Source organism: Parasphingorhabdus sp., from assembly GCF_041748495.1.
Classification (GTDB): Bacteria; Pseudomonadota; Alphaproteobacteria; order Sphingomonadales; family Sphingomonadaceae; genus Parasphingorhabdus.
Map to the genome: position 1 here is coordinate 1 of NZ_JBGTDD010000033.1, position 57,431 is coordinate 57,431.

The window sequence follows — 57,431 nt, forward strand, 5'->3', positions numbered from 1 at the left end:
GAAACCTTTCGATCCCGACGAGATCGACGAACGCGACGCAAAGCTCAGGATCGGTGCCATCGCCAAACGCCGCGTCGCCGGCAAAACTGCTCAGACCAAAAAATCACGCTGACAAGGCGGCGTCCTCGCCACGCTTACCCTGATTGGACATTTCCGAAATCCTAATAAGAACTTCGAGCATTTAGCGTCCCCTTCACCAGCCTATCGCGTAGGCTTATAAAACCGAGAACGACGGCTTCCGTGTGAGGCTTGCGAGTGCTTTAATATCCGGAATGAGGACGCGTAGCGGACGTAGGACCTGACTATTGCGAATGTCAGCCATTAGGGGTGGTTGCTGACCAGCCGCTTTCATTTCCCATCTAGTCAGCTCACAAGGCAGCAACTGGGTGGGGTGTTGACTGTCCGGTTTTTGGTGGGCGAAGTAGCTTAGCGGACAGGTTAGCCAGAAACGCTATGGGCGGCAGAACATCCTTGTTTGAAACACTAATATACAATTCTCGAATCGCTGATGTACCGAGCCATGGAAATGTAACGTTCGTTGTAATCCATCAGTAGATTTAGAATTCGCCTTGGGGAGAACATCAAAAGTTAGCGGAATACGAATATCATGCTGATTACAAATGCGATTATGAAACACGGGATTATTAGCCCGCCTAGTTTCATAATCGGATCGACGGATGCCATACCTTCCATGTCATTTTTGAGTGCGTAGCCTCGTCGCTTAAAGACCGCGTATACGCAAACAACATTGAAAAATATCGCCAGCAATCCAAAGATGACTTTATAAAGAAATAATCCTTGGAAATGGCTTTCGTCCAACATCAAAAGTCCGGTGATCAAGACCATCGTAAATGACGGTATCTCCACCCATATATCGGTTGCAAAATGTAGTTTTGAGGCCATTTTGAGAGATTCGCTATCTTTCATTCCGTCAAATTCGATAAAAAATTCTGCACCGACAACGCCTATCCAGATACCTAGGGCGATCAGGTGAAATGTAAGCAAAGTTGTCATCTGGTATAATCCTCCCCAAGGACCAGCTATTGTTGAGCCGAAGTGAAGAGATTGGTGAAATTGCTATGCATCAGATTATTTTCGATACCTCTGCGGCGGATCGCATCGCGCCTTCAATATAATGGATTCCAGTGCAGTCTCCGATTTCATGAACAACATGTCCTGCCGCGCGTAATTCATTCGCAAACCGCAAATCACCGCTTGCTCCCTTGGCAACAATGATTTGGTCGGCGTAGATTTTTACTGGTCTACCATCGGATTTCTGTGCAATAACGCAATCTCGCTTGATCTCAATGTTCTGTAGTGACGTTAACATCGCCACACCATGCTCACGGAGTGTATCAAGAACTCTCCAGCGCCGCACAATTTGGAGGCCAGCACCCATTTTAGGTGCGCTGTCCATCACGAAAACTTTGCGCCCCCGCTCCACAAGGAACTCGGCAAGCTCCAGCCCAACCAGTTCACCCCCGATGATGACGATATTGTCATCTAACGGCATCCATTTCTTCGTTGCCTCACGGATCAATGCTGGATTTTTGTTGGCGCCCGTAATCGAGCCCGCTTTAGACATAACACGTGTCATGAAACCAGTTTTCCGATCCAGTTCATCGGATGTTTCGCCAAGCAACAACTTCTTTAAATCGTCTCCTGAAAAAACATTCGGCAAGTCGCCTCCAGGTATTGGCGGGATATCCCTGCGCGCGCCCGATGCGACGATTACGGTATCGGGTTTTAATTCTTCTATCAGCGAAAGAGTGGCAGGCGTGTTTAGACGTATTTCTACGTTGGCAAGTTCTACGTTCCGCTTTAGCCAATTGAGGATACGCTCATTTGGTTCGTAGGCTATCGCTGCAAATTGAAGTGTCCCGCCCAGCCTGTCCGACTGTTCGACAAGTGTAACCCGGTGTCCTCGAGCAGATAGTCGCCGAGCAGACTCCATCCCCCCTGGTCCTCCTCCGACAACGACAATATGTTTTGCTTTCGTTACAGGAGGTAGCCAATTCGTCTGTTCAAACGCAGTCTCGGGGTTGACCGCACAGCGCACCGACCCACCATAATATATACTGCTTATACAGGTATAGCAGTAAATGCAGGGAAGTATGTCAGACGACCGGTTGCTCGCCAGCTTGTTCGGTAAGTCCGGATCTGCGAGCAGTTTGCGCCCCATCGCGACGAAATCTGCTGACTTATCCTTTATTAGATTATTGGCGATTTCAGGTTCGATGCGGCCCGACACAATTACCGGAATATTGACCGCATTCTTAATTTCCATTCCCTTCTCAATATTTAGGCCGGGAACATCAGGAGTATGTGAACCGGAGTGCAACGTACCTTGTGACGGATCATGATAGGCCGTGACTGTAATAGCATGCGCACCCGCATCTTCGGCTAGTTGAGCTGTTATTTTGGCATCTTTAATGGTGATGCCGCCTTCGCGCTCATATTCGGCTCCGTCGATTTTGCACCAAATAGCAATTTCTGGTCCGGCGGCCTCCCGCATCGCACGAATAATTTCACAAAGAAGTCGTGAGCGGTTTTCTACTAATCCACCATAGGCATCGTTGCGCTTGTTGGTGGCTGGCGAGATAAACGAAGACAGGAGATAGCCGTGCCCAGCATGAATCTCAATCCCATCGACACCAGCACGTTGCGCCCTGTCGGCGGCCTTACCGAACATGCCGATCAGCCAATTGATGTCCTCAATCGACATCACCCGATAAACTGGCTCAGGCATGCTAAATGTGGGAGATATTTCTTGCTCTTCCAGAAGAAAACCATCGAGCATATCACCTTCGGTGTATTCGGGAATAGACGGGGTCCAGACTGGTTTGCCAGCCACCATGTCGATTGCTGCAACAAGCCCGGCGAAATGGGCCTGAATTGCGAATTTTGCTCCATGGCTGTGGACCGCATCGGCAACTGCTTTCAATCCAGGGATATATCGGTCATCTGAAATTGCAGGCTGGTTTATCATATTTTGGCTGAGTGGGAGGGCTACCCCGACAACGCCCATGGTCACCAGCGCGGTCCCCCCTCGCGCCTGAGTTTCATGAAAAGCCCGGATGCGGTCACCGCATATACCGTCAGGTTCTGCCAGCCCCGCACCCATAGATGTTAGAAGAATACGGTTCTTCAAATGCATGGGCCCAATCTGGCCCGAAGAAAGCAAGGCGTCATATTGTGCCATACTAGTTATCCTCATTTAACATAGCAGTTTTCTGCTTTTTAATCGTTAGAGCTTGATCCTAAAATCAAGACCCCATGTGCGGGGTTCAGCGTAACTGACAGTCGAGATGCCAAGTGAACCAAAATCTACGCCGCCAAGCAGGTAATCCTGGCCAGTAAGATTCTTGGTCCAAACAGCTATCTGAGCCTCAGAGCGTCCGAATTTGAGTTCGGACAGCGTCAATCGCGCGTCAACGCGGCTGACTGGTCCATCAGAGATGAAGTTGTTGAAAGGATTCAACAATGTCGAAGAGTGCCAAAACATCCGACTGCGATAAGAATAATCCATCCGCGCTGTCAGCTGACCGAAACCGAAATGCGGTGCGCGATATTCTATCCCGATATTTGCTGTTGTGTCAGGCGAATACAAAAATTTGGCAGAACTTGCTATGTCAACAAGCTGATCGGTTGCCGGATCGCGTATTTCGAATGTCTTATATTTCCGGTCAAGGTAGCCGATGTTACCGGTGAGGGTTAGTTCATCGGTTAAAAGGGCAGCAAATTCGGCCTCAATGCCTGTGTAGACCGCCTTGCCTGCATTAACGGTAGTGCCAAGTGATCCGCCCGAACCTGCAAGAAACTGGCCTACCTGCACATCCTTATGGACTGCGTGAAACACCGCTACGTTGAAGCGCAGGCGACGATCAAATAATTCAGACTTCACACCGACTTCATAGGACGTGAGATTCTCGGGGTTAAATCCGTCATTGACTGAACGCGCATTGAAGCCGCCCGCCTTATAGCCGGTAGCAGCGCGAACATAGGTCATAATATCGCTGTTCCATTGGTAATCCACGGTCGCGGCCCAGTTCAGTTTGCTAAAATCCCGATCGAGATTACGTGCGAATGGGATTGTCTGATCCAGCTGCTTTTCATCCATCGTGTATCGCAAACCGCCGGTGAAGCTCAGACGATCAGTCAGTTCGGTAGTAACCTGTCCGAAAATTGCCTTCGACTGTGACTTGTACTTGTAGATCAGGTTGCTCGCGAGATTGACGCCAAACGAGTTGACACTCACTGTCGGAGTGACTTGAATAGGTGTTGGTGACGGGAGGATGAAGGTCAGAAATGTTGGGTTCTCTTCGTTTGCGACCTCATAAAAATAATAGGCGCCAGTTACGAAATCTGTGCGATCTCCAATTTTCCCAAGCAAGTTCAGTTCCTGCGTCCACTGATGCTGGTCCCGTTCGAAGGTTAGATGGAACAGGCTGATTGGCTGCACGCCCAGCGGGATAAAAGGCCCACCTGCAAATAGAATTGGGTCAACGGTAAAGCCCACTAATCCAGCATTGCCATCTTGATCGTTGATAACGCTATTCGTCCATTTGCGATAACTGGTGATCGAGCGGAGGGTCAAATCGCTGGAGAGGTCGACTTCGGCTGTGAGGGCATGGCCCTGCACCTTGTCACTGATGCGTCCATCATGATCGAGGCTGACTTGATTTAGTCTATCTCGTGACAATTGTGGCGTGGAGCCGCCAAGTGCCGCCGACGCATTTATATAAGCCAGAATGTCAGGTCGAGCGCTCGCAAGCTGATTTTGATTCGCTATGCTCTTGCGTTCATTGTAATCGAAAACATAGTCAAGGCGTAGCGGTCCGCCCTGATCATAGGCAACAGAAGCACGGAACGCATCGACATTAGAGGAACCCGGATCGCGATCATTCGGTGCCAAGAGATTATCGACATATCCACTACGCTGCTTATGCAAATAGGTGAATTGGGCGCGCAAGCCTGATTCGCCAAGTTCGCCAGTGTTCAATGTCGTTTTCGACTGAAACAAATCGAACCTACCATAGGTTAACATTTGTTCTGCACCCCCCTCACTTGTGGGTTTGCGTGAGATTAGATTAACCGCACCACCAATGGTGTTGCGCCCGTAGAGCGTCCCCTGCGGTCCACGCAGTACCTCAATACGTTCAAGGTCAACAAGGTCGAACACCGCACCGGAACTCCGGCCAAGGACCACGCCATCCACATAGAGGCCAACGGGGGAATCAACCGTCAAAATCGTTTCACTTTCTCCAATGCCGCGAATGAATAAGGCGATATTGGAGGTCGCCGCTCCAGTAGTGGTAATACTCAGATTTGGCGCCACTGCGGTAAGGCTTGATACATCGGCAATCCCTCGCTGTAGAATCATCTCAGCATTGATTGCGCTGATGGCGAGCGGAGTATCTTGAAGATTCTCTGATCTTTTCTGCGCAGTAACGACGATTACGTTTAGCCCGGACTCTTTGGGCTCCGAAAGATTACGGGATTCGGTTTGGGCAAATGCGGGAGCCGCAAGACAAAATGCAAGTGTGATAAAGCCGGTGATGCCGAGCAAGGAACAGTTGCCTTTAGTCATTTATTTTCTCCCCTGGAACTTTTTGCAGTGGACCGATTGATATAGTATGCGCGCTCTAGAAGAAGGGCCTTAGAGTTCATAATGGGGGCATTATAGTTCATGCCGCGGTAAATTTAGGAAGAACAATGTCTGCTACTCGACGATCCGCCCCAGCTTCAGCTGTCGTGGCACTCCTTGACGCGCTCGAAGCCATCGGGGGCGACGGAAAGGCTGCTCTCAAATCTGCGGGCCTTCGCTACCGAATGTGTGATCTTCGGGATGGGCAAGTTTCCTATGTGCCCCGATCTTCGTTCGCACGTTTCTCACAGGAATGCGTTCTGCAGTTCGAAGAACACGGATGCCGCCGGGATGCACGCCCAAGGTTTCCTGTTGATCGCCTGAAGATGTTATGTTTGATAGCGTCGGCATGTCCTACGCTCGATATTGCGATCGCGATGGCCATTGAGTTTCATCGTATTGCCATGGCCGAAACTCGCATGCTCTCATTGGACATTAACGATGACGTGGCGACATTGACAATGGACATCCCACTAAAGGAACGCCGGGTTGGCGACCTGCTGGTCACCATGTATGGGCTGACGATGTTTCATCGGCTGTTCGGTTGGTTGACAGGGGAGGAAATCCGGTTGACCGGTGTGACCTTGGCCTATCCATCCGCGCTGGAAGTGCCTGCCTTTAACGAATTGCTTCAACTGCGACCGGTTTTTGATGCATCGCATGATAGCATTGCATTCCCCGCCGCCTGTCTCGCGCGTCCCATTATGCAGAACTTTCAAGATATAGATCGCCTTTTTGCACTCTTCCCATTCGACCTACTGCCGCCAAACTATGACAAAGGACAGCTCTCGGATCATATCCGTGTTGCATTGCGCGCGGCTCTTGCGAGACGCGAAAGTCTTCCCGGCCTCACAGATCTAGCAACAATGTTCGGTCTTTCTGCGGCAACGCTACGTCGAAGAATCTCGAGCGAAGATACAACTCTTGTCCACTTGCGCGAGAGTTGTAGGCGCGAGGTAGCTTACGACCTACTCTTGGGGTCCAATCTCAGCATAAAAAATATCGCTTCTAGATTGCAATATTGTGATTCTGCCACTTTCAGGCGCGCATTCAGAAAATGGACTGGACACTCTCCAAGTGAGTTTCGAAATATGGAGGGGAACTCGAGTGCAACGGCCCAGTTTCCGTCCATAGCTCTAACCCATTGAACGACAGGTTTTGGTAGACAATATTTATGGCGGGAATGACCGAAAATGGAGCGTTAGCCGTCATTTCGATCGCGTTGAGCGAAAAGTCCGTATTCACCTCTGGCAAGCCAAAAGCCGACATTCCACAATCGTCCCACTTGCTGACATTTTGGATTATGCCGAACAGTTGATAAACATCCAATATGATCAACTACAAAGGGTCCAAGACGGATTCTTAACCACTGAACAATCGATATCTAAAAATGTCCAACCTGCTTCGCCTTCTCGCGATAAGTAATGCGGTGACAATTGGCACAGAGTCGTTGAACATTTTCGAGCGTCATCTCATGGCCAGCCCTCATGTCCTTCACCGGGACTTGCGCGTGGTGGACTTCGATACAGGCATGGGCGTAGACTGGACCATACCCTAAAGCAGACATTGGATCGACGCATGTGAAAACTACGTAGTTACTGGCACCACGACCCCAACTATTCTTCGCGAAATTCGACATGTGGAGAATTTCAATGCGTTTACGAACTATTGTCCCGCTGGCACTTGCAGCCGCGTTGTTCCTGGCGCCACCCGCATCTGCGCATTGCGACGGATTGGACGGGCCGGTGGTCGCCGCTGCGCGACAGGCATTACAATCGGGTGATCCGAACCCGGTGCTCATCTGGGTGCAACCTGATGACGAAGCAGAAGTGCGCCGTGCCTTCACCGAGGCCGTCGCAGTCCGTAAGCTGGGGCCCCAGGCTCGCGATATGGCCGACCGCTACTTCTTCGAGACTTTGGTTCGCGTTCACCGTGCGGGCGAGGGAGCTCCCTACACCGGCCTCAAGCCCGCTGGTCGAAACCTCGGTCCCGCAATTCCGCTTGCGGACCAGGCCGTCGAGAGCGGTTCTGACGCCGAAGTCGCAACCTTTGCTGCCAAAGAAGTCGAACAAGGCATCCACCAGAAGTTTGCCGACCTTCAGCGCAAGCGCAACTTCCGTCCGGACGATCTGGCGGCGGGCCGTGAGTATGTCGCCAGCTATGTCACGTTCGTGCACTACGTCGAAGGCTTGCATCAGGCCGCGGACGCCCTTGCTGCGGGCCATTACGCCGATGGCCAGCCGGCGTCGGCAGAACACCACGAGTGAGCGGCATGGACGAACGAGCGCTTTCCGGCTCCGACGTTCCGGCAGAGCCGGGAAGAGGACACGACAGTATCGGGAACAAGAAGTGGATCAGTGTCTGAAACCTGCCGCTGCAACTGTTCCCTGGTAGCCGCAATCACGGTGGCGTTCCTTTCGGCGGAAGAGGAGGGTGTTCTTAACGCCTAGCGTGTCCTCTTCGGCTGGGTCGCAGCCATTCTGATCGTATTTCGGCTGATCTGGGGCTTCGTCCGTGGCGAGCACAGTCGCTTCTCGGACTTCATTCGCCCGTCCCGTATCCGCCCTAAGATTCTTGGCCGCCGTCCGGCCCAAGGGTATGCTCTAGTTGCCCGGCAAGCCGGAAGAGCATGGCTTCGTCACCATAGCGGGAGCTGAACATAACACCAATTGGCACGCCTGATTTCGACATCGCAAGCGGCATCGACATACTCGGTTGTCCTGTCCGGTTCATCAACGCGCTGAAAGGACCAAATTCGGTAATTACTTTGAAATAGGCATCAAGATTGGCGGGTGAGAGGCCGAGGATACCGAGTTTGACTGGTGGTGACGCCAATGTGAGTGACAAGGAAGACGAGCGCAAATTACGGATATTGCAGCATGCAAAGGCATGTAGCCAAAATTTACCGCTATTCTGGCCTTGCCCGGGCCAGCTTCTACAGATGGAAGCGCGCCTAGAGCACCACCGATTGCTCGAGTAGACCTTCGAGATAAATTCGATAAACGGGTCTATATTTCTGATTGATAGTCTCGTTAATCTTCCACGGAATGCCAGAACCGAGATTGCAAGCATTTGTCTGTTTCGAATTCTCCGATGAATTCACTGGTAATTGTATCGACACCGTGTTTGCGGACACCTCGCGTGGACATGCATTGATGCTCAGCGCAAATCATGACAGCGACACCACGAGGTTTAAGTTCGTCGTTGAGGCTATTTGCGATCTGCGCGGTCAACCGCTCCTGAATCTGAAGCCGTTTGGAATATAAATCAACCAGCCTCGCGAGTTTGGAGATGCCAACCACCTTTTCATTCGGAAGATACGCGATATGCGCGGTTCCTATGATCGGTGCCAAATGATGCTCGCAATAGCTTTCCAGCCTGATGCCTCGCAGAAGCACCATATCGCGATAGCCGTTTACTTCACCAAAATTTTTTGAAAGGATATCGCCCGGCACCCCATTATAACCGGAAAACCATTCTGCAAACGCTCTGACAACACGTTTCGGCGTATCAGCCAACCCTTCCCGACGCGGATCCTCACCTATCCACCGGAGAAGATTTCGAACCGCTTGCTCAGCTTCTGCCTGACTGACATCGTCATCATCCTTGACGGGATCATGGATACCATTTTGTAAGGGAATTCCTGCTTCGGTTGCTCCAAAGGTCATATTCTAAATCCTACCATGTATAAATATTGTTGATCTTAACGGGCAGCTGCAATCCAGCCCGGATTATTGAGAAACGGATTTCAGATAATTTATAATCGCCTTTCGTTCAGACGGATTATTCAGCCGAAAGCCCATGGCCGTTCCCGGAGCGACGGCGGTAGGATTGGCAAGCCAGCGGTCCAGATTGCTCTCGTTCCATGTCAAGTTGAGTTTTTTGAGTGCGTTCGTATAACGATAATCCGCAACGCTCCCCGCCTTTCGTCCGTATACACCGCGATGACGGGGCCCGACGCGGTTCTGATCGACTGAGTGGCAGGCCCCGCACCGGCGGGTGTATAGTTCCTTCCCGGACAAGGCGGTACCGGTGGCCGCCAGAGCCGACACATGTATAAATTCGGCTCCGATCGGCACGCTATCGTGGTTGGCTGCATTTCGCGATTGCAGCGGCGCGAATTGCTTATCAGAGTCCTGCATGAAGATGAATGTTGCGATGCCCGCAATCAATGCGACCGCGATGCTCAGTCGATAACTCATGTCCCGATACCTAATTGCGTGGTGGAAGATTTATCCAAAGATCAACGCTGCCTTTGGTATGGGTTCGCCAAGTGCATTGCCCAGAATAGCGGCATGAAACGCCTCGTCGCCCGCCATCTGGGCGGCTACTTGATGAAAGTTGACGCCCAGCGAGGGGATCAGGCCGAGATAGGCGTTGGCAGCGCCGCGCTCGAGACCGAGCGCGAGACGCAGGACATCTTCCTGGTTTTTCAGCGACGCAACATTCAGCGCTTCTGCATATTCTGAATCCGATTTAGCTACCACAGGCTCGCCTGTCGGCGATCTTCGATAGCCAACTCACGCATTGCATGATCAAACGCTCTTCTTTGTGTCTATGCAGGTCGACTGTCTCATAACCACATCGACGGCTACCCACTCTTTCAAATGACCGCCCGGGCCTGTCGAGCCAAGTTCGGCGGTTTCGGGAACATGTTGCCTTTTTTAACCAGTCCCATTTCGATGTGAAGCGCGTTGCCAAGATTACGAGACAGCGCCATGTTCGCACCGTTCAGCGCCAGAATACAAATAGCGTTTTCCACAAGCAGCAGGGCCACTTGGTTTGTTTGATGGGAAGGAAGTTACTGCACATGTTTAGTGGTTCTTGCGGGCGGTGCCGTGCGGTGGTTTCGGCGGTGTTTTTGATGTGCGTCGCCAGCATTCCTGCGTTTGGGACGTCGGCAACACCGCTCCGCCTTCATTCTCCCAGTTTGCGATTGCTGCTTGAACCAAAATCCTTTGTCCCGGAACCGCTATCCTATACTCAAATCCATCTTGCGCCATCATGGCCGTATTACTTCCGAATGTTTATACAGGGGGGATGGAGCCACCCGAAGTGGCTCCATCATTTTCGTTTTATGAAGCAGATGCACTCGGTTTTGTCGACATCGCTTCGATACGTGCGATTTGATCCTTGATCGACAGCTTCAATTTCTTGAGCTCGCTCATTCTAGCTGGATCATGGCTCGACGCCTTTTGTTTTTTCGCAATCTTGCGATCAATTACGTCGTGCTTTTTTCTGAGCCGACGAAGAAATGATTTGGACATATTGTCCTCCGTTAGAGTTAGAATATTTGAAATGCTGATCCGTCGAGCACGGGCTGCCGAATGAGGGAGGAGGTTGGCAGCCCGTGCTCTGTGGACCAATGACGTTAGGCGGGTTTTGACTGACCTGACATTTGTGTTCTCAGCGCGCCTGAAACGCTATTATTCAATGCCGGCTTCACCTTTTGTTGCTTGGGTTTTCTTGGCTCCCGGCTTCCGGTTCTATTCTTCTTTGCCATTTTATAATCCTGTCGATTAGGTTCCTGTCAAAGAGCCTTCGGCTCTCGCGGATACGTGCCTGACCCGGATGGCAATTGCCATTTCCCGGATCAGGCCAAATCAATCGGTTCGGGCGGATAGCACCGTGCTTTTCGATAGTTCACTATTTATATCTCCAGTATAGGTTCGGAAGCCGTTCATCCATCGGTGAGCGTCACCCAAGGTTCAGCCTTCCCCCTCGCATGGGTCATATGTTTATGCTTGCGTGGATCAAGGCCATTGTCGAGAGAGTTAGCGAAACCGCGAATATGCCGAGAATGGCGCGATATTCACTTTTACTAAGTGATGGTTCCTGCGCTGACAACTGGTCAGCATTGATCCGGTGAACTGCTATATCCTGTATCATCTTCTAATCCTTTAAACACGCTACCAACCGAGACCAGCTCGCACAGGTCCCCATCTGTTCGCGCAATATGTCACGAAAAAGCCCCGCAAAAAATTGCAGCAATTGCTTTCCGCTTATTAATTTTGAGAGCGCAGCCGGGTTATTGAAAACTTGAGCTGGAGCACGCGTCGAAAACGCATATCCCCGGTGCCGGAAGACTGTTGTCCTCGACCGGGGGAGGCTAGAGCGTTAGCAGTTTTTCCATGCTAAGAAGCCACAGAGTGGATAATATCATGACCATGCCCTCAAGATAGGGCAGCTATTTTTTTAGTCAAGCCAGAACCTAAGATATGTACGGCCTCCGCAAAATTGTCACGAATAATGCTGACAGGTTGGCTCATGCAGTCTAAAATCTACATATGTACAGAATCCGATCCAGAAAACAGACCCCTGATATTGCAATTGACCTGGGTACGGCGAACACGCGCATAATGACAGCGGCGGACGGGATTATTTTTGACGAACCGACCCTTTGCTGTTTTTCCGGTGATACCGGCAGGAAAAAGTTGGTCGCAGCCGGCCTGGACGCGATCAGAATGCGCGGCCATTATACTAGCGACCTGTGCGTTGTTCGTCCGCTGAGCTATGGTGTTCTCAATGATATAGACGCGACGCGGATGTTTCTCCAATATGCCATTCGCGGTAGAATCGGGAAACCACGCAGAGGAGGATTAATTGCAACGATTGGGGTCCCGACCGATGCCACAAGTGCGGAGCGCAACGCCTTGATGACGGCGGCAAGAGACGCCGGGATGTCTTCGGTCACTTTGATCGATGAAACTATCGCTGCGGCGAAAGGTGCTGGCATCGAAGTTGAAGCTCCAAATGGTGCAATGATTCTCGAATGCGGTGCAGGTCTTACCGAGGCTGTCGTCCTGTCTCTCGGTGGCCTATGTGGTCGCGCCGCCATTCGAAAGGGCGGAGACAGTCTCGACCAGTCGATCCTCGATCACCTCCATTTCAAGCACAAGTTTCTGATCGGACAGAATATGGCGGAACAAACAAAACTCGAACTGGTCGAGCAGATGATCGCCGATGCAAATGCAACCGGATCGATCAATGTTAAAGGGCAGAATATGGTAACCGGATTACCGGAGACCAGGTCCATTCCGACTCAGGAACTGGCCACTTTGGTTGGCAAACATATCGACGCAATCGCCGACATGTCCGCAAATCTTTTGGCCAACACTGCCCCCGAACTATGCGATGATATCTGTTCCAACGGAATCATTTTGACCGGCGGCAGTGCAGCGATCAACCTGATTGGACAGACTCTGACCGACCGGATTGGCGTTCCGGTAACGGTGGCGGACCATTCCAAATCATGCGTTGCCTTCGGCCTGCACAGCGCGTTGGTTCATTAGCGCTCTCCAGCAACCATTCCAGCGGATTGACTCCATGGCAGTGCTCGACCATATCCATCGTATATCTACGACCATTCCTCTTGGGCGACATCGCCACCTTTCGGAACAGCTCGCCGCAGGAAGCTGACCCGGATCTGCGCTATGGGCCTCGACAAAATGGGACCCGGGATTTTCCACAATCCATATTGAGAAAAAAGCATCGCATTTCGCATTGCTTTCCATCCAGTTTTGAAAAGTGCCATTTTCATGAAGAACGCCAATATCAACTTGGAAGCGATGTGTCCTGTCATCCATATGATCGATCGTGAAAGCACACGATTGAAGTTTTCGCGATGGCGAGGGAAGCCCATAATCCGAAAGTGGTTGAAATGCTTTATGTGGAGCTTGGCCGCGCAGAACTGCACGCCGCCGATGGTATGCCGCCCAATGTCGTGACGATGAACGGCACTGTCGAATTTATCGATGAGAAAAGCGGTATGCTGCGTATGCTGAAAGTCGTCTACCCGCAAGATGCAGATATTGGATATGATCGCCTTTCCATTCTAACCCCGGTGGGAGCGGGCTTGATCGGGATGATGGCTGGTGAAACTACTGCCTGGCCGGACCGAACCGGAGTTGAACGAATCTTGCGTATCGTAAATGTGAGACCGCCTGAAAATCCGGATAAAATCGAGGACTGAGATCATGGAGAAAGAACTTGGTCGCTATCGCTGCATCACCGATGAAGATTGTTATCTCGAAGTCATCGAATATCAGCATGTCAGGATAACAGACACGGACAGCGGCGTACGTCACTACCCCGGTGCACGGCGGTTGGCCACTGCGAGCAATAAATCTGTTCGCTACATTGATAATATGACGTTTGAAATTATTGACACAGGCAAATTGGTTCGGCGAACGGATTGAACCTGAATATGAGTTTCTCCCGCTTGTTGGTGATTATTCAAATGAAATATTGGGAGTGAAAAATGATTTGATTTGTCACTCCGACATGCCTCGTTGCGCCTGCAATGCTGTTCAGCCTTATACTTCCGGCCAACCCCTCGGTTGTCTGGCTGTCAGCGCCTGTGATTATGCTTATGTGTTTCGGATTTTGGGAGTCTGTTCAGACCAGCCACACGCTGCGTCGCAACTATGTGGTGATCGCGCATATGCACTGGATTTTTGAAAGAATTTTCACGAGATCATTCATATTCGTTCTCCATGATATTTAGTCTTAGACATTCAGCTAGTATCAGTTTTCCCGCTGATTTCCCGTCAGCCAGGCTGCAGCGCCCACTACCAATAGAAATATGAGACTAGATATTAGCGTATTTTAATTGGTCGTTTTTTACGCAAAAAATGTCTCATGATATATTTGGATTGCTTTTTGCGTATTATATTGGTAGTTCTAGGCCATTGGACTCATAACACTAATCCTTGCAATCTATTCCGAGGCGAAGAATGACAAATGTTGCACTGGACACTCAGGAATTTCGTAATGCACTGGGATCGTTTGCGACGGGCGTCACCATCGTGACAACGGCAATAAATCCGGCCGAACCTGTGGGCGTAACCGCGAGCAGCTTTAATTCGGTTTCCCTGGACCCGCCCTTGGTTCTATGGTCTCTCGCCAAAAAGTCATTATCACTTGATGCATTTCGAGAAAGCGGCCATTTTGCGGTCCATATCCTGTCCTGCCTTCAGGAAAATCTATCCAACGCGTTTGCCCGTTCAGGCACAGACAAATTCGCCAATGTGGAATGGCAGCCAGGCGTGATTGGATCGCCTGTGCTGAATGAATTTGCAGCCAGATTCGAGTGCCGGACTGTTCACCAATATGAAGGTGGGGACCATATTATTTTTGTCGGTGAGGTCATCGCTTTCGACAAGCGCGACCACCCTCCTCTTGTGTTCCATGGTGGAAACTATGCTGAAACTCGGTCAAAAACATTCATTGATGAGGCTCCAACGGTAGAACCGGAACAAGCTCGGTTTACCGAAGATTTTTTCCTCTATCTATTGTCGCGCGCGCATTTTCAGACTTCTGAAATTACTCGCACAAAAACAGAAGAGCTTGGCCTCAGTCAAACCGAATATCTAGCGATTGCAGTCCTCGGTATGAATGCACCGCTACCTGCCGGAGAGTTGATTGCCCGGTTACAACACACAGGCCATGCGCCAGATGATACCGAAATAGCGAATATGATAAGCAAAGGCCTCATACAGGACGCCGATGGCGCACTCGCTCTAACTCTATCATCGCGCAGTATATTCATTTCGACCCTGTCGGTGGCCAAGGCTTTCGAGGATGATTTACTCGATCATTTTACGCCTGGAGAAATTGCAGACACTAAACGCATTCTCAAAAAGATCATCGATCTGACCGGCGATAATATCCCGAGTCTCTGGGAATAGTCAGACCGAGAAAACTTCAGAAAAAAATAGGCGTCCATTGTTTTCTAGCAATGGACGCCAGTTATTCGATTCGGGAGAAAAGAATCTTTTTTCAGGTCATGCCGCGTCTTCCCACGGGTCACGCGAGGTGCCTTTGGAGATATAATGACCATTCACACGTTTCTGGAAATCGCTAGCCCGCTCGCGTGCATTGAAGAACTGCTTGTACCAAATCCTGACTTTATCAAAGGGGCCGTCGCCCTTCACCATCATCGGGCTCAGACACGGCCGCTTATCGGCCCATATTTCAAAGTCTTGTGCAAAGGCATCTAATCCGGCTTTTTCATATTCGCCTGCAATAGAAATATCTGTCTCAGTTGGCTTTTCGTTGGGGGATTTGACGAGCAATCCATACCATACTTTCACCAAACCATCGTCGACTGGCGTATGTGCGATCAGCATATGAGAGGGATAATCGCCCTCCATTGTCGACTGCAGAATTCCGGGGCCGGTATACCACGTGTCGTTGGTCATCCCCTCCTCCTTGCTGCTCAGTGTCCGATGACCCGCTTTCAAGACCTGCCAACAGACATGATCTTCAAAGCGATTTTCGAAGATCGCCATATCTTCGCTGCCGTGTACCGGCACCAAATGCCCCTTGTCCGCAATATTGTCGACAATTTCCTGCGGGTGACTGTTCAGTTCGCCAAGCGGCTCAATATTCCATTTAACCCATTGCGAATTGTAATAATTTTCAAAGGCCGGCAAAGCATAATCCGGCTCCCCGCCTTCTTCATCATGCCATATCCACAAACAGCCAGCCCTTTCGATAACTTTCCAGTTTTTCAAACAGGCTTTCTTCGGGATCGGGCCGGGAGAATAGGGAATGTCGTTGCATTTACCATCGGGACCAAACCGCCAAGCATGATAGGGGCAACGGATATTGTCACCTTCAACATGGCTTTTGTCCTTCACCACGTAAGAAGTCGTGTTTTTGGCCAGATGAGTGCCCATATGGGGGCAATAGGCTTCGACAAGAAATACACGTCCGCTCTGGCCACGATAGAGCACCATGTCTTCACCAAAATAGCGCACCGCAACCGGCGTATCTGTGACCTCGGCAGAGCTCGCGATCATGAACCAACCACGCGGATAGGTATATTCGCCCAATTTGTAATCTGCGGTCGTCGCCATAGTCTCTCTCCGAGTCTCGTTTTTATGCCCCCTTTTACATAAATCGTAGATATTGATCAACACTATTGATAAATTAAACGTCTCATAGCCATATATTCTGATAAACGCGTAGATAAAATATTCAGATGCTGCGCATCTGGGTTTGGCTAAATCTCGAGCGGGTGTTCTTCGTCGGTAATTCGTACAACCCGGCCGTTATATTTGACAGTCTGAACGGCGATGGACGTTTCAACATGATGCACGCCGGGCATTGCCAGAATCTGTTCGGAAGCAGTAGCGTGCAACTGACCAAGCTCGTTGAACAGACAGATCGCCAATATATTGAAGCGCCCCAACGTTATCAAAACACCTGTAATACCTGGAATCTTGGACACCTTGCTGGAGATATCTTTCACCTTATCGATATCCGCTTGAATACCAATAAAAGCCAGCTTGTCATCTTTTTGGAGGTCGGGGCTGGTGACTGCAGTGAAGGCGATAAGCCGCTCCTGTTGCAATTTTTTGATCCGACCGCGAACGGTTCCTTCGGTGACTCCAAGATCGGTTGCAATCTTACGGTTTGACAGCCGCGCGTCGTCTGACAATATCTCGATCAACTTGTAATCGAGTTCATCCAATTCGGGCTTCTCGAACTTATTCACGCTGTATCCTTCGTCACAATCGGAGCTACGTCAAATCTGTACTTCACTACATCTACTGCGATTGCCGGCATCATCGACCCAATGCCGCGAATGGTTGAAATCTTTTCCGAAATGAATGCCTGCAGTTCATCAAAGCTTTTAAGTACGACCAATATGTCGATATCATAACGACCGGTTACCAGGTGAACTGCGAAGACTTCATCCAGTTTCGCCAGCTCCTGGGCAACTTCCGACGCAGCTCGGCTCTCCACTTCAATTGCGATTTCCAATAGGACGTCATATCCATGTGCCCGAAAGTCCGACACCGCAACCACACGGAGTTTATCGGCATTTTCCAGTCGGCGAATTCTTGCTGAAACAGTAGCTGCTGTAAGCTTAAGTCGATTTGCGATTTGCTGATTGGTCGCACGGCCGTTTCGGCGCAGTTCGCCAATGATGGAACGGTCAATGTCATCTATTTCGAATTTTTCATTCATGCGAAGTCTTTGTTTCATTTTCACTTATGAATCAACTCCACATTGAACAAGAGCATCGGGACGGAAGACCTGGTGCATAGGCAACCGGATGGAATCCAAGCATCCAGCGAGAATGATCATTCCCCACCGGCAAGTGCGATTCTGTTGGTCTCCAGATGTCGCGCTCCGAGAAGTGTCAACAGCCCGCCGACCATGCCTGTCGGGATAATAATGGTCAGTGCCCAGCGTAGCGACATGGCATTGTTTCCGAACAATTCACTGAGCGCGCCGGTTGCCCATGGGCCGATGATGAAGCCTAGAAAAGTGGTAACCATGATGAACAACGCCGTGCTCGTCGCGCGAAACCTGTCCGGAACCAAATATTGCAAGGATTGCATTATGCCTATCGACCAGCCGCCGCCGAGCAGACCGGCCGGGATCGCAAGCATTTTGGCGACAAATAAGGTATCACTCCAAGTCGAGGCCAGAATGCAGACCGATGCAGCGAGCATCGCCATTCCTGCCATTAGCAACGGACGCTGCATACCGCCTCTGGCCAGCTTGTCAGATACGGCACCAAAAAGCAGCATCCCTGAAAGACCGGCCAGGCCAAAATATAGCCCAAATGTTGTACTGGCTTCGGTCAACGGAACTTCATAGACGCGGTGAAACAGGGTCGGACCCCAAAAGCCGAAACCGACGCCGGACAGGGTTGCCAAACCCATGCCGAACATCATCAGTACATAGGATCGTGCCTTGATCAACCGCCGAATGAGCGGCAATAGCGGCACTTGATTCAGTTTTGTCGTTATTTGCAGCCTCGCTGGTTCTCGGACAATGAGGAAGGCAATACCAGAGATAATCACACCGGGAACCGCCATCGCATAAAATGCCATCCGCCAACTGTAGGCTTCGGCGATGGCAGGCCCTGCCGCATAGCCGGTTATCTGGCCAAAATAGACAGCAAGACCCAATATCGCAAAGACCATCCCACGTTTCTCTGGCCGAAAATAGTCCGACAACAGCGAATAGGCAGGCGCAATAAAGGCTGCCTCTCCAACACCGACACCAAGCCTGGCCAGCGCCAACATCCAAGGTCCATTTGCTGCGCCGGAAAGTCCAGTGAACAAGCTCCAAATCAAACAACCGACACAGATAATCACAATGCGGGAAGATCTGTCGGCAAGACGTGCTATGGGTATTGCGATTGTGGTGTATAGCAAGGCAAACGCAGGGCCCATGAGAAGCCCCATGAACTGGTCTCCCACCCCAAACTCAGCCTTGATTGGATCGACAAGTCCAGAGATCAGATAGCGATCTGCGTAATTGAAAATATAAATGAAAAGCAGGACAATGAGAACGACCCACGGGTTGGACTTTCGCCCTGTTACTGCCGAAGCGGCTATAGTTGCGGCCATGTATTATCCTTGCCCGTTAAGTTTACAAAATGCAGCCATGACAATCAGTCGCGCATTTGTGTGCCGCCATTTACGTGATAAACTTGCCCGTTGATCCAAGCGCCGTCATCCGACGCCAACATCGCCACCATCGCTGCGATATCATCCGGCTGCCCCAAGCGAACGTGTGGAACTGCCTTCAAACCCGATTCAACCTGCTGATCGGTCATATGCTGCTGGACTGCCTCGGTCAGGACAAGGCCCGGACAAATGACATTCGCCCGGATACCTTTCTTGCCCCATTTGGCTGCGACATGGCGGGACAACGCATGTACGGCATTTTTGGCCATCGGATACGCGACTTGCCAAGAAGAACCTCCCGATGCCGCACCGGAACTGGTATAAATCATCGCTCCGCCGCCATTTTCCAGCATCACGGGAAGCGCGGCCTGCGTCGCAATCAAATGGCTTTTGGCATTGATCGCGACGGATTTGTCGAACACATCCAGCGAACAATCCAGCGCATTCACATCACCTACTGTCCCGCCGGCCAAGTTGGAATGAAAGAAATCAAGAGCGCCGAATTCTGAAACAGCCTTGGCGACAATAGCCTGCTGCGATTCCACCGACGTTCCATCCAGATGAACACCGACAGCGCTACCGCCTTTGCTTGTAATATCCGCAGCGACGTCTTTGGCCCAATCTTCCATGATGTCTCCGATGACGACATGGGCACCTTCTTCCGCCAAACGCCGAGCAGTGGCAGCACCGATTCCCCGCCCGCCACCTGCAACAATCCCCACTTTTCCTTTAAGTCCGCGCATCATCTTTTCTCCCTAAACCCGCAGGCGTATCAGCGTCGCCGTGCCGCGAGAGACATATTGTTCCACCAAGGCTGTGCCGTTTCGACCTGCGAAGCCAATCGAAACAATGTCGCTTCGCCACCATATCGACCGCTCATCATCACCCCGATTGGCAGCCCGCTTTCAGACATGGCAAGTGGCAGCGACATGCTGGGCTGCCCGGTAATATTGTAAAGGCCCGTAAACGGCGTGAATTGCGAGACTGCTTCACCCCATTGCCTCATGTTTTCATGGTCCAGATCGTGGATGCCGGTTTTTGGCGGCGGAGTGGCCAGAGTGGGGGACAGAATTATATCGTAATCCTGCATGAATATCGCCATATCATAAGCCGTCTGCTGGAATATGTTATGCGCCCGGGAAACCGACATACCATCCATTTTTTTGCCAATTCCATAGAATACCATAGTGATCTTTTCTAGCACATCCGCTGATGGCGCTATCCCGGTGATCTTGGCTCGATCATCAATATCGGCGGCGAGGGAGGTCGATAGCACCGCAAAATTCGCTTCTCCAATAGCGGCCATATCGACTTTGGGTTGCGCTTCCTCGACATGATGTCCCAGCTCTTCGAGCAGTTTAGCTGCCGCTCGGGTTGCCATAATACATTCCGGGTCGACAGGACTGCCAGCTGGCGGCGTAAGCACCAGGGCTACGCGCAATTTGCCTGGCGACTTGTTTAGCTGAGACGTGAACGAACCGTCGGCGGATGGCGCAGAATAGCGTGACCCTGGCTCCAGGCCATGGGTTAGGTCCAGCAGAAGCGCTGAATCACGGACGGATCGCGTGACGGCATGATGGACGGACATCCCGCCCCAGCCTTCGGTGCGATTGGGGCCCATGGGCACACGCCCGCGGCTGGGCTTTAGACCGAACAATCCGCAGCAAGAAGCCGGGATACGGATGGAGCCACCGCCGTCGGTCGCATGAGCTGCAGGGATGATGCCGGCCGCCACTGCCGCGGCCGAGCCGCCGCTTGATCCACCTGCAATGTGCTTCTCATTCCAAGGATTGCGTGTAACGCCAGTTGCGAGCGATTCTGTTGTACCGCTGAGACCGAATTCGGGCGTTGTCGTTTTGCCGAAAATCACTAAGCCTGCAGCCTGATGTCGCTTCACCAGCTCAGACGTTACGGTCGCCCGATAGCCATTGTATGATCGACTGCCCTGCCCCGTTCGTTCACCGGCTATATGCGTGTGAAGATCCTTGATTAGCCAAGGCACGCCCTTCAGGGGGCCGTCTGGCAAGCCGTTTTTTATTGCAGCGCGGCCATATTCATAGAGCTTTTGTGCGATGAAGTTATAGCTTGGGTTTGCCAATTCAGTCCGGGCGATAGACATTTCCAGAAGCTCTTCGGCCGAAACCTGTCGCTTACGTACAAGATCAGCCAAACCGGTTGCGTCATGCGTATCGAGCAAGATCTCTCTATTTATCCTAGGCTTTGCCATCAACCGACCTGCTGATGTAGCAAGTCCCGCAGCGGCAACGCTGCTTGCCAGAACCGAACGACGGGTCATGTTCACGCTTTCACCTTTGTCTTGCCCAGTGATGCAATATTCTCGGCGACGGCTTTGTCTGCATAGTATCGCGAATAGAATTTTCGGAACTTCGGTATCGGGCCGTCACCATCACAAATCAGGGGTGTGACTTCGAATTTCATCCGGTCCCAGACAACCTTGTCCTGATCAAGCTGCTTGTTCACATCTTTGATGATTGCCCTTGCCAATCCTGCCATCGGCCCTTCTATCTGGCTCTTTGGCTGGGTATAAAAATATCGGACTTGCAGCTTATCGAGTTCCACAGGTGTGATGCAGGCAATCAGCAATGTCTCGCAAATGCCTTCAAACCGCACCCAGTTTTGGCCAGGGCCTTGCGAGGTAGACGTAATCTTTCCATCAATTTCGCCTTTCGGCGTCCCCATTTTTGCGCGTACAATGCCCTTGCGGTCCCACTCACCCCATTCCAGTTCCGACTCGGGTGGGCTGGCGACACCGTGGATGTAGGTGAAATGCGGAAAGTCGACGCCATTTTCAGCCATGTTCTGTATGCTACCAAAAATCGTCCAGTCACATTCGTCAAATTCCGACCATTGCGGATCAGTAGCTTCGGGCAACGGGATCACATCATATTTCGGTTGTTCGCCATGGGGATGATACCATGCCCAAATTATCCGATTAGCTTCCTGAATTGGCCAAGTTTCCTTGCATTTGCGCTTCACTTGCGGCGGGATGACGCGCGCATAGGGGATTTCTTTGACCACGCCCTCGTTGCCATCGTAGCGCCACGCGTGAAACGGACATTCGAGAAGATTTCCGTGAACTTTCCCTCCATGGCCCATATGGGCCCCCAAATGCTTGCAATAGGCATCTATCATCCGCACTTCGCCATCTTCACCCCGCCAAATTGCAAGATCCTGAGCAAAATAGCGGGCCGGTTGGACTTCTCCGACGGCCAACTCATCGCTCAGCATGATCGGGTACCAACCAAAAGGAAATCCGATATCGAGATTGCGCTCCTCCGGAGATGGCCGACCAGGAAGATCGGCGACCCGCCAAGCTTCAAGCTCTTCCCTCGTCATTTTGTTTAGCACTTGTGATGTCGCAACCGGGGCCGTGCGCGCGTCTTTCACGGCAGCGCCAAGATGAGATGCACTGGCAGTCATTTTGAATCTCCTAGTTTGAAAACTTTCATCGCATTTTCACGCAAAAATTTGGGCCAAACTTCGTCTTTCAATGGAACGCTTTCCATATCGGAAAAAATACGATCAAGACTCAGGCCCATAGGAAAATATCCGGCGTAAATTATCTTGTCTGCACCGCGCGTATTGGCGTAGTTGATAATCGCCCTGGGATAATGTTTCGGGGCGAATGCGCTGGTTGAATAATAGAGATTTGGCCATTTCAGCATAAGCTTCACCGCCAGGTCTTCCCACGGTTCTGCGCCATGCCGCATAACCACTTTCAGATCGGGAAAGAACCAGCAAATCTCATCGAGATGTTCGACCTTCTGCGTTTCCATAGGAATGCGCGGTCCCGGTATACCGACGTTGAGCAGAATGGGAATATCCAGCTCCACTGCGCAGGCATAAAGCGGGAACATATATTTGTGATTGATCGGAACCTGCGGGCACGTTCCTGCGGGAAAAACACTGATCGCGCTCAGCCCCACCTCGGCATGCGCTTGCTTGATCCTCCGCACTTCGTCCATACCGTTGTTGGGATTGCACGGCATGTCGAAGAAAAAGCGGTCAGGATATTGCTCTTTGGCTCTACGTGACGTGTCATTGTCGTTCCAGCCGACGAGCGCATATTCGATATTGAACCTGTCCATCTGTCCGACCGTCCATTTGACAAAGTCATCCGCCTTTCCGGTCTCCGGGATATCCTTGAACATATATTGCGCAGGCATTTTAAACATTTCGCGGCTTTGCTCATCCTTGAGCAGCGGCTTGAAGCTCTCATACCAGCCGGACCGGTCCTCAGCTTCGGGGATGCCCAGCATGCAATCGACAATTTTTATATCTTTGGGATAGCCCATTATCTAGCTCCAGAAATTTGCGGCCATCTCGCCCGCAGTTCGTTTTTATCTACTTTTCCGACATCGTTGCGCGGCAGCGGTTCGTCCAGAAACGCGACGTGACCGGGCGCCTTATACTTGGCCAGATTTTCGCCCACGGCTTTGATAATATCGGATTCGCTATAATCACCGCGTTGCACAATCACGGCGACCAGCAGCTCGCCCAATCGTTTATCAGGAATTCCAAAAGCTGCGCATTCGCTGATATCATCCATAGCTCCGATGATCCGCTCAACCTCGGCACAGTAGATATTTTCGCCGCCGGAAATCACCATGTCTTTCTTCCGATCGACAATGAAGACATAGCCCTCGTCATCGACATATCCGACATCCCCGGTTTTAAGCCAACCATCGGGAGACAATATCTTGTCGGTCTCTTCCTTGTTTTTCCAGTAGCCCTTCATCACGACAGGTCCTCGGACGACAATTTCGCCCGCTTCGCCGGGCAGCAATTCCTCGCCATCCGGACCTTCTATGCGCATGTCCACCAGAGACAGGACCCGGCCGGCGGCTGCGCGGTTGCGGATAAAATCTTCACCGACAGCCATGGACACACTGCCGGATGTTTCGGTCATTCCGTAACCGGTTCCCATTACTGCCCCCGGGCACGCCGCACGTATATCATCCAGAAGAGCCACAGGCAGCGCCTGCCCGCCCGAAGCTATGTTGCGCAAACTGCTAAGGTCCGCGCCGGTTTCGCGCGCGCCATTAAGCATATCCCACATCATTGTCGGCACACCCGAGAACGCCGTAATTCGTTCACTCTCGATCAAACGTGTCGCATCGGCCGCATTCCAGCGCCGCATCATGACCAGTTTCGAGCCTGCACAAAGCGGCGACAAAAACGACGCGCCCAGTCCGGAAATATGAAACAATGGACTGATGAGCAGCGCCGCCTGTTGCGGCAGATTAGCCAGTATCTGTTCAACCGGGATGTTCAGCTTGGCCGCTGTGTCATGCAGAACCATCATGCCGGTCATTTGCACACTCATCAAGCCATTGATGAGATTGCGATGGGTCAAAACAGCGCCTTTAACTTGTCCGGTAGTGCCCGACGTAAACAATATCGTGCAAGGATCGTCTGGCTTTGCTGATTCGAAGTCAGCTAGGGTCGCGCCGCTTGTAGGAAACTCGCCAGTTTCCAATATCTGGCCTGCAACCCCCCCACGGCGCAGCAAGGCAGCGCGCTCTGGATCGGCGAGAACCAGCCGGGGCGAAACGCCCTCTATGGCCGTGCAGAGTTCTTCAGGCGAACCACGGCTATTAATGAGTGCCGACACGCCATTTGCCCTTGCAACGGCGAGGAATGCCACCATCCACTCGATGCGGTTGCGCATGCAGATCGCAACGCGATCCCCACGATCGATCTCAATTGCAGGAACCAATGCATCTCGCAAAGCAAAAAACTGGTTGAATGTCAGTCGGCGGTCGCCTTCCACGACAAAAACCTTGTCGCCATGGCGCCGGGCAGTTTCCGCGAGCAAATTGACATCGGCCGGGGCGTTCACAAATTGACGCATGCCGCCTTGCTCACGAATTTCGAACGGCGTACCAGGCGCCGTCAGGGCATCATATATCGGATCAATTATTGTCACGTGACAGCGCTCCATCTGGAATTTTCCGTCACGACCGAAGGATAGAATCGAATCGACAAAGAATGCGATTCGCAGCAGCATATTGACCCAGAACTTTGGATTTGCGTGTTCATAATCCTCCTAAAGATAAGTTCCGAGTGCATTAACACCTCAAATATCACCATATGCGTATTTTTATATCATATATTTTACGAATATAGCAAGTCCATAGCTGCCCCATCGTTAAATTTGACAAATTTCTCAATAAACGGCCGCCGGATTCGGCTCATTGGGGCTTCCCAGCATCTCGCGATAGGACGGTCGGTCGTTTCCGCGATCGTCAACCCCAAGATCCTTGGCAACTTCCGCCGCGATCAAGGTGCGCCCGGATAGCGCCGCCCCTTTGGGATTGGTCGCAAGGGCATGAACAATATGCCCGGTGAACTCTGGGTTTTCGGCGGTTTCGATAAAGCCTTCATATTGCTCCGGATTGGTTTCTGCTGCAATTTTTGATCGCTCGGTGATTAGCGGTCCCATCCAGATGGAAGCAATGCGGACCCCGGTATCGCGCAGATCAAATTCCATGTCATGGGCAAATTTATCCAAACCGGCCTTTTGAGCGCCATAAGCCGGGCCATGCATGTAACAACTCGCACCGAAGGACGAACCGAATGCGATCATGCCGGAACCTTGCTTTACCATCATCCCGGCAGCGTGCCAGCTAGCCACGTAGGCGGACCGCAAGCCGACATCGAGAATGTTCACCGCAGCGATTTCTTTCTCCCAGAACGGTTTTTTCTCGATCAGCTGATGGTGAATGAAGGCTGCGTTATTGACCAGTATATCCAGACGCCCCTGTTCTTCTTCGATCTGCCTGAACAGCTGCTCTACTTGCATGTCATCGGCATGATCACACATCACCGGAATACCCTTGCCGCCGGCCTTCGTGACCGCATCAGCGGTTTCACTGACCGTTCCTGGCAAAACACTCCCGTCCCAGCCTTTTGCATCGCCGGGCGCTGCAGTTCTTCCGGTCACATATACCGTCATCCCCTTTTCACCGAGACCGCGCGCAATTCCTGCGCCTGCACCCCGGCTGGCACCGGTCACCAATGCAATTTTAGGTTCAGTCATTTTTCTCTCCTGGATATTCCAATATAGACATATTTACAGACACCGCGATCGACAGCTTAATCAAAATTGGCCTGCCCACCATCGAGCGGGATCGTGGCACCGGTCAGATAGCGCATTGCGGGGGAACAAAGCGCCACGACCGCTTCCCCGATATCACCCTCCAATGTCCCTATGCGGCCCAAAGGTATGGTTCTGAAAAATTCCTCCGCTTCTTTCGGATTCTTCTCAACCCAGCCTTTCAGACCCGGCGATTCCGCATGTGGTGCGATATTCAATACCCGGATATTCTCACTGCCCCATTCGGCAGCGGCGGCTCTGGTGAGCGACTGAATCGCTTGCTTCACGGCTGCATAGGCACCGTAGCCTGTCATGTCCCACCGCTTCATCGCGGAAGACACCAGATTGACGATCACACCACCGCCCTGCTCCGCCAGATGCGGCTTCACCAGCTTCATTAATCGCAAAGTGGCGAGCGGACCTGATTCAAAACCTGCGACAAATTGTTCGTCGCTAACCTGCTCCAAGGTACCCATCGGAACCTCTTGTGCATTATTTATGAGTATATCTATCTGACCGAAATGCTCGATTGTTTCTGCGATCAAGGCGGCAATAGAATCAGCGGATTTGACATCACAGGCGATGCAATGAGCGTGACCCGATCCGCGCGCGTCGATCATTGCCTTCGTCGCTTCGAGTTTGCCGAAGGTGCGTCCGGCAAGAATTACTCCACAGCCGACGGCGGCGAAGGCCAGTGCAATGCCTTGCCCGATACCCTGCCCCGCGCCCGTAACGATGACGACTCGCTTTTCAAACTGATTCATCGTAGAATATCCTATATTCGTAATATTTATTACCTATATTTACGCATGCTATTGACATATAGCATATAGATGCGTCAATTGCGTTATATAAAAATATGCACAGGAGAGCGATCCATTGTCTGAAGGAAGACGATCACCTTTCGATCCGATAACAGTCGGTCCATTAAAGCTACGCAACCGTTTCATTAAGTCGGCGACCAATGAAGGTATGGCCAAAGACGGGCTCGTCACAAAGGGGCTCTCGCTTTTTCACGAGCGTATGGCCGAGGGCGGAGCGGCGCTATCGACAGTTGCCTATTGCGCCACCAGTCTTGATGGACGAACCTTCGTCGATCAGGTCACGATGAACCGCGATTCCCTGGCCGACATGAAAAGCATGACCGACGCCGTGCACCGTCACGGCGGTGCCATCAGCGCCCAGCTTACCCATGCCGGATCTTTTACATTTTTGCCGAAAACGGAAATGGCGACTTCCAAGCCGCTCAGTGCTAGCGGCGGATTCAACAAGGTCGGCGTGCTATCGAACCGCTTTTTCAAAAAGGCGATGAATTTGGCCGAGATCGATTCCATGGTAGAGGAATTTGTCGTCGCGGCGTTACTTGCCAAAGAAGCTGGTTTTGACGCGGTCGAGCTACACATGGGACACGGCTATCTGCTCAGTCAGTTTGCTTCGCCGCTATACAACAAGCGCAAGGATGAATTTGGCGGCACAATAGAGCGCCGATTGAAATTCCCCAACGAAGTGCTGTCCCGGGTGCTTGATGCGGTGGGCAAAGACTTGGCCGTGCTGGTCAAATTCAGCATGACGGACGGCGTCAAAGGCGGCAATTCCATTGAAGAAGGCATTGAAATTGCCAAATCTCTGGAAAAAACGGGCGCGCATATGGCGGTGCTGTCGAACGGAATGAATGTTGATTCAATCCAGGAAATGTTCGGCTCTCCGCTGCCAAAAACAAGTACCAAGCCGGCCAATGCGGTGATCGGGCTGGGCATGTGGCTGCAATCCCTGACCGCTCCGCCAGACAAGCAGTTTCACGAAAATTATTTACAGGACAATGCCCAGAAAATTCGCGCTGCGGTAAATATGCCGCTCGCCTATATTGGCGGTGCAAAATCAAAACAGGGTGTCGATGATATTCTAGCAGGAGGCTTTGATGCAATTGCGATGGGCCGCGCGCTGATCCATGATCCACAACTAATCAATCGCTGGAAAAGCGGTGCCGACGAAACCTCTGGCTGCACAGCCTGCAATCGCTGTGTCACGATGATGTATCTCCCCACCGGGACCCATTGCGTTCTTACGGGCGCGCAAGACGCCGAACTAAATAAAATTCCTGCAGGAGCAGCTTAGTGAGCCAGAATTTTGACGGACGAGTCGCGATTATTACCGGCGGCAGCGATGGCATCGGTCGCGCTGCTGCAGAAATGCTGGCTACACGCGGCGCCACTGTTGTGATTTGCGCGCGCGGCGAAGAAAAGCTGGCAGCCACCGAAAAGGCGATCAGGGCAGCGGGGGGCAAGGTTGAAGCCAGGCAGCTGGATGTTACCGACAGCGATGCGTTTACTGCTTTGATCGACGATGTCGCAACCCGCTATGGACGACTGGATATGCTGGTGAATAACGCAATGTCCGTCCATTATGCGCCGATCGGCAAACTGAAACTGGAACATTGGCGCAAGGATTTTGCGGTTAATGCAGATGCTGTCTTTGTTGGCACCAAAGCCGCGATGGGCATCATGGCGAAGGCCGGGAAAGGCAGCATTGTGAACATCTCGTCTACTACCGCGATCCGCGCAGCGCCCTTTATGTCCAGCTATTCCGCGTCGAAAGCAGCGCTTATCCAGTTCACCGCTGTCGCAGCAATGGAAGCTGCAGAAAGTGGCGTCCGGATCAACGCGATTGTTCCGGGCCAGGTGCAAACTGCAGCCAGTGCAGATTTCGCCGCTAGAGCCCCGGAAGTGGCAGCGAAAACGGCTGATGCCATCCCGATGAAACGCGGCGGCAATCCGGACGAGTTGGCCGAGGCCATATTGTTCATGTTGTCTGACGCAGCGAGCTACATCACCGGTGTAGCCCTGCCTGTCGATGGCGGGAAAGCGGCTCAACTCTATCTCCCTTCCTGACCATCCTATTCTGAAGGAACAGCCTGCCATGGAAGAAGTGCCAGAATATATTGTTGACATGCTGATTGTCGGGTCGGGTGCCGGAGGGTTGCTTTCGGCGCTAGTAGCGGCTGAAAATCACGCTAATGTACTGGTTATTGAAAAGGAAAGTCTCTGGGGCGGCACTTCCGCGACTTCAGGAGCCGGGATCTGGATTCCGGCCAGCGATCAGGCGCGGGCAGAAGGGTTCGATGACAATGTCGATGACGCGTTTGCATATGTCCGCACGTTATCCAAAGACAATGTTCCGGATGAGAACATACGTTCTTATGTAACCAATGCGTCCAAAATGCTGCGCTGGATGGGCGACAATACCGATATTGAATATTGTGCCTTTCCCTATCCGGATTATCATGCCGAGAATCCGGGGGGTAGCCCGACCGGATACCGGACCCATATGCCCTTGCCGATGGATGGCAGAAAACTTGGCAAAGATGTGGAGACGCTTCGCTTTGCCTCTCCTGCCGCCAGTTTATTTGGTTACCTGAATTGGCACTTTGACGAAACCTACATCCTTCTTTTCCGGCAACCTGGCTGGTGGTGGCACCTTACCAAAAGCCTCGCACGCTATTGGCTGGACTGGCCGTTTCGGTTCAAGTCGAGCAAGGATCGCCGTCTGACATTGGGCAATGCCCTGGTCGGCGGAATCCGTATGGCGCTGAACAAAAAAAACGTTCCGGTTTGGCTGAATAGCCCGCTGGAAGAACTTGTCCAGAAAGATGGCAAGGTCATCGGCGCGATAGTGAACCGTCAAGGCCGTAAAATTCTCGTCCGTGCAAGAAAAGGCGTGATCCTGGCTGCAGGCGGGTTCGAAAAAAATGCAGAAATGCGCAATGAGCATGCGCCGCTATACCCGAATGCTCTATATTCAGGGGGCACGGCCGGGAACACGGGAGATAGCATCAAAGCCGGCATGAGCGTGGGCGCGGAGACGCTGAACATGCAATCCGCATGGGCGGCGCCAGTCTTCTATGTACCTGGAGAAGATCGCGGCAGGCTCTGTACAATCGAAAGAGCCTTGCCGGGATCCATAATGGTCAATCAGAAAGGCGAGCGCTATCTCAACGAAGCGGCATCATATCATGTTGTCGGCCAACAAATGGCGCGGCGGGAGCAGGAACATGGTGACGCCTCCCCCAGCTGGTTTGTCTTCGACCATGAATATCGACACAAATATCCGGTCGGCCCCTTATTGCCCATCATGCCGGACTGGTTCCAGCGCGGCGAAGTGCAGGCCATCTTGAAGAAGGGCAAATCCATTGCCGATCTTGCCGGGGATATGGGCATTGATCAAGTCGCGCTGGAAACCACAATTTCCCGCTTCAATGAAAATGCAGCAAAAGGCGAGGATCCTGATTTCCACCGCGGTGCGGCGGCCTATGATAAACTGTACGGAGACCCGCGCGTCACACCAAACCCGTGCCTGCGCCCCCTCACCAAAGGGCCGTTTTATGCGATGCCTATTTACCCCGGTGATATTGGGACCAACGGAGGCCTCATGACTGACGATAAAGCACGCGTCATCGGCGAAAATGGAAAGCCGATTGCCGGACTTTATGCAGTCGGAAACAATGCCGCTTCGGCAATGGGTGAAAGCTACCCCGGTGCCGGTGTCACCATCGGCCCCGCACTTACATTTGGCTATATTGCTGCACGGGATGCTCTTGGAGTGAATGACTGAGGCTGGACGTTGTGATCGCAGCTGCTTGCCATCAGTCCGCTCTCACCCTTACCTTGGGTGCCGCAGCTCCACGCCGCATGTGGTTGAGAAAATCTTCTGCCGCAGCGGGCTTGGGAACAGGCCCTTCAGGCGCACCATCACGCTGCCAAAATTCAGCGTAGCTGGGAAATAGTTTATGGAAATTGCCTTCCGTCCAATCCATGCCCGGCCAACGCATTTTATTGTCACCGACGGGCGGCTTGTTGAGATCCGTGGCATACCAGTATAAAGGCAAACGCCGTGCGAAATACCAGCGCCCGGCCCGCTGAATGTAGTCATCAACATAGATCATTTGCATGATGATCCATTCATCTGGCCCATCTTTCACCGGTGTTTCGTGCTCATTCTTCGAATAGACGATACCATGCGCATGGGTGTCATCGTCAAACTCGATAATATGGCCGCCAATATGGTGCGAGGTGCCCGTAAAGGGAGAGCGCAAGGTTCGGTCCATATAGTTCCGCAAAGCCTCCCGGCCGCTCGCCTCTTTGCCAACGCGCACATCATCGGGAAACAAGCATACCATCGCATCCATATCTCGCATATCCAATGACAAGGCATATTTCGCAGGTAGTTGCCGGATCTCATCGAGCGCTTCCAGGCGAGCTATTCTCTGGTCCAAAGATCGATCCGTCATATCTTGCCTCCTTTTATCTTCATAGATTCATTGCCATATCATTTACGCAATTGCAATTTTCAATTGCATTCAAATGTTCAACTGCGTATTAAAAATTCAATTAATTTACGTATCAGGAGTGAGCAAGAATGGTATCCATGTTGAAGAACAGCGTCGCTTTGGGCGCAATTGCCGCCAGTTTTATCGCAGCACCAGCTTTTGGACAGCAGTCCGATAATGCTCCCATCGGAGCTTCCGACTCGAACATCATCATTGTGACCGCTCAAAAACGTGAAGAAAATATACAAGAGGTACCCATAGCAATTTCAGCCGTCGGCAAGGACTATCTGGAGTCTCGCGATATTACCTCGATCAGCGATCTCGGCACGCTCGCTCCCAACGTGAAATTTGAAAATGCGCCCGGTAGCGCGACCACGGCGCAAGTCTCTATTCGCGGGTCGGTCACGATTAATCCGGCAATCACATGGGAGCCAGCAGTCGGTATCTATCTGGACGGTGTTTATATTGCCAAAAATACAGGCGCGATATTCGACGTCGCCGATCTGGAACGTGTAGAAATATTGCGCGGGCCCCAAGGCACTTTATATGGCCGGAACACGCTCGCAGGCGCAATCAACCTCGTGACGGCGAAACCAACAGGCGAATTGTCCGGTTCAGCCGAAATGACTTATGGAAACTATGACTACCGTCGCGGGAAAGCGGTACTGAATCTGCCAGCCATCGGCCCGTTTTCCGTCAAGGTATCGGGACAAGTTGCCCAGCGCGACGGATTTTTCGACGTTGTTGCCAATCCTTTTCCGACGGCAGGCTTTTTTGCCAACCCGCCGCAAGTCGGGGAAGCACATTCGCTCGATAACAAAAGTTTCATGGCTCAAGTGCGCTTTGAGCCGACCGATACCCTGACTTTCGATTACAGCTATGACTATAGCAAATATGATCAGACGCCGCTTCCCGGCCAATTGCTGCGGGTCAATCGCAATGGCGGTCCGGCGGATATTTTCGATCCGGCCAGCCCGAACTTTGTGGGAGTGCCTTTGGGACTGTTCGCCAATCAGGACAGGCAGGAACAGCTGAGTCTAGACGCCAATATTTTCGAGCGGACGCGTACCTATGGCCATGCACTTACCGCAACACTCGATCTGGGGGCTGCCGAACTGAAGTCCGTGACCGCTTATCGCGATGTGAAATTCGAAGACCGGCTTGATCTTGATGGCTCACCTATCTCTATTGCGACAACCGCACGCTTCACCGATATGAACAGCTTCAGCCAGGAACTTCAGCTTGCCGGGGCAGCATGGGATGACCGGGTCAAATATGTTTTCGGCGGCTTCTATTACAACGAGACTGCCACTACCAGCAACCCGCAGCTGTTTTTCGGTGCTTTTGGTCCGTTCGGCAACCAGTTCGATTCGCGCTATGGTTCAAAAGCCGAAGCCTGGGCAGTTTATGGTCAAGTTGACTTTGATATGACCGAAGAGCTGACCCTTTCGCTCGGTGGTCGATATACCGAAGAAACAAAGCGAATCAGCCGGTTTCTGCAAATTTTGACCGATCCGATGATTCCTGCTGCCGCGTTACCATTTACTGTGGCCGATATTCGGTACGGTGATTTACCAGACGCGAAATATGATGATTTCAGCCCATCAGCGACGCTGGCCTATCAAATCAATCCCGACCTCAACGTCTATGCGCGCTTTGCCAAAGGCTTTAAATCGGGTGGCTTTAACGGGGAGACCAACCAGTTTGTAGCACCAACAGCAGATTGCCCGACCGGCACACCGGAATTGTGCAACCCTTACCGGCCCGAAAAAGTGAACAGCTATGAAGTCGGAGTCAAAAGCGTGATGGCCGATGGAGCACTAACCCTGAATGTTTCTGCATTTTATGACGACCATAAGGACATTCAGCTATCGGTATTCGATGCTACTGGTGCCGCTGCCTCGACCGTTCTGAATGCTGCATCGGCTACGATCAAAGGAGTGGAGATTGAAACTGTAATTCGGCCGGCCGACTGGCTGACTATCAATGGTTCCTTCGCTTATCTCGACGCCGAATATGAAAGTTTCTTGGAAAAAGGTGTCGATGTTTCCGACAACCGTGCCTTCCCACAAACACCTAAGTATACGGCGTCCCTGGGAGTCGACTGGCGTGTCGCAGAAGGTGACTGGGGACGTTTCAACATGCTGGGCGACCTCAGCATGGTGTCGAAATATCATACCTACCCCTATCAGCTGCGCCCGACTGACCCAACTTCCCAACTCGCCGGTGATTCCCAATCACCAGGACGGGTTATTCTCAATATCCGGGCAGCCGTATCTGATATTGATCTGGGTGCTGCCCAGTTCAAGCTGAGCGCTTGGGTCCGCAACGTAACCGGCGAAGATGCGCCAAACAACTTCATCGACTTCGGCCCGGCCTTTGGTGGCCTGCTGCTCGGATATTTCCCTGAGCCCCGCACTTACGGTCTGACCCTCGGCGCAGAATTTTAGGCGACGATGACGGCAGACGATTATTTTGCGATCCAGCGGCTTATCAACATCTACTTTGCCCATGTGGACGGCGCAGATTTTGAGGCCGCTGGAGCTTTATTCAGTCGCGCAGAGATGATTTATCCGACATCCAACCGGCGGATAGAATATGATGGGAAAGCGGTTGCCGAATTGATGCGCAGCTTTGTCAGATTACACGGCGAAGGCGACCGTACCCTGACGCGTCACCACAGCGGAAACATCATCATCGAACCCGATGGCGAGAATCAAGCAAAGGCCAGTTGCAGCGCGATAATCTTTCAAGCGACGAGCAATTTCCCGCTGCAAGCCATCGCCGAAGCCAGCTATACTGATCGCTTCGCATGCGAAGGCGGAGAATGGCATTTCACCCGGCGCGAGATGCAAATGACGCTAACCGGTGATCTGAGCCAGCATTTGAAACGGCCTGCATAGGCTCGCTTTTCAGGCTAGGCACCAAAGGCGCCTTGCATCTCGCCCATGACGGTTACTAACGGCTTGCCGGAATCATCCACCCGATGAACCAACGCGCTGGTCCGACGAGAGCGGGTTTCTGATATCCGCCATTTTCCCGCACCGTCTTTGTGAAAGACATCATCATATTCCACACCCATCTGGGTCAGCGTGCGCGCTTGGAGATTGATATTGTGGAATAGCAATGACCATTGGCCAGTCGCTCGATTCTCATTTTCAAAACACACCACGCCATTAGCGCCGTGATGAATATCGAAAATGCCCGGCACGCAGGCTATTTGCTGATAGATTTCAATAAATGGTTCGCGCGACTCGAACCGGGGAAAACCATCAAATTCGATCAGGGCCCGTTCGGTAAAACAACCGCGCATGGTCTCAATATCCTTGCCATCCGCGGCCCGTAAATAGCGCGCTTTCAAGTCCCGTACTGCGCGATCGTCTTCCAAAGCCTGAATACGGTTTTCGAGATCCACTGACTTTCTCCTTTGCGTAATCTATGGACATATATATTACGCAAATCAACCAGCAAGGAGAGTGCGATGGCGTTGGAAGGCAAACATATCCTAGTAACCGGAGCCGCATCAGGCATCGGTCGGGCGACCGCTTTGCGACTGGCAGAGGATGGAGCGACGCTTACGCTGGCCGACATTAATCAGGAGGGGCTAACAGAAACGGCTTCGATGATTTCTGCACCAATCGAGATTATCGCGTATGATGCTACGGACATCGAATCCTGTCAGTCAATGATGGCAGCAGCTACAGCAAATGGTCTGGATTGCCTGTGTAATATTGCCGGCCTGCTGGACTGGGGTCCGACGCTGGATTTTGACGAAGCGCGCTTCCAGCGCGTGATCGCCATCAACTTAAGCAGCGTCTATAGTTTGTGCCGAGCGGCTCTCCCGGATCTTATCAAAAGCGGCGGCAATATCGTCAACATGGCATCGACTGCGGGATTGCTCGGCACACCCTATTCCATCGCCTATTCTGCATCGAAGCACGGCATCGTTGGCCTCACCAAAAGTCTGGCGGTCGAATTTGCATCCCGGAACGTGCGTGTAAACGCTGTCGCACCCGGACAGGTGAATACACCAATGGCACATCAGGCGCCGCCCGAAGGCGACGTTGACTGGCCGTTGATGATGCGCAATGCGCCCAAACTTCCCGATGGTATCTGTGAACCAGCTGATATTGCAGAAATGGTGGCCTATCTTGCCTCGGACAAAGCGAGCAAGATAACCGGCAGTGTGATCAATATTGACGGCGGACAGCTCACAGGCTGAGCAATTTCTGCGCCCGTTCATCACCGGTCAGCGGTCGGTTCTCCCGGTGCTGGACGCGCCAGCCATCAGCGGTGCGGACAAGTTGCCAGCGGTTTGCCGACACCCGCCACGCCTGATGGCTGTCGCCCATATTCAAGTACACGACGCTATGGTTGGTGGCAGTAGCCTTATCGCCATCCAGACTGATATGCGGTGATGTCAGGATATGGCCGCAGCCCTGCTGCATAAGATTCTGATGCCTGTCCGAATCAATCAGCATCGCGATCTGCTGACTCCCCTTTGCTTCACCAAAGTCACCGACACCATAGCTGCCGCCTTCAGTCCACAAAGCCGCGATACCCTTGGCGTCGCCAGCATCCGCCATGGGTCCATAGCTGGCTATCAGATTGCGTATAGCTTCGCCATCTTCCAAGCGCTGGATACGGTCGTGATCAGACTGCTCCATGAGCTGCCTTCCGGCCAGCTTGACGTCCAAAGAATGTGCAGTCAGCCAAACTCAATCCCGAGCTATAACCATGGCCCCAGGCAGGAAGCCCGGACGTACAACGCCCGGCGGCGTACAAACCGGGAATCGGTTCCCCGGTGCGGTCCAGCACCTCGCCGTCAGCGGAAGTTTTTAGCCCGCCGAGCGTGAAAAAACTGAAATAGCTGGTTTCAAAATTCAATTCGAGCGCAATGAAGGGGCCCTGGTCGAGCGGCTGGAGAATTGGCTCTTGTTTACCGAAGAGAGGATCCTGCCCTCTGGACGCATGATCATTGTAGAACTTCATCGTGGCAGCGAGCGTCCCTTCGGACATTTCCAGTTCACGCTCGACTTCTTCCCAGTCTTCCCCTGTTCCAGCGATAGACATCCGGGCATGCTCAAAGGGCTCTATATAGTGTGCACTGTCCAACAGCAGGTAAACACGGTCACCCGGCTGGTCGATCATCGATCGCGAAACCCGGCCATGATAGCAGTCTTCATTGATGAAACGCTGTCCATTGATATTGACGAACACACCGTTCGCATGCGGCTCCGGAAGAGTCCAAGGACAGGTGGTGAAAAATTGATCCATGTGAATGGCGTCGCCGCCCGCACTGACACCCAGATTGATGCCTGAACCATCGTCTTTGTCACCAATGGGGTCATTAATTTTGAACGTGAGGGGGCAGTATTTGCGGCGCATCTCTTCGTTCATCACAAAGCCGCCGGTCGCGAGGATGACGCCCTTGCTTGCCCGCACAAAGCGATGCTGATTATCGATCCGCATCACCGCGCCAACAATCTTGCCAGCATCTTCCACTAGCGCGACAGCGCGCGCGTCGACTTCGATCTGCGTGCCCAAATCGCGTGCGCGCTGTTCGAGAATATCCACCAGCTTACGCCCCCCTCCCCATCCCATGAACTGGATGACATGGCCGCGCGGCGCAGGCTCGGCGAAATCGCTAAACGGTTTGGCCGCTTCGCTTCCGGACCAGATGAGCGTGTCATCTTCCATTGGCTCGATATGCTTTCCAGGTAGAAAATTGCCCTTATAGGGCACACCCTGCCGCTTCAGCCATTCCCAGTGGGCAAGTGCTTCCTGCCCATATATTTCGCATTTCGCCTCATCCACACAAGGACCACCGGCCATTTTCAGATAGGTTGTGAATGCTTCGGTGCTGTCATTGAAACCGGCTGCCTGCTGAACCTCGGTTCCTCCATTACCGCCGATATAAATCTCGCCGCCGGAAAGTCCCGAGGCACCGCCACTGCCCGAATTACGTTCGAACAATATAACGTCCGCACCGGCCGCACGTGCCTCAATGGACGCGCAGGCACCTGTTGCGCCAAAACCGATTACCGCAACATCTGTCTCGAAATCCCACTGCGGAACATCGGCAATCGGAAACGGGCGATGAAGCGATGGCCCACTCATCCCCGTGCTTTTACCATGTCCAGCGCAACATCAACGATCATGTCTTCCTGACCGCCGACCATTTTCCGGCGTCCGAGTTCGACCAGGATATCGCGCGTGTCGAGGCCGTAATCCTTTGCGGCTTTTTCTGCATGAAGCAAAAAGCTCGAATAGACTCCTGCATAGCCGAGCGCCAAAGTTTCACGGTCCACCCGCACAGGCCGGACCTGCAGTGGACGGACGAGATCTTCTGCAGCATCCATCAGCGCCATGACATCGCAGCCGTGGTTCCAGCCTTTGCGGTCGGCGGCGGCAATAAAGACTTCCAGCGGTGCGTTGCCTGCTCCAGCGCCCATCCCGGAAAGACTGGCGTCGATGCGCACGGCACCTTCCTGGGCAGCAACAATGCTGTTCGCGACGCTGAGAGCGAGATTGTGATGGGCATGTATGCCGCGCTCGGTTTCTGGCTTCAGGACCTTGTCATAGGCCCGCAGTCTATCGCGAACTCCATCCATATCCAGCGCCCCACCGCTGTCGGTCACATAGACGCATTGCGCGCCATAGCTTTCCATCAGCAGCGCCTGTTGCGCCAACAGATCCGCTTCGATCATATGGCTCATCATCAGAAAACCGGAGACATCCATGCCCAGATCTCGGGCAATACCGATATGCTGCTTCGAAACATCCGCTTCGGTGCAATGGGTGGCAACGCGAACCGAACGGACGCCCAGATCATATGCGCGGCGCAGATCTTCTTCGGTGCCTACACCGGGCAGAATGAGTGTTGTCAGGACAGATTTTTTCAAAACATCTGCAACCGCTGCCAGCCACTCCCAATCGGTGTGCGCACCAAACCCATAGTTGAAACTGGCTCCGCTCAGGCCGTCGCCATGCGCGACTTCGATCGCATCCACGCCGGCATCATCGAGTGCCTTGGCAATATCACGAACGTGATCAATGCCGTACATGTGCCGGATCGCGTGCATGCCGTCCCGCAGCGTTACATCCTGAATATACAGTTTTTGCGTTTCTACATCAAAGCTCATGCCGTCATCCTCCGTTCCGCAAGCAATTCGCCGGTCGCTTTGGCAGCTGCAGTCATGATGTCGAGATTGCCGGAATAGGACGGCAGATAGTCACCTGCGCCTTCCACCTCTAGGAATATCGATGTTTTGATACCGGTAAACTTGCCCTGTCCCGGAATGGTCAGCGGATTATTGTCACCGAACCGTTCGAACTGCACTTGCTGCTTCAAACGATATCCCGGCACATATTTCTGCACTTTGGCAACCATTGCTTCAACCGAGGCTCTGATGGTTACTTCATTGGCACCTTCTGACAAAGTAAAGACAGTGTCGCGCATGATCATCGGCGGCTCTGCAGGGTTCAGGATGATGATCGCCTTGCCCTTGGTTGCCCCACCAACGACCTCGATCGCCCGAGCGGTTGTGCGCGTAAATTCATCAATATTGGCCCGCGTCCCCGGACCAGCCGATCGGGAGGAGACAGACGCAATAATTTCCGCGTAATGGACTTTACCGACCTGGCTAACGGCAGCTACCATCGGAATGGTCGCCTGTCCCCCGCAAGTGACCATGTTGACATTGGGCTCTGCAAGATGCTCGTCCATATTCACGGTCGGTACCGTAAACGGTCCGATCGCGGCAGGCGTAAGATCGACGACCTGTATGCCATCCGCCCGTAGCGCTTCGTCATGAATTTTATGGGCGTAAGCCGATGTCGCATCAAAGGCGATACCTATATCTTTGTAGCAATCAAGCTTTTTCAGGCCCTTGATGCCTTCATGCGTGGTTGCGATCCCGTGCTCACGGGCCATCGCAAGGCCTTCGCTGTTTGCGTCTATTCCGACAACCGCAGCAAGTTCCATATTCTGCGGATATTTGATCATTTTCATCATCAGGTCAGTACCGATATTACCCGAACCGATAATGACAGCTTTGATTTTCTGCATCAGAATTCTCCTACATGTTCAAACGAAACGAGCGGTGCAGCCGCCGATTCCTTCGAGTATCATTTCAAAAACGTCTCCGGCTTTGGCCGGTTCGAGCGGCACCAGGCTGCCTGACAGGATAATGTCGCCAGCATCGAGGGTCACACCATGTGTGCCAAGTGTATTCGCGAGCCATGCCACGGCTTCGGCTGGATTGCCCTGCACCGCGGACCCCAGCCCCTCGGAAAGAGCATTGCCGTTTTTGGTCACGGTGACCTTCAAATTCGGAAGATCATAGTCGCCCGGGTCGACCCGGGCATCTCCGACCACAAAAACGCCACAGCTTGCATTGTCCGCCACGGTATCGACAATGCTGATTTTCCAATCATCAATCCTGCTATCTACAATTTCAAAGCATGGTGCGATACTTTCGGTCGCGGCCACAACCTGCTCGGCGGTGACGCCCGGACCATTCAGGCTGTCTTTCAGGATGAATGCGATTTCCGCTTCTGCACGCGGTTGTATCAGCCCTGTTTTCGCAACATCAATATCCCCTTCGATATGCATGGCATCTGTTAGAAAACCGAAATCCGGCTGAAACACACCAAGCATGTCTTGCACAGCCTTGGAGGTAACACCAATCTTCTTGCCGACCACCATCTCTCCATCTTTCAGCCGGCGATCAAGAAAATCGAGGGAAATCGCATAGGCATCATCGATACCGAGTTCCGGGTGATCGGAAACCAGCGGCGCAATTGTTCTATGCTCGCGAAGCGCGGAATAAAGCCGCGCACCATATTCCGGAATATCAATCATTTAGAAACGCAAGGGAATAACGGTTGAATTCGTCGGTTCGCTCCAGCTGCACCCAGTGACCAACCTTGTTAAAGGTGATACACCGCACGTCTTCGCAAGCATCAAAAAAATAGTCGATGCCGGTCAAAGGCATAAATTTTTCGTTCCGGCCCCAGAATAATAAAATGGGCATAGTCAGCTTGGAAAGATGAGGCCGGACATTATGCGTCTTCATTCGCGCCAGCACATCTTTCGGTTGCGTACGCGCAACTTCAAATCGTTCGGCAACCAGCTCGTCGGTAACATGAACCGGATCAAATACGAGGCTCTCGATCAACCTGCGCTGGTCGTCAGGTCCAAAATCCGGGCTGCCAAAAGACGATCGCATATTGGCAATTCCGGGCATTGCGAAATAGACATCCAGTTCCTCAATGCAGCCTGGTGCCATCAACACAAGTTTGGTCACCATTTCTGGATGGTCTGCAACCAACTGGATCGCAATCCCGCCGCCGAGCGAGTTGCCAACCAAAATCGCCTTTTCGATGCCGTGCATAGACAGAGCTTCATAAAGCGTGTCGGTAAATAGCGATAAGGTGTAATCTATTCCTTCTGGCTTGGAAGATTGTCCGTAACCAATGAGATCAGGCAGAATGACACGATAACCGGCCTCGACAAATGCATCAACATTCTGACTGAAATTCGAAGTCCCGGAAGCACCCGGTCCACTACCGTGGATAAACACCACCGGCATTCCATCATCGGGACCTGCTTCAGTGATATGAATCCCATACCCGGAACTTAGTTCATATGTTTTTTGCTCGCCGATCAGCATCGCATCCTCCTCATTCATCGACCAGTGCGAATGTCGCCTGTCCATCGAAAGGCCGAATCCACATGGAAACAACCATATTCGTAATATTTATTGCCTTGAAATACGCAAATCGTCAATTAAAATCCTATTTCACTTGCTTTTATATCGATAATTGGTTCTTATGGCCTCCTGATTCTGACTACGGAATAGAAAATGAGGAGGAGTGGAGTTGCTGCCTGCAATCAAACTTGATGGCCAAGTGGCATTGGTTACCGGTGGAACCCGGGGGCTCGGGCGCGCTATAGCAGCACGCCTAGCCGAAGCGGGCGCGAAGGTTATTGTGTGCGGGCGCAACAAACCGGATACACTTCCGCCCGGCGTTACCTATATCAGCAGCGATATACGCGATCCGGAGCAGGCCAGAAAGCTGGTCGATCATATCGCGGAATCCCATGGCCGCTTTGACGTTCTCGTCAACAATGCGGGCGGCTCGCCTGCCTGCGCGATAGAAGAAGCATCGCCGGGGTTTATCGACGCCATCACCCGGCTCAATCTACTCGCACCGCTTTATCTCGCACAAGCCGCTCATCCATATATGGCAAAACTCGAAGGCGGCTCGATCGTCAATATCGCCAGCGTGTCGGGGACACGCCCCTCCCCCGGAACAGCTGTTTACGGGGCAGCCAAGGCCGGCCTGCTCAATCTGACCCAATCGCTGGCTCAGGAATGGGGCAAAGATGAAATCCGCGTGAACGCCATCATTGTCGGTCTTGCGCATACGGAAAATGCCGAAATCACCTACGGTGGAACGAAAGCCCAGCAGCAGGTTGCCCAATCGCTGCCTCTTGGCCGCATGTGTGAAGGTGATGATGTAGCGAATGCCACCGCCTTCCTCTGTTCGCCCATGGCCCGTTACATTTCCGGCGCCCGTCTTGAAGTCGATGGCGGCGGCGAACGGCCTTATTTTCTTGATCTAGTGAAAGGTAGTTAGGACGTGACAGTCAAAGCACTCGGCTATGTGGTTATCCAGGCCACCGATTTGAACAAATGGGATGATTTTCTCACCAATGTTGTCGGCGTTATGTCTGCCGGAGAAGACGAAACAGGTGCAAGGCTTTATCGGGTTGATGCACGCCCATTCCGGCTTCGGATCGAAAGCGGTCCGGAAGACCGGTTCTTGACGGCGGGTTATGAATTAACATCCGGCAGCTTTGACGAAACTCTAGAAATCATTCGCAATTCCGGGCAGGTTGTCACTCTTGCGAGCGACGAAGAGGCGCGCCTGCGCGGTGTTGATGCCCTTGCGACAACGAATGATCCGGCTGGCAATGGGCTGGAATTCTATCATGGCGACAGCGTATCTGACGAGCCGTTTTTATCTCCGCTCGGTATCAAGAAATTCGTTACCGGCGACATGGGTATGGGCCACGCGGTCTTCGCTGCCCCCGATTTCAGGAAATCCCACGACTTTTACAAGGCGATCGGTTTTGCGGATACCGACATTCCAGCAATAAGCCCCACGGGCCCGGACGGCCCGATCATGCATTTTGCCTTCATGCACGCCAGCAATGGTCGGCACCATAGCATCGCCATCGGCGAGATGCCGGTTCCACCATCCCGCTGTATCCATATCATGCTGGAAGTTGAATCTCTGGACGAGGTGGGCCGTGCCTATGATCGCGTTCTCGCCGCAGGATGTCCGGTGTCGGCGACCATTGGCAAGCATATGAATGACGAGATGGTCAGCTTCTATGTCCAGACACCCGGCGGCTTCGATCTGGAGTTCGGTTATGACGGCATGCAGATCAATCCCGAAGACTGGCAGCCTACAGCCCATGAAGAAGTCAGCCAATGGGGTCACGTCTGGGCGTGGCAGGAAGAAATGAAGAAGCAAGCGGCAAGCGCGAGCGAGCAGGAAACAATATGACATTAGACAAAAGAATGACACCCGCTGAGATCGTCGGCGAACTACGCGACGGAATGACGGTGGGGATAGGCGGCTGGGGGCCTCGCAGGAAGCCGATGGCGCTGATCCGCGAAATTATGCGGTCAGACCTCAAAGACCTCACGATCGCGGCCTATGGCGGGGCAGATGTAGGGATGCTTTGCGCTGCGGGTAAGGTTAAAAAACTGATTTTTGCTTTTGTCTCGCTGGACGCCATTCCGCTGGAACCATGGTTCCGCAAGGCGCGTGAAAGCGGACAGATCGAAGTTTTGGAACTGGACGAAGGCATGTTCCAGTGGGGCTTGAAAGCAGCATCTTTCGGTCTTCCGTTTCTTCCGACGCGGGTTGGCCTGGGAACCGATCTGGCTGAACTGGGCAATCTCAAGACGGTCCAGTCGCCTTATGATGATGGCGAAACGCTGATAGCGATGCCCGCGCTGAAACTCGATGCAGCCTTGCTGCATGTCAATCGCTGTGACCATCGGGGTAATGTCCAGCTCCTCGGCCCAGATTTCTACTATGACGAATGGTTCGCAAAGGCAGCGGCCAAAACCTACGTTTCCTGCGAGGAACTGGTCGACAAGATGGAAGATCATTACCCGGAGGACGCCAAGGCGAACATTTTCGAGCGATGCTTTGTCACTGGTGTGACTGCAACTCCATGCGGCGCTCATCCATCGTCGATGCCGCCGCTCTATGGTCCGGACATGAAAGCGCTCAAGGCTTATGCAGGCGCTGCGAAAGACCCCGGTGACTGGAAAGCGGTGGCCGACCAGTTCGTTGGCGCAACCGAAGCAGAATATTTAAATTCAATTGGCGGAAAGGAAGCGGTCATGAATATTCCGCTGGCGACATACTGATGACTGATATTACGCTAACCGAGCTTTGCATATTTGCCTGCTCCGAAGCTTTTCGGACCGACCGCGAAATTATCGGCACGGGCGTCGGCCCCGTCCCCCGTCTTGGCGTTAGTCTAGCACGGCTAACCCATTCACCAGGCCTGATGATGAGCGATGGCGAGGCATTTCTGGTCGAGGAACCTGTGCCGATCGGACCGCGCGGCGACTACAAACCAAAATTCTCCGGGCACCTGCCTTTTTCGCGCTTTTTCGATAGCGCCGTCTGGACGGGCCGCCGCCATGCGATGGTGACCCCCACGCAGATTGACCGCTTTGGTCAGACCAATCTGTCGCGGCTCGGCGGAACCCACCGGCAACCCAAAATACAGATGCTCGGCGTTCGCGGTTTTCCCGGCAATAGTATCTATCACCCCAACTCGATGTTCATTCCCTTCCACAGCAAACGAACCTTTGTCGAGGGCGAAGTCGATATGGTCTCCAGCGCAGGATATAATCCTGCAAAACGAGTTGCTGGCGGCAATTATGCCCATGTCGATTTGCAGAAAATGATCACCAACCTGTGCGTGATGGATTTTGGCGGACCGGACAATGCCGTCCGCGTCGTCACTGTGCATCCCGGAGTAACATTTGACGAAGTCCAGGAAGCCACGGGCTTTCAATTGATAGACGCTGTTGAAGGCGAAACGGCTCTTCCAGGAAACGAGGCACTGGCGATAATCAACAACCTCGATCCCCACAATATTCGTGCCCATGTGATCCGCGACAATCCGCCAGCGATAAGGACAGCAGCATGAGCGACGATCTTGTACCACTCGAGGACGTTACGCCGGAATATGAAACCGACGAGCCGATCCTCTATGAAGCCAAGGATGGCATTGCGTGGATCACACTGAATCGCCCCGATTTCCACAATGTCCAGAACAGCCAGATGACCTATGCGCTGGATGACGCGTTCAAAAGGGCCGTCGATGATGATGCTGTAAAATGCATCGTACTGAAATCCGATGCCAAGCATTTCAGTGCCGGACATGATATCGGCTCTCCTGGCCGCGATTTTCATTCCAGTTTCGATCGACGGTTGATGTGGTATGATCACGCCAACAAGCCAGGTGCGGAAAAAGCCTATATTCGCGAGCAGGAAGTCTATCTGGGCATGTGCAAGCGCTGGCGGGCAATTCCAAAGCCGACCATCGCACAGGTTCACAAGGGCTGTATCGCGGGCGGCGTTATGCTGGCCTGGGTTTGCGATCTGATCATCGCGTCGGACGATGCGTTTTTCCAGGATCCGGTATTGCAGATGGGCTTTCCCGGGCTGGAATATTTCGCTCATACATTTGAGCTCAACACTCGCATTGCCAAGGAATTCCTGTTCCTGGGAGAACGGATGAGCGCCGAGCGCGCTTACCAGATGGGGATGTTGAACCGTGTGGTCCCGCGCGCGCAGCTGGCTGATGAAGTATTGAAAGTCGCGCAGCGAATTGTTGAACAACCGCGCCTGGCCTTGCAGCTTGCCAAACAGGCTTGCAACCATATGGACACGCTTGCCGGCAAAGAAGCCGGGATCGACGCATCCTTTGGCTATCACCATTTCGCTCATGCCCAGAACCAGTTGGTAAAGGGTGACTATATTGCCGGATTTGACGGCAAGAAAATGGCCGAGAAGAACAAGAAGCAGGCCGGTGAAAGCTGATCCATGACTGATCCGCTTTCCACACCGCTTACAGCAATGCTGGGTTGCCGCTTGCCGGTTGTACAGACGGCTATGGGCTGGATTGCAACGCCGCCGCTGGTGGCAGCTTCCAGTAATGCGGGAGCCTTTGGGTTCCTCGCCGGAGCGGTCATGAAACCGGCAGAGCTGGCGAAGGAAATTGCCAGGCTCAAGGATATGACACCGCATAATTTCGGCGTCAATTTCCACAGCTTCCAGCCCGGTGCAAAAGAAATAGTCGAAGTCATTCTCGCCAACAAGGACCGCGTCCGGGCGGTCAGCTTCGGCCGTGGCCCCGATGCCGAGATGATCAGTAAATTCCGCGAGGCCGGAATTATCTGCATGCCAACGGTTGGTGCGCAGAAACATGCCGAGAAGATGGTTGCTCTGGGCTGTCAGGCGATCACAATTCAGGGCGGCGAAGGCGGTGGTCACACCGGTTCTGTTCCGACAACCGTGCTGCTGCCCCAGGTACTTGACGCGGTCAATGTGCCGGTAATTGCAGCGGGCGGTTTTGCTGATGGACGGGGACTGGCCGCAGCACTCGCTTACGGTGCGGCAGGCATCGCCATGGGTACGCGGTTCATGATGACCAGCGACAGCCCGGTACCGGCTGGGCCGAAGTCAGCCTATACCAGCGCCACTACCAACGACATCCTGGTTACGACCAAGATCGATGGCATTCCCCAACGCATGATCCTCAACCCGATGCTGAAGAGCATCGAGCGTTCGGGCAAATTCGCCATGTGGAAACGGGCCATTGAGGCGGGCATGGAAATGAAACGCCAGACAGGCGCCAGCTGGGGCGACATGCTGCATTCCGCGCGCGCCATGACCAGGGGCAGTGATATGACGATTCCCCAGGCAATGATGGCTGCAGCTGCGCCGATGATGATCCAGCGCGCGGTCGTTGAAGGCGACGAGAAGAACGGTCTTATGGCAACCGGCTTGGTCGGAGGGCGGCTGGACAGCCTGCCCAGCTGCGCCGAACTGCTGGATTCGATCGAAACCGAAGCGCGCGAGAGGATCGCGGCACTGACCAACGATAACATTCAAAAAGGGGCTGCGTGATGGGCATAGAATGCCAGATCAAGGACAAGATTGCGGAGATTGTTTTCGACGTTCCGCCAGTGAATGCCTTCGACAGTCACACATGGATGTCCTTGCCTGACATCATCACGAGCACAGCCCGCAATGAGGACGTCAACTGCATCCTGATCCGCGCGGAAGGCAGAGGATTTTGCGGCGGGGTCGACATCAAGGAGATGCAGGCCCATCCGGAGCGGATTACCGTCCTTAACCGCGGCAATTATCTGACCTTCAAAGCCATTCGCGATGCCGAAATTCCGGTCGTATCTGCGGTTCACAAGTTCGTGATTGGCGGGGGCATCGGGATTTGCGGTGCCAGCGATACGATTATCGCGGCTGATGATGCCTATTTTTCGCTTCCGGAAGTGGATCGCGGCGCCATGGGCGGTGCCAGCCATCTCTCGCGGATGCTGCCTTTGCACAAAGTGCGAGCCGCCTTCTTTACCGGCGGCAATATCCCGGCAGAAGAGGCCTATCGGCTTGGTGCAGTCGAGAAAGTGGTTCCGCGCGATGAACTGGAAGCGCAAGCGCGTGCTTTTTGTGCAATAATCGCTGCAAAATCCCGCAAGGCGCTTGTGATCGCCAAGGAAGCCTTAAACGGGCTCGAGCCACGTGATGTCGATCGCGGATATCGATGGGAGCAAGGCTTTACGCTGGAAATGTATATGCATGAGGATAGCCAGAAATCGCGCGACGAATTTGTCGAAACCGGCAGGGCGGCGAAATTCTGATGGATCTGAACTATACTTCTGAGCAAAAGGCTTTCCGCGCCGAAATACGCGAATGGCTGGCCAAAAATATGCCGGAGAAACCACTTCTGACGCTCGAAGGCGAAGAGGGATTTCACCAGCATGTCGAGTGGGAACGCAAGCTGGCCAGCGGCAACTGGGGCATGGTCACTTGGCCGGAACAATATGGCGGGCGTGGGTTGGACCTGATCCAGTGGTTGATCTTCGAGGAGGAATATTGGTCGGCAGGAGCGCCATTGCGCGCCAATCAAAATGGTATCTTCCTGCTCGGCCCCACAGTCATGGAATATGGCACGGACGAACAGAAAGCGCGCTTCCTCACACCGATGGCCAAAGGCGAAGTCATGTGGGCGCAGGCGTGGTCGGAACCGGGCGCAGGCAGTGACATGGCCGCGATCACGACCAAGGCGGTGCGCGATGGCGATCACTTTGTCATCAGTGGCCAGAAAACATGGTCGAGCCGCGCGAGTTTCGCGGATTGGGGCTTCGGGCTGTTCCGGACAGAAGAAGGCAGCAAACGCCACAAGGGCCTGAGCTTCATTCTGTTCGATCTCAACAGCCCCGGCATCACCCGCCGCCCGATCCGGCAATTGCACGGCGAGCCCGGATTCGCCGAGCTGTTCTTTGACGAAGTGCGTGTTCCCGCAGAAAATATGCTGGCGAGCGAAGGTGAAGGCTGGAACGTCGCGATGGCAACCGCCGGTTTCGAACGCGGATTGATGCTGCGCTCTCCGGGACGTTTTCAGGCGACGGCCAAGCGTTTGGTTGATCTCTATCGCGCCAATGAAGGCAATGCCTCACCAGCCACTCGCGAGGCGGTGACGCAGGCCTGGATGGGGGCGCAGGCCTATGCCTATAACACCTATTCGGTTGCTGCAAAAATATTGGCGGGCGGAAAAATCGGCGCAGAAGCCAGCCTCAACAAGATATTCTGGTCAGAGCTCGACCGGTCGATGAACCGGTCGGCCATGCAGCTGATGGGCGCAGCGGCGGAACTCGCGAAGTTTGCCGACGGTTCGGTCAATCAGTGGCTGGATGGATATATCTTCTCATTGTCCGGGCCGATCTACGCCGGCTCCAACGAGATCCAGCGCAATATCATCGCGGAACGCTTTCTCGGGCTGCCAAGGCAGGGAGCCGGTTGATGGAATTTCTATTGTCAGACGATCAGTTGACGCTCGCAGAAGGCGTGAAAGACTATCTCGCGGGAACCCATGGTCCCGAGGTGCTTCGCCGCCTCGACGAAGGGAGCAATCGCGATCCCGCTATCTGGCAGGGGCTGGTAGAAATGGGCCTGCCCGGTTTGCTGGTGCCGGAAGATCAAGGCGGCCTCGGTCTCAAACTGCTGGACGCCGCGTTGATTGCAGCCGAATGTGGTCGTGCTTGTCTGGCCGAGCCGCTGGTCGACACCGCTTTTGTTGCCGTCCCCTGGTTGGCGGCAAAAGGCGATACGGCGGATATGTCTGCAATTGCATCGGGCGAAAAGACGGTTCCACTCGCTCACAAGATCAATGGCTGGGTGGCCGATGGCGATGGCGCTTCGTTGCAAAGCGTGGACCCGCTGCGCAAGCTTGCCGCTGCACCCGAAAATGCAACCGACGATCCGCATCTGCTCGATCTGGGCGCGCTCATGTCTGCTGCACAGCTCGTCGGCATCGCAGACGCCATGCTTGAACAGGCCGTGGAATATGCAAAGATGCGCCATCAGTTCGGTCAGCCTATCGGAGCATTCCAGGCCGTAAAGCACCATCTGGCCACCGCGACGGTCGCGCTGGAATTTGCCAAGCCGGTTGTCTGGCGCGCGGCGCAGGCGATGGACGATAGCATCGACAGAGCGTCAGTTCATGTCAGCCACGCCAAGCTGGCAGCCGGTGACGCTGCCCTCCAGATGGCGGAAACTGCGATCCAGATTCATGGCGCCATGGGCTATACTTACGAGGTCGACCTTCATTTCTGGATGAAGCGCAGCTGGGCACTGATCGGTGCCTGGGGCCACCGGGCATTTCACATGAAACGAGTTGATGATGCCGTGATCGGTGGATCGCTGGACATCGGTCCGGCACACACATTTGCATAAGGAAAACTGATGGCTGAAGCCTATATTATTGACGCAGTACGCACGCCGATTGGCCGCAAGAAGGGATCGCTGGCAGGGGTTCATCCCGCGGATCTGGGTGCCCATCCGATCAAGGCGTTGACGCAGCGCACCGACTTTGATGCCGGCGCGGTCGACGATGTCGTCTGGGGTTGCTGCGATACGATTGGTCCGCAAGCGGGCGATATTGGCCGGTCTGTCTGGCTGGTTGCAGGCCTGCCGCAGCATGTTCCCGGAACAACCGTGGACCGCCAGTGCGGGTCATCGCAGCAAGCTTTGCATTTCGCTGCACAGGGCGTGATGTCCGGAACGCAGGATCTGGTTGTCGCCGGGGGATCACAGGCAATGAATGCGATTCCGATCAGCGCCGCCATGTATGCGGGCCAGCCTTATGGTTTCGACAATCCGTTCAACACGTCGCCCGGTTGGGTCGCACGCTACGGTGATGGTCTGCTCAACCAGATAAACAGCGCCGAGATGATCGCTGACAAATGGGAAATCAGCCGCGAGCAGATGGAGGAATTTGCCCTTGCCTCCCATCAGCGGGCGCAAGCCGCAACCGATAATGGCTGGTTCAAGAATGAAATCGCTCCCTTAAACGGTCTGGAGCATGATGAAACTATCCGTCCGGCCACGACGCTGGAAGGCCTGGCTGGATTGAAGGTCATTCAGGAAGGCGGGCGCGTGACAGCAGGCGTCTCCAGCCAGAATTGCGATGGTGCAGCATCCATATTGGTTGCTTCTGAACAGGCTGTAAAGGATCATGGCCTCAAACCGCGTGCCCGCATCCACCATATCTCCGTCCGCGCTGATGATCCGGTCTGGATGCTAACAGCTCCTATTCCGGCAACCAGATATGCGCTGGAAAAAGCAGGCATGACCGTTGACGATATCGATCTGTTCGAGTGCAATGAAGCCTTTGCCAGCGTGCCGATGGCATGGATGAAGGAGCTCGGCATTCCGCACGAGAAGGTCAACATACACGGCGGCGGCATTGCGCTTGGTCATCCGCTCGGTGCAACCGGCGCCCGGTTGATGACTACCATGATCAATGCACTTGAACGCACGGGCGGCAGATATGGTCTGCAAACCATGTGCGAAGGCGGCGGCCAAGCCAATGTAACAATTATCGAGAGGCTCTGATGGGAATTTGTGACGGACGGACGGTCATTATAACTGGTGCAGCCGGCGGGCTTGGCAAGGCTTATGCGCTCGCTTTTGCCGCAGAAGGCGCAAATGTTGTGGTCAACGATATTGGCACTTCCCTGGGCGGCGAAGGACGCGATACCAGTGCGGCGGACGCCGTGGTTGAAGAGATCAAGGCGGCGGGCGGCAGCGCTTTCGCCAATTATGACGATGTGACCGACTGGGATGCAGGCAAACGGATTGTGGATGCCGCCGTCGAAGCCTTTGGTGATCTTCATGTCGTAGTCAATAATGCCGGGATTGTCCGCGACCGGATGTTTGTGTCCGCAACTCTCGACGAATGGGATGCAACGATGCATGTGCATTTGCGCGGCCATTTTTGTATCGCACGGCATGCCGTGGATTATTGGCGCGCCCGGTCCAAGGAAGGTCATGAAATTGATGCCCGGATCATAAACACAACATCCGGCGCGGGCCTTCAAGGCTCGATAGCCCAAGCAGCCTATTCGACAGCGAAAGGCGGCATCGCATCGCTTACACTGGTTCAGGCGGCGGAGCTTGGGCGCTATGGCATCACCGCCAATGCGCTTGCACCTTCCGCACGGACCCGCATGACCGAACAGGCTTTTGCGGACAAGATGGCGACCGAAGGTGAAGCTTTTGACGTTATGGATCCCGCCAACATCGCGCCAACAGTCGTCTGGCTGGGTTCGGCTCAGTCAAAAGACGTAACCGGCTGTATCTTCGAACTCGAAGGCGGCAAAATCATGCTGGAAGATGGCTGGCGAGAAGGACCGGTGGTCGATGCCGGTGGCAAATGGAATCCAGCTGACGTCGGCGAAGCCGTCTCTGGATTGATGAAAGAGCGCAACCCTCCTAGAAAAGTGTGGGGCACCGCCTGATGGATTTCGCATTTACCGACGAACAGGCGATGATTGCCGAGACCGCCCGGCAGTTTTTCACCGAAACGGCGACAAGCAAGCGCACCCGCGAGGCAATGAAGGTCGATGGCTTCGATCGTGACACGTGGCGGTCATTCTGCCAGGAGCTGGGCCTGAGCGGTCTTCTGATATCTGAAGAATTTGGCGGCTCAGGCCTTGGTATGGTCGAATTTGCCAATGTCGCAGAGGCAGCTGGAGCGCAGGTTGCCGCCATACCCCTTCTTGGTCAGACCATGGTCGGTCAAGCCATCGCGGCGGGTGGCAGCGATGAACAGAAATCCGCTTGGCTACCCAGATTGGCAACAGGTGAGATTGTCGCGACTGCCAGCGGCAATGCTGAACTGATTGCCAAAGGCAATATTCTTTCAGGGGCCATCAAATTCGTCCCGCACGGGAACATCGCGGATATGTTTATAGTGTCCGATGGCAAAAATGCCTGGATCGTTGATGGGAGCGCCAGGGGACTTACGGTGGAAACTCCAACCACCATGGACCAAACGCGGCCGCTCGCGACTTTGACCCTTGATAATGTCGATGCAGACCCGTTGGCCGATAGCGATGCCGCCTTGGCAGCCGGCAAGTCTGGTGGCTGGATATGTCTTGCTGCGGAAGCTCTCGGTGGCGCTCAGGCCTGCCTTGATCGCACCGTCGCCTATTCAAAGGAACGCGTCCAGTTCGGACGGGCGATTGGCAGCTTTCAGGCTTACAAGCACCGCGCAGCCGATATGATGATCGAGATCGAACAGGCAAGATCTGCAGTCTATTGGGCGGCCTGTGCTGCCGATGAAGGTTCGGATGACGCGATGATGGCACTTCATGCCGCAAAAAGCTTCTGTGCCGACAGCTATTTCAAATGCGCAGGTGACATGATCCAGTTGCATGGCGGCATCGGTTTTACCTGGGAGCATGATGCGCATCTGTTTTTCAAACGGGCGCGATCGATCCAGACCTTATTGCAGAACAGCGTCTGGCATAACGAACAAATTGCGACCATGATATTGGGAGAAGCCGCATGAGACTGGGTTTCTCGAAAGCAGAAGAAGATTTTCGCGCGGAATGTGCCGACTGGCTGAATGCGCAGATGGCCGGAGAATTTTCCGACATTAAAGGCATTACGACGCTCACCGAAAAAGCAGAACGGCGCAAGGAATGGGAGCAACAGCTTGCGGCCCACAAATGGTCTTGTATCGGTTGGCCCGAAAAATGGGGTGGCCGCGGCGCCAGCCTTGCCGAGCAGGTTATTTTCGCTGAGGAATATGCCCGTGCGGGCGTGCCGGGGCGAGTGAATCATATCGGCATCGAGCTGGCCGGACCGACGATATTGACATTCGGGACCGACGAACAGAAGCAGCAATTCCTGCCTGATATCGCGGCGGGAAGTACAATTTTCTGTCAGGGCTTTTCAGAACCCAATGCAGGCTCAGATCTCGCCAGCGTTCGGACCAAAGCACAACTGGAAAACGGCAAATGGGTCGTGAATGGACAGAAAATATGGACTAGCCTGGCCCATATTTCTGACTGGATTTTCGTGATTGCGCGGAGCGAAGAAGGCACCAAAGGACCAAGGGGACTGACGTTCCTGATGATGCCGATCGACCAGCCCGGTATTGAAATTCGCGGGATTCAGCAGATCAACGGCGATGCCGAATTCAACGAAACATTCTTCACAGACGCGACTTGCCCGGAAGACAGTTTGATTGGTGCGCCTGGCGAAGGCTGGAAAATTGCCATGGGACTGCTGGCCTTTGAACGCGGTGTGTCCACCCTGGGTCAGCAAATGGGGTTCCGCAACGAACTCGACGCGATCATTGCTGCGGCAAAAGCCAATGGCAGCGCCAATGACCCCCTCATCCGGCAGCGGATCGCCAAGGCCGAAATCGGTCTGCAACTGATGCGCTATGGTGCTCTTCGGATGCTCTCCAATAGCGATCATTCGAAAGTTGATGGCGCGGCGCTTACCTATAAGATCCAGTGGGCAAGCTGGCGTCGGTCGCTTGGTGAACTTGGCATGGATGTCCTCGGGCAAGCGGCCGAGGTGACTGACAATCCGGCCTATGAATGGGGGATGCTTCCCAATCTGTTCCTGTTTTCACGTTCAGATACTATTTATGGCGGAACCAACCAGATCCAGCGCAATATGATTGCTGAACGCGCCCTTGGCATGCCGCGGGAACCAAGAGGTGACACATGAGCATTCCCGCATATCCCGAACCAAGAAATTTGCTGAAGGATAAGACGGTCGTCGTCACCGCTGCTGCGGGAACAGGAATCGGCTTTTCTGCGGCCAAGCGTGCCGCCGAGGAAGGCGCCAAGGTTCTGATCAGCGATTTTCATGAGCGCCGTCTCGGCGAAGCGGCTGACCGCATTGCAGATGAGGTCGGGGAGCGCCCCTTCACATGCGTTTGTGATGTGACCAATCAGGACCATGTGGATGGATTGCGCAATGCTGCCATCCGCGAGCTCGGTCATGTAGATGTCCTCATCAACAATGCGGGCCTTGGCGGAGAAGCACCGGTCGTCGATATGACAGACGAGCAATGGCACCGCGTTGTCGATGTGACGATGACCAGCGTATTTCGAATGACCCGCGCCTTTCTGCCGCACATGCAGGAACGGAAATCCGGGGCAATCGTCAACAACGCCTCTGTTCTAGGCTGGCGCGCACAGAAGGGACAGGCGCATTATGCTGCTGCAAAAGCCGGCGTAATGGCATTCACCCGTTGCTCCGCCGTAGAAGCGGCCGAATTTGGCGTCCGGATCAATGCCGTCGCACCAAGCATCGCCATGCACGCTTTTCTCGCCAAGGTGACGACCGATGAATTATTGGCAGAACTCTCAGCCAAAGAGGCTTTTGGCCGCCCGGCAGAAGTGTGGGAAGTGGCAAACGTCATGATGTTCCTCGCATCCGATCTCTCCAGCTACATGACCGGCGAGATTTTATCGGTGTCCAGCCAGCGGGCTTAAGGAGCAGCCAATGGTCAAGATTTACGAAAGCCCCCGAGATCTGATCGGCCAGGAAGGGACCATGTTCGGTCCCAGCAACTGGCTGAGGATTGATCAGGAACGGGTCAACGGCTTTGCCGATGTAACCGGCGATCACCAGTGGATTCATGTGGATGTGGAAAAGGCCAGGGACGGACCGTTCGGCACTACCATCGCGCACGGCTATCTGACGATGAGCCTGGTCAATGTCTTTTTGCCTGAACTTGTCGAGGTGCGCGGGTTCAGTCACGCTGTCAATGTCGGTGCGGACCGACTTCGCTTTTTGGCACCTGTGACCGTCGGCAGCCGCATTCGCGCAATTGGCGAGATTGTCGCGGTCGAGGAAATCAAGGGCGGTATCCAGCAGGTTGTCCGCGTCACGATCGAGATTGAAGGCAGTGAAAAACCTGCCTGCATCATTGATACGATCAGCCGCTATTACCCGGAGGATATATGAAGACCGTTACCGCCGCCGACAAAATAAAGGTCGTGGACACTTATATTGCCTCCTACAACAAAGGCGACCTCGAGGGTATAGTCTCCATTTTTGCTGATGACGCTACGGCCGAAGATCCGGTGGGAACGCCCTTGTTGCGTGGCAAAGAAGCAATCAGAACTTTCATGCAGGCCGGCGTTTCCATGGGCGCGCAATTGCGCCTGGAGGGCTCTATACGCTGCGCCGGCGATTATGCCGCATTTCCGTTCGTCGTCGAACTGGAACTCGACGGCAAACTTACTGGTATCGAGGTGATCGATATATTCAAATTTGATGAACACGGGAAAGTAATCGAGATGCGTGCATTTTTTGGCCCAGACAACATGAAAGCTGCTTAAGTTGATCGACGGCCCAAAAGATTTGCCGCCGACCATTCCCCATCTTGCCAAGCGAGGTGCAGAAGTCTTTGGTGCGATGCCTGCCATTCTCGAGCATGGAGAAACATGGAGCTATCAGCAGCTCTGGGCCCATATAAGCCGCGCTGCTTCCGCTATGCTGAAAGCCGGGATCTCTCATGGAGACCGCTTAGCAATCTGGGCGCCGAACCGGCGAGAATGGATTGTTGCCGCCATTGCAGGCCAGCTGACCGGGGCAGCGATCGTGCCGCTCAATACGCGGCTTAAAGGGCAAGAGGCGTCCGATATAATCCGCCGCACATCGGCCAAAGCGCTGTTTACCGTAAAGGATTTTCTGGGTACCAACTATCCCGAAATGATCGCCGGGGAGGATTTGCCCTCGCTTTCGATGACAATATGCTTCGACAGTGGCTGGGCAGATTTTATTGCGACCGGCAGCTATGATGACGAAGCCGTCGATCAAGCACTGAACGCCTTAAATGCGAGCGATGTCAGTGACATCATGTTCACGTCTGGAACCACCGGTATTCCCAAGGGCGTATTGACGACCCACGACCGCATCATCCCGATGTTCGCAAACTGGACGCAGCTGGTCGATTTGCGCGAAGGCGATCCTTATCTTATCATCAATCCCTTCTTTCACAGCTTCGGTTTCAAGGCCGGATTTGTCGCCGCGCTTCTGGTCGGTGCCCTTGTTGTGCCGATGGCTGTTTTCGATGTCAAAAAGGTAATTACCCATATCGAGCAGGATCGCATCGCCTTCATTCCCGGGCCGCCTACCATATTTCAGGCGCTTCTGGCTGAATTGGCAGGACGCAGCTTTGATTACAGTTCTCTGCATTCCGCGATGACGGGAGCAGCTACTGTCCCACCGTCCCTGATCCGCCGGATGCATGACGAATTGGGGTTTGAACGTGTGCTGACCGCTTATGGCATGACCGAATGTACGAATATCACTTCCTGTGTTCCTGGCGACTCCCCCGAATTAATCGCCAACAGCTGCGGCAAGGCCATACCCGGCATGGAGGTCCGCATTGCAGATGAAGAAGGCAAGGAGGCTCCGCGCGGGGAAACCGGTGAAATCCATGTCCGCGGTTACGGCGTCATGCTGGGTTATCTGGATGATCCGGAAGCTACTGCAGAAGCGATTGATCCCGATGGCTGGCTGCACACCGGTGATGTCGGCACGATGGATGAAAACGGTTATGTTCGCATCACAGACCGTAAAAAAGACATGTATATCTCAGGCGGTTTCAACTGTTATCCCGCCGAAGTCGAAAAGCTGTTGGCCAATCATCCCGCGATCGAAATGGTCGCCGTTATCGGCGTTCCAGACAACCGGATGGGAGAGGTCGGCAAAGCCTTTGTGGTGCTCCGGCCCGGCGTGACGCTGACCGATAGCGACCTGATCAGCTGGGCACGCGACAACATGGCAAATTACAAAGTGCCGCGTGTCGTCAGCTTTGTCGAACGCCTCCCCCAAAATGCAGCAGGAAAGGTTGTGAAGACGGAACTGCGCATCTGAGCCACTTAATCAGGCGACCGTAGCACCGCCGTCAATAACCAGAGGATGGCCTGTCACAAAACTGGCTTGATCGCTGCAAAGCCACAAAACGGCGCTGGCGATCTCTTCCGGCTGCCCCATCCGGCCAAGCGGTGTCATATTCTCCATCGCGGCCCGATATTGAGGATTGCTGGCGACCGCTTCGGTCATTGCTGTTTCAATCACGCCCGGACAGACACAATTCACACGAATATTCTGTTTCGCCCATTTTAGCGCGCCGTGGCGGGTCAATCCAACGACACCATGTTTGGTCGCCACATAGGCGGGCTGCGAAGGATTGCCTGTAAGCCCGTTGATGGAGGAGGTGTTCACAATCGC

58 protein-coding genes (1 of these 58 running past the window's edge) are annotated in these 57,431 nt (G+C 53.4%); 29 read left to right on the plus strand and 29 right to left on the minus strand.

The genetic code is table 11. The annotated features are described in order from the left end of the window. Positions 1–588: 588 nt before the first annotated feature. From ACEW8J_RS02440 to ACEW8J_RS02450, 3 genes are all read right to left on the minus strand, one after another. A complete protein-coding gene (locus ACEW8J_RS02440; RefSeq protein WP_373490040.1) occupies positions 589–1,014 on the minus strand; it encodes a hypothetical protein in 426 nt (141 codons plus the stop codon). 70 nt (positions 1,015–1,084) lie between these two features. After that, complete coding sequence (locus ACEW8J_RS02445) at positions 1,085–3,202, minus strand: FAD-dependent oxidoreductase (protein WP_373490041.1); 2,118 nt, start codon at positions 3,200–3,202, stop codon at positions 1,085–1,087. A gap of 45 nt (positions 3,203–3,247) precedes the next feature. Continuing rightward, the gene (locus ACEW8J_RS02450; protein ID WP_373490042.1) at positions 3,248–5,590 is read right to left on the minus strand and encodes a TonB-dependent receptor; all 2,343 of its coding nucleotides are present in this window, start codon (positions 5,588–5,590) and stop codon (positions 3,248–3,250) included. A gap of 125 nt (positions 5,591–5,715) precedes the next feature. Here ACEW8J_RS02450 and ACEW8J_RS02455 point away from each other — a divergent pair, with 125 nt between their 5' ends. Both ACEW8J_RS02455 and ACEW8J_RS02460 read left to right on the plus strand, forming a co-directional pair. Next, entirely contained in the window at positions 5,716–6,795 is a 1,080-nt protein-coding gene (locus tag ACEW8J_RS02455) for a helix-turn-helix domain-containing protein (protein ID WP_373490043.1), read from the plus strand. 504 nt (positions 6,796–7,299) lie between these two features. After that, on the plus strand, positions 7,300–7,914 hold the full coding sequence (locus ACEW8J_RS02460; protein ID WP_373490044.1) for a DUF6448 family protein: 615 nt from the start codon (positions 7,300–7,302) through the stop codon (positions 7,912–7,914). A 298-nt stretch (positions 7,915–8,212) separates the two neighbouring features. Here ACEW8J_RS02460 and ACEW8J_RS02465 read toward each other — a convergent pair whose 3' ends face one another. From ACEW8J_RS02465 to ACEW8J_RS02490, 6 genes are all read right to left on the minus strand, one after another. Continuing rightward, a complete protein-coding gene (locus ACEW8J_RS02465; protein WP_373490045.1) occupies positions 8,213–8,482 on the minus strand; it encodes an amidase family protein in 270 nt (89 codons plus the stop codon). 197 nt (positions 8,483–8,679) lie between these two features. Continuing rightward, positions 8,680–9,315 (minus strand): GTP cyclohydrolase I FolE, encoded by a 636-nt coding sequence (gene folE / locus ACEW8J_RS02470; protein ID WP_373490046.1) that lies wholly within the window; start codon positions 9,313–9,315, stop codon positions 8,680–8,682. Between the two features lie 63 nt (positions 9,316–9,378). Continuing rightward, positions 9,379–9,849 carry a cytochrome c family protein gene (locus tag ACEW8J_RS02475; protein WP_373490047.1) on the minus strand — a complete coding sequence of 157 codons (471 nt, stop codon included), beginning with the start codon at positions 9,847–9,849 and terminating at the stop codon, positions 9,379–9,381. A gap of 30 nt (positions 9,850–9,879) precedes the next feature. Beyond that, a complete protein-coding gene (locus ACEW8J_RS02480) occupies positions 9,880–10,134 on the minus strand; it encodes a ferritin-like domain-containing protein (protein ID WP_373490048.1) in 255 nt (84 codons plus the stop codon). 116 nt (positions 10,135–10,250) lie between these two features. Then, the gene (locus ACEW8J_RS02485) at positions 10,251–10,424 is read right to left on the minus strand and encodes a hypothetical protein (protein ID WP_373490049.1); all 174 of its coding nucleotides are present in this window, start codon (positions 10,422–10,424) and stop codon (positions 10,251–10,253) included. Positions 10,425–10,722: 298 nt separating this feature from the next. After that, positions 10,723–10,914 carry a YdcH family protein gene (locus ACEW8J_RS02490; protein ID WP_373490050.1) on the minus strand — a complete coding sequence of 64 codons (192 nt, stop codon included), beginning with the start codon at positions 10,912–10,914 and terminating at the stop codon, positions 10,723–10,725. A gap of 1,020 nt (positions 10,915–11,934) precedes the next feature. On the opposite strand from ACEW8J_RS02490, the gene ACEW8J_RS02495 reads away from it, so the two are divergent. From ACEW8J_RS02495 to ACEW8J_RS02510, 4 genes are all read left to right on the plus strand, one after another. Then, positions 11,935–12,939 (plus strand): rod shape-determining protein, encoded by a 1,005-nt coding sequence (locus ACEW8J_RS02495; protein WP_373490051.1) that lies wholly within the window; start codon positions 11,935–11,937, stop codon positions 12,937–12,939. A gap of 368 nt (positions 12,940–13,307) precedes the next feature. Continuing rightward, positions 13,308–13,619, plus strand: coding sequence for a GreA/GreB family elongation factor (locus ACEW8J_RS02500; RefSeq protein WP_373490052.1), 312 nt, complete (start codon positions 13,308–13,310; stop codon positions 13,617–13,619). A 4-nt stretch (positions 13,620–13,623) separates the two neighbouring features. Then, positions 13,624–13,845 (plus strand): hypothetical protein, encoded by a 222-nt coding sequence (locus tag ACEW8J_RS02505; protein WP_373490053.1) that lies wholly within the window; start codon positions 13,624–13,626, stop codon positions 13,843–13,845. 537 nt (positions 13,846–14,382) lie between these two features. Then, positions 14,383–15,336 (plus strand): flavin reductase, encoded by a 954-nt coding sequence (locus ACEW8J_RS02510; protein ID WP_373490054.1) that lies wholly within the window; start codon positions 14,383–14,385, stop codon positions 15,334–15,336. Between the two features lie 96 nt (positions 15,337–15,432). On the opposite strand, the gene ACEW8J_RS02515 is transcribed toward ACEW8J_RS02510, so the two are convergent. The 11 genes from ACEW8J_RS02515 to ACEW8J_RS02565 form a co-directional block, all read right to left on the minus strand. Next, the gene (locus ACEW8J_RS02515) at positions 15,433–16,509 is read right to left on the minus strand and encodes a Rieske 2Fe-2S domain-containing protein (RefSeq protein WP_373490055.1); all 1,077 of its coding nucleotides are present in this window, start codon (positions 16,507–16,509) and stop codon (positions 15,433–15,435) included. Between the two features lie 146 nt (positions 16,510–16,655). Further along, complete coding sequence (locus ACEW8J_RS02520; protein ID WP_373490056.1) at positions 16,656–17,150, minus strand: Lrp/AsnC family transcriptional regulator; 495 nt, start codon at positions 17,148–17,150, stop codon at positions 16,656–16,658. After that, the gene (locus ACEW8J_RS02525) at positions 17,147–17,626 is read right to left on the minus strand and encodes an Lrp/AsnC family transcriptional regulator (RefSeq protein ID WP_373490057.1); all 480 of its coding nucleotides are present in this window, start codon (positions 17,624–17,626) and stop codon (positions 17,147–17,149) included. Before ACEW8J_RS02525 ends, ACEW8J_RS02520 begins: the two co-directional genes overlap by 4 nt. A 116-nt stretch (positions 17,627–17,742) precedes the next feature. Beyond that, positions 17,743–19,023 (minus strand): spinster family MFS transporter, encoded by a 1,281-nt coding sequence (locus ACEW8J_RS02530; RefSeq protein ID WP_373490058.1) that lies wholly within the window; start codon positions 19,021–19,023, stop codon positions 17,743–17,745. Between the two features lie 44 nt (positions 19,024–19,067). Beyond that, the gene (locus ACEW8J_RS02535; RefSeq protein ID WP_373490059.1) at positions 19,068–19,829 is read right to left on the minus strand and encodes an SDR family NAD(P)-dependent oxidoreductase; all 762 of its coding nucleotides are present in this window, start codon (positions 19,827–19,829) and stop codon (positions 19,068–19,070) included. 26 nt (positions 19,830–19,855) lie between these two features. Continuing rightward, on the minus strand, positions 19,856–21,280 hold the full coding sequence (locus ACEW8J_RS02540) for an amidase (protein ID WP_373490060.1): 1,425 nt from the start codon (positions 21,278–21,280) through the stop codon (positions 19,856–19,858). A 101-nt stretch (positions 21,281–21,381) separates the two neighbouring features. After that, positions 21,382–22,524, minus strand: a complete 1,143-nt coding sequence (locus ACEW8J_RS02545; protein ID WP_373490061.1) for a Rieske 2Fe-2S domain-containing protein — start codon at positions 22,522–22,524, stop codon at positions 21,382–21,384. Then, positions 22,521–23,399, minus strand: a complete 879-nt coding sequence (locus ACEW8J_RS02550; protein ID WP_373490062.1) for an amidohydrolase family protein — start codon at positions 23,397–23,399, stop codon at positions 22,521–22,523. The genes ACEW8J_RS02545 and ACEW8J_RS02550 overlap by 4 nt, the downstream gene beginning before the upstream one ends. Next, positions 23,399–25,114, minus strand: coding sequence for a class I adenylate-forming enzyme family protein (locus ACEW8J_RS02555; RefSeq protein ID WP_373490063.1), 1,716 nt, complete (start codon positions 25,112–25,114; stop codon positions 23,399–23,401). Before ACEW8J_RS02555 ends, ACEW8J_RS02550 begins: the two co-directional genes overlap by 1 nt. 159 nt (positions 25,115–25,273) lie before the next feature. Then, positions 25,274–26,146 (minus strand): SDR family NAD(P)-dependent oxidoreductase, encoded by an 873-nt coding sequence (locus ACEW8J_RS02560; RefSeq protein ID WP_373490064.1) that lies wholly within the window; start codon positions 26,144–26,146, stop codon positions 25,274–25,276. Positions 26,147–26,202: 56 nt separating this feature from the next. Continuing rightward, the gene (locus ACEW8J_RS02565) at positions 26,203–26,967 is read right to left on the minus strand and encodes an SDR family NAD(P)-dependent oxidoreductase (RefSeq protein ID WP_373490065.1); all 765 of its coding nucleotides are present in this window, start codon (positions 26,965–26,967) and stop codon (positions 26,203–26,205) included. 115 nt (positions 26,968–27,082) lie between these two features. Between ACEW8J_RS02565 and ACEW8J_RS02570 the strand changes: the two genes are divergently transcribed. The 3 genes from ACEW8J_RS02570 to ACEW8J_RS02580 are packed head-to-tail and all read left to right on the plus strand — an operon-like array spanning position 27,083 to position 30,811. After that, positions 27,083–28,318 carry an NADH:flavin oxidoreductase gene (locus ACEW8J_RS02570; RefSeq protein ID WP_373490066.1) on the plus strand — a complete coding sequence of 412 codons (1,236 nt, stop codon included), beginning with the start codon at positions 27,083–27,085 and terminating at the stop codon, positions 28,316–28,318. Beyond that, positions 28,318–29,091: an SDR family NAD(P)-dependent oxidoreductase gene (locus tag ACEW8J_RS02575; RefSeq protein ID WP_373490067.1), complete on the plus strand. Its 774-nt coding sequence runs from the start codon at positions 28,318–28,320 to the stop codon at positions 29,089–29,091. The genes ACEW8J_RS02570 and ACEW8J_RS02575 overlap by 1 nt, the downstream gene beginning before the upstream one ends. Before the next feature lie 28 nt (positions 29,092–29,119). Next, positions 29,120–30,811: an FAD-binding protein gene (locus tag ACEW8J_RS02580; protein WP_373490068.1), complete on the plus strand. Its 1,692-nt coding sequence runs from the start codon at positions 29,120–29,122 to the stop codon at positions 30,809–30,811. A gap of 31 nt (positions 30,812–30,842) precedes the next feature. Here ACEW8J_RS02580 and ACEW8J_RS02585 read toward each other — a convergent pair whose 3' ends face one another. Continuing rightward, positions 30,843–31,487, minus strand: a complete 645-nt coding sequence (locus tag ACEW8J_RS02585; protein ID WP_373490069.1) for a nuclear transport factor 2 family protein — start codon at positions 31,485–31,487, stop codon at positions 30,843–30,845. 137 nt (positions 31,488–31,624) lie between these two features. Between ACEW8J_RS02585 and ACEW8J_RS02590 the strand changes: the two genes are divergently transcribed. Next, a complete protein-coding gene (locus ACEW8J_RS02590; protein ID WP_373490070.1) occupies positions 31,625–33,976 on the plus strand; it encodes a TonB-dependent receptor in 2,352 nt (783 codons plus the stop codon). Between the two features lie 6 nt (positions 33,977–33,982). Next, complete coding sequence (locus tag ACEW8J_RS02595; RefSeq protein ID WP_373490071.1) at positions 33,983–34,429, plus strand: nuclear transport factor 2 family protein; 447 nt, start codon at positions 33,983–33,985, stop codon at positions 34,427–34,429. A gap of 14 nt (positions 34,430–34,443) precedes the next feature. On the opposite strand, the gene ACEW8J_RS02600 is transcribed toward ACEW8J_RS02595, so the two are convergent. Further along, positions 34,444–34,941 carry a nuclear transport factor 2 family protein gene (locus ACEW8J_RS02600; protein WP_373490072.1) on the minus strand — a complete coding sequence of 166 codons (498 nt, stop codon included), beginning with the start codon at positions 34,939–34,941 and terminating at the stop codon, positions 34,444–34,446. Between the two features lie 66 nt (positions 34,942–35,007). On the opposite strand from ACEW8J_RS02600, the gene ACEW8J_RS02605 reads away from it, so the two are divergent. Next, positions 35,008–35,748 carry an SDR family NAD(P)-dependent oxidoreductase gene (locus ACEW8J_RS02605; protein WP_373490073.1) on the plus strand — a complete coding sequence of 247 codons (741 nt, stop codon included), beginning with the start codon at positions 35,008–35,010 and terminating at the stop codon, positions 35,746–35,748. Here the strand turns inward: ACEW8J_RS02605 and ACEW8J_RS02610 are convergent. From ACEW8J_RS02610 to ACEW8J_RS02635, 6 genes are read right to left on the minus strand one after another with little or no spacing between them, the layout of a single operon-like run. Then, entirely contained in the window at positions 35,738–36,193 is a 456-nt protein-coding gene (locus ACEW8J_RS02610) for a nuclear transport factor 2 family protein (protein ID WP_373490074.1), read from the minus strand. The genes ACEW8J_RS02605 and ACEW8J_RS02610 overlap by 11 nt on opposite strands. Next, entirely contained in the window at positions 36,180–37,646 is a 1,467-nt protein-coding gene (locus tag ACEW8J_RS02615) for an FAD-dependent oxidoreductase (protein ID WP_373490075.1), read from the minus strand. The genes ACEW8J_RS02610 and ACEW8J_RS02615 overlap by 14 nt, the downstream gene beginning before the upstream one ends. Beyond that, a complete protein-coding gene (dmpG, locus tag ACEW8J_RS02620) occupies positions 37,643–38,671 on the minus strand; it encodes a 4-hydroxy-2-oxovalerate aldolase (RefSeq protein WP_373490076.1) in 1,029 nt (342 codons plus the stop codon). The genes ACEW8J_RS02615 and dmpG overlap by 4 nt, the downstream gene beginning before the upstream one ends. Beyond that, complete coding sequence (locus ACEW8J_RS02625) at positions 38,668–39,597, minus strand: acetaldehyde dehydrogenase (acetylating) (protein ID WP_373490077.1); 930 nt, start codon at positions 39,595–39,597, stop codon at positions 38,668–38,670. The genes dmpG and ACEW8J_RS02625 overlap by 4 nt, the downstream gene beginning before the upstream one ends. Before the next feature lie 18 nt (positions 39,598–39,615). After that, positions 39,616–40,392 (minus strand): fumarylacetoacetate hydrolase family protein, encoded by a 777-nt coding sequence (locus ACEW8J_RS02630; RefSeq protein ID WP_373490078.1) that lies wholly within the window; start codon positions 40,390–40,392, stop codon positions 39,616–39,618. Next, positions 40,385–41,203, minus strand: coding sequence for an alpha/beta fold hydrolase (locus tag ACEW8J_RS02635; RefSeq protein WP_373490079.1), 819 nt, complete (start codon positions 41,201–41,203; stop codon positions 40,385–40,387). The genes ACEW8J_RS02630 and ACEW8J_RS02635 overlap by 8 nt, the downstream gene beginning before the upstream one ends. Positions 41,204–41,411: 208 nt before the next feature. Here ACEW8J_RS02635 and ACEW8J_RS02640 point away from each other — a divergent pair, with 208 nt between their 5' ends. From ACEW8J_RS02640 to ACEW8J_RS02720, 17 genes are read left to right on the plus strand one after another with little or no spacing between them, the layout of a single operon-like run. Further along, positions 41,412–42,173, plus strand: coding sequence for an SDR family oxidoreductase (locus ACEW8J_RS02640; RefSeq protein WP_373490080.1), 762 nt, complete (start codon positions 41,412–41,414; stop codon positions 42,171–42,173). Positions 42,174–42,176: 3 nt separating this feature from the next. Beyond that, complete coding sequence (locus tag ACEW8J_RS02645) at positions 42,177–43,109, plus strand: VOC family protein (protein WP_373490081.1); 933 nt, start codon at positions 42,177–42,179, stop codon at positions 43,107–43,109. After that, positions 43,106–43,987, plus strand: a complete 882-nt coding sequence (locus ACEW8J_RS02650; RefSeq protein ID WP_373490082.1) for a CoA transferase subunit A — start codon at positions 43,106–43,108, stop codon at positions 43,985–43,987. The genes ACEW8J_RS02645 and ACEW8J_RS02650 overlap by 4 nt, the downstream gene beginning before the upstream one ends. Beyond that, entirely contained in the window at positions 43,987–44,781 is a 795-nt protein-coding gene (locus ACEW8J_RS02655) for a ketoacid CoA transferase (protein WP_373490083.1), read from the plus strand. The genes ACEW8J_RS02650 and ACEW8J_RS02655 overlap by 1 nt, the downstream gene beginning before the upstream one ends. Next, on the plus strand, positions 44,778–45,677 hold the full coding sequence (locus ACEW8J_RS02660) for an enoyl-CoA hydratase (RefSeq protein ID WP_373490084.1): 900 nt from the start codon (positions 44,778–44,780) through the stop codon (positions 45,675–45,677). The genes ACEW8J_RS02655 and ACEW8J_RS02660 overlap by 4 nt, the downstream gene beginning before the upstream one ends. Positions 45,678–45,680: 3 nt before the next feature. Beyond that, complete coding sequence (locus ACEW8J_RS02665; RefSeq protein ID WP_373490085.1) at positions 45,681–46,766, plus strand: NAD(P)H-dependent flavin oxidoreductase; 1,086 nt, start codon at positions 45,681–45,683, stop codon at positions 46,764–46,766. Then, positions 46,766–47,515, plus strand: coding sequence for an enoyl-CoA hydratase family protein (locus tag ACEW8J_RS02670; RefSeq protein WP_373490086.1), 750 nt, complete (start codon positions 46,766–46,768; stop codon positions 47,513–47,515). Before ACEW8J_RS02665 ends, ACEW8J_RS02670 begins: the two co-directional genes overlap by 1 nt. After that, entirely contained in the window at positions 47,515–48,678 is a 1,164-nt protein-coding gene (locus tag ACEW8J_RS02675; protein WP_373490087.1) for an acyl-CoA dehydrogenase family protein, read from the plus strand. Before ACEW8J_RS02670 ends, ACEW8J_RS02675 begins: the two co-directional genes overlap by 1 nt. Further along, the gene (locus ACEW8J_RS02680; protein ID WP_373490088.1) at positions 48,678–49,610 is read left to right on the plus strand and encodes an acyl-CoA dehydrogenase family protein; all 933 of its coding nucleotides are present in this window, start codon (positions 48,678–48,680) and stop codon (positions 49,608–49,610) included. Before ACEW8J_RS02675 ends, ACEW8J_RS02680 begins: the two co-directional genes overlap by 1 nt. Before the next feature lie 9 nt (positions 49,611–49,619). Further along, positions 49,620–50,771, plus strand: a complete 1,152-nt coding sequence (locus tag ACEW8J_RS02685) for an acetyl-CoA C-acetyltransferase (protein ID WP_373490089.1) — start codon at positions 49,620–49,622, stop codon at positions 50,769–50,771. Beyond that, positions 50,771–51,676: an SDR family oxidoreductase gene (locus tag ACEW8J_RS02690; RefSeq protein ID WP_373490090.1), complete on the plus strand. Its 906-nt coding sequence runs from the start codon at positions 50,771–50,773 to the stop codon at positions 51,674–51,676. Before ACEW8J_RS02685 ends, ACEW8J_RS02690 begins: the two co-directional genes overlap by 1 nt. Continuing rightward, a complete protein-coding gene (locus tag ACEW8J_RS02695; RefSeq protein WP_373490091.1) occupies positions 51,676–52,731 on the plus strand; it encodes an acyl-CoA dehydrogenase family protein in 1,056 nt (351 codons plus the stop codon). Before ACEW8J_RS02690 ends, ACEW8J_RS02695 begins: the two co-directional genes overlap by 1 nt. After that, positions 52,728–53,906 (plus strand): acyl-CoA dehydrogenase family protein, encoded by a 1,179-nt coding sequence (locus ACEW8J_RS02700; protein WP_373490092.1) that lies wholly within the window; start codon positions 52,728–52,730, stop codon positions 53,904–53,906. The genes ACEW8J_RS02695 and ACEW8J_RS02700 overlap by 4 nt, the downstream gene beginning before the upstream one ends. Beyond that, entirely contained in the window at positions 53,903–54,679 is a 777-nt protein-coding gene (locus tag ACEW8J_RS02705; RefSeq protein WP_373490093.1) for an SDR family oxidoreductase, read from the plus strand. The genes ACEW8J_RS02700 and ACEW8J_RS02705 overlap by 4 nt, the downstream gene beginning before the upstream one ends. A 10-nt stretch (positions 54,680–54,689) precedes the next feature. After that, complete coding sequence (locus tag ACEW8J_RS02710; protein WP_373490094.1) at positions 54,690–55,154, plus strand: MaoC family dehydratase; 465 nt, start codon at positions 54,690–54,692, stop codon at positions 55,152–55,154. Beyond that, positions 55,151–55,531 (plus strand): nuclear transport factor 2 family protein, encoded by a 381-nt coding sequence (locus tag ACEW8J_RS02715; protein WP_373490095.1) that lies wholly within the window; start codon positions 55,151–55,153, stop codon positions 55,529–55,531. The genes ACEW8J_RS02710 and ACEW8J_RS02715 overlap by 4 nt, the downstream gene beginning before the upstream one ends. Before the next feature lies 1 nt (position 55,532). Then, a complete protein-coding gene (locus tag ACEW8J_RS02720) occupies positions 55,533–57,074 on the plus strand; it encodes a FadD3 family acyl-CoA ligase (RefSeq protein ID WP_373490096.1) in 1,542 nt (513 codons plus the stop codon). A gap of 9 nt (positions 57,075–57,083) precedes the next feature. Here ACEW8J_RS02720 and ACEW8J_RS02725 read toward each other — a convergent pair whose 3' ends face one another. Continuing rightward, on the minus strand, positions 57,084–57,431 hold the end of the coding sequence (locus tag ACEW8J_RS02725) for an SDR family NAD(P)-dependent oxidoreductase (protein ID WP_373490097.1). It continues 465 nt past the right edge of the window; only the last 348 of its 813 coding nucleotides appear in the window; its start codon lies beyond the right edge, outside the window; it ends in the stop codon at positions 57,084–57,086.

Excerpts from the sequence above, each read along its gene's own strand:
- ACEW8J_RS02440 (WP_373490040.1), bottom strand. The coding sequence starts at position 1,014 with ATGACAACTTTGCTTACATTTCACCTGATCGCCCTAGGTATCTGGATA.
- ACEW8J_RS02445 (WP_373490041.1), bottom strand. The coding sequence starts at position 3,202 with ATGGCACAATATGACGCCTTGCTTTCTTCGGGCCAGATTGGGCCCATG.
- ACEW8J_RS02450 (WP_373490042.1), bottom strand. The coding sequence starts at position 5,590 with ATGACTAAAGGCAACTGTTCCTTGCTCGGCATCACCGGCTTTATCACA.
- ACEW8J_RS02455 (WP_373490043.1), top strand. The coding sequence starts at position 5,716 with ATGTCTGCTACTCGACGATCCGCCCCAGCTTCAGCTGTCGTGGCACTC.
- ACEW8J_RS02460 (WP_373490044.1), top strand. The coding sequence starts at position 7,300 with ATGCGTTTACGAACTATTGTCCCGCTGGCACTTGCAGCCGCGTTGTTC.
- folE (WP_373490046.1), bottom strand. The coding sequence starts at position 9,315 with ATGACCTTTGGAGCAACCGAAGCAGGAATTCCCTTACAAAATGGTATC.
- ACEW8J_RS02475 (WP_373490047.1), bottom strand. The coding sequence starts at position 9,849 with ATGAGTTATCGACTGAGCATCGCGGTCGCATTGATTGCGGGCATCGCA.
- ACEW8J_RS02490 (WP_373490050.1), bottom strand. The coding sequence starts at position 10,914 with ATGTCCAAATCATTTCTTCGTCGGCTCAGAAAAAAGCACGACGTAATT.
- ACEW8J_RS02495 (WP_373490051.1), top strand. The coding sequence starts at position 11,935 with ATGTACAGAATCCGATCCAGAAAACAGACCCCTGATATTGCAATTGAC.
- ACEW8J_RS02500 (WP_373490052.1), top strand. The coding sequence starts at position 13,308 with ATGCTTTATGTGGAGCTTGGCCGCGCAGAACTGCACGCCGCCGATGGT.
- ACEW8J_RS02505 (WP_373490053.1), top strand. The coding sequence starts at position 13,624 with ATGGAGAAAGAACTTGGTCGCTATCGCTGCATCACCGATGAAGATTGT.
- ACEW8J_RS02510 (WP_373490054.1), top strand. The coding sequence starts at position 14,383 with ATGACAAATGTTGCACTGGACACTCAGGAATTTCGTAATGCACTGGGA.
- ACEW8J_RS02515 (WP_373490055.1), bottom strand. The coding sequence starts at position 16,509 with ATGGCGACGACCGCAGATTACAAATTGGGCGAATATACCTATCCGCGT.
- ACEW8J_RS02525 (WP_373490057.1), bottom strand. The coding sequence starts at position 17,626 with ATGAATGAAAAATTCGAAATAGATGACATTGACCGTTCCATCATTGGC.
- ACEW8J_RS02530 (WP_373490058.1), bottom strand. The coding sequence starts at position 19,023 with ATGGCCGCAACTATAGCCGCTTCGGCAGTAACAGGGCGAAAGTCCAAC.
- ACEW8J_RS02535 (WP_373490059.1), bottom strand. The coding sequence starts at position 19,829 with ATGATGCGCGGACTTAAAGGAAAAGTGGGGATTGTTGCAGGTGGCGGG.
- ACEW8J_RS02545 (WP_373490061.1), bottom strand. The coding sequence starts at position 22,524 with ATGACTGCCAGTGCATCTCATCTTGGCGCTGCCGTGAAAGACGCGCGC.
- ACEW8J_RS02550 (WP_373490062.1), bottom strand. The coding sequence starts at position 23,399 with ATGGGCTATCCCAAAGATATAAAAATTGTCGATTGCATGCTGGGCATC.
- ACEW8J_RS02555 (WP_373490063.1), bottom strand. The coding sequence starts at position 25,114 with ATGCTGCTGCGAATCGCATTCTTTGTCGATTCGATTCTATCCTTCGGT.
- ACEW8J_RS02560 (WP_373490064.1), bottom strand. The coding sequence starts at position 26,146 with ATGACTGAACCTAAAATTGCATTGGTGACCGGTGCCAGCCGGGGTGCA.
- ACEW8J_RS02565 (WP_373490065.1), bottom strand. The coding sequence starts at position 26,967 with ATGAATCAGTTTGAAAAGCGAGTCGTCATCGTTACGGGCGCGGGGCAG.
- ACEW8J_RS02580 (WP_373490068.1), top strand. The coding sequence starts at position 29,120 with ATGGAAGAAGTGCCAGAATATATTGTTGACATGCTGATTGTCGGGTCG.
- ACEW8J_RS02585 (WP_373490069.1), bottom strand. The coding sequence starts at position 31,487 with ATGACGGATCGATCTTTGGACCAGAGAATAGCTCGCCTGGAAGCGCTC.
- ACEW8J_RS02590 (WP_373490070.1), top strand. The coding sequence starts at position 31,625 with ATGTTGAAGAACAGCGTCGCTTTGGGCGCAATTGCCGCCAGTTTTATC.
- ACEW8J_RS02595 (WP_373490071.1), top strand. The coding sequence starts at position 33,983 with ATGACGGCAGACGATTATTTTGCGATCCAGCGGCTTATCAACATCTAC.
- ACEW8J_RS02605 (WP_373490073.1), top strand. The coding sequence starts at position 35,008 with ATGGCGTTGGAAGGCAAACATATCCTAGTAACCGGAGCCGCATCAGGC.
- ACEW8J_RS02610 (WP_373490074.1), bottom strand. The coding sequence starts at position 36,193 with ATGGAGCAGTCTGATCACGACCGTATCCAGCGCTTGGAAGATGGCGAA.
- ACEW8J_RS02615 (WP_373490075.1), bottom strand. The coding sequence starts at position 37,646 with ATGAGTGGGCCATCGCTTCATCGCCCGTTTCCGATTGCCGATGTTCCG.
- dmpG (WP_373490076.1), bottom strand. The coding sequence starts at position 38,671 with ATGAGCTTTGATGTAGAAACGCAAAAACTGTATATTCAGGATGTAACG.
- ACEW8J_RS02625 (WP_373490077.1), bottom strand. The coding sequence starts at position 39,597 with ATGCAGAAAATCAAAGCTGTCATTATCGGTTCGGGTAATATCGGTACT.
- ACEW8J_RS02630 (WP_373490078.1), bottom strand. The coding sequence starts at position 40,392 with ATGATTGATATTCCGGAATATGGTGCGCGGCTTTATTCCGCGCTTCGC.
- ACEW8J_RS02635 (WP_373490079.1), bottom strand. The coding sequence starts at position 41,203 with ATGCTGATCGGCGAGCAAAAAACATATGAACTAAGTTCCGGGTATGGG.
- ACEW8J_RS02650 (WP_373490082.1), top strand. The coding sequence starts at position 43,106 with ATGACATTAGACAAAAGAATGACACCCGCTGAGATCGTCGGCGAACTA.
- ACEW8J_RS02655 (WP_373490083.1), top strand. The coding sequence starts at position 43,987 with ATGACTGATATTACGCTAACCGAGCTTTGCATATTTGCCTGCTCCGAA.
- ACEW8J_RS02660 (WP_373490084.1), top strand. The coding sequence starts at position 44,778 with ATGAGCGACGATCTTGTACCACTCGAGGACGTTACGCCGGAATATGAA.
- ACEW8J_RS02665 (WP_373490085.1), top strand. The coding sequence starts at position 45,681 with ATGACTGATCCGCTTTCCACACCGCTTACAGCAATGCTGGGTTGCCGC.
- ACEW8J_RS02670 (WP_373490086.1), top strand. The coding sequence starts at position 46,766 with ATGGGCATAGAATGCCAGATCAAGGACAAGATTGCGGAGATTGTTTTC.
- ACEW8J_RS02675 (WP_373490087.1), top strand. The coding sequence starts at position 47,515 with ATGGATCTGAACTATACTTCTGAGCAAAAGGCTTTCCGCGCCGAAATA.
- ACEW8J_RS02680 (WP_373490088.1), top strand. The coding sequence starts at position 48,678 with ATGGAATTTCTATTGTCAGACGATCAGTTGACGCTCGCAGAAGGCGTG.
- ACEW8J_RS02685 (WP_373490089.1), top strand. The coding sequence starts at position 49,620 with ATGGCTGAAGCCTATATTATTGACGCAGTACGCACGCCGATTGGCCGC.
- ACEW8J_RS02690 (WP_373490090.1), top strand. The coding sequence starts at position 50,771 with ATGGGAATTTGTGACGGACGGACGGTCATTATAACTGGTGCAGCCGGC.
- ACEW8J_RS02695 (WP_373490091.1), top strand. The coding sequence starts at position 51,676 with ATGGATTTCGCATTTACCGACGAACAGGCGATGATTGCCGAGACCGCC.
- ACEW8J_RS02700 (WP_373490092.1), top strand. The coding sequence starts at position 52,728 with ATGAGACTGGGTTTCTCGAAAGCAGAAGAAGATTTTCGCGCGGAATGT.
- ACEW8J_RS02705 (WP_373490093.1), top strand. The coding sequence starts at position 53,903 with ATGAGCATTCCCGCATATCCCGAACCAAGAAATTTGCTGAAGGATAAG.
- ACEW8J_RS02710 (WP_373490094.1), top strand. The coding sequence starts at position 54,690 with ATGGTCAAGATTTACGAAAGCCCCCGAGATCTGATCGGCCAGGAAGGG.
- ACEW8J_RS02715 (WP_373490095.1), top strand. The coding sequence starts at position 55,151 with ATGAAGACCGTTACCGCCGCCGACAAAATAAAGGTCGTGGACACTTAT.